This window comes from Gilliamella sp. Lep-s35 (genome assembly GCF_009795845.1).
Taxonomy (GTDB): Bacteria; Pseudomonadota; Gammaproteobacteria; order Enterobacterales; family Orbaceae; genus Gilliamella.
Genome location: NZ_WTEX01000019.1, coordinates 1 through 45357 on the forward strand (window position 1 = coordinate 1; position 45357 = coordinate 45357).

Genomic DNA, 45357 nt, shown 5'->3' on the forward strand with positions numbered 1-45357 from the left:
TTTCTGCCGAATGGCGTTTACTTGTGATAACCGGTTTTTGTGGAGGGCTATCAACCTTTTCAACTTTTTCAGCCGAAATTGTTAATTTTTTACAAGAAGGTCGAATATCTTGGGGCTTAGCAGCCATATTGATTCATGTAATTGGCTCAGTTTTAATGACATTCTTAGGGATTTTATCGTACCAATATTTGCGATCTTAAAGTGATTAAATTAACAAATAATACAAAAAATAATCATAAATAGAGTTTACAACACCTAAATACTGTATTAATATACACTGTATATAGACACAGTATTGAGGTTATTATGTTAATTGAACATTCATCACAACAACTTATGGCAATTCATTTTGAATCACCTTTTCAACAACTGTTACAACAACAACGCCCTTTATTAAAATCACTTAATAAAGCCAAAAAATGGCAATTATGGCTTTCTGAACGCCCAATGTTAAAACGTTCATGGATCAATACGGCTGGGTTAGACAAACAAAAAGTTGTTCATTTAAGTAATTTAAAAAATGAAAATCTAATATCGACAATAGAAAAGGCTTTACGAAGCCAAACCTGTAGTTATATCGTTGCTTGCATCAACAATCTCAATGAACAAGACAAACAACGATTACAGCAAGCCGTATTATCAAGCAATACCTGTCTACTTTTAGTCAACGACAAACAGCCAATTCAATATCATTAAATTACAGAATATGGCTAACAAGACAAATACAGTTGAGTTAGTCGTTTTCGATCAACTTTACCAATCTTTGTCATGGGCAATTGATCAATAATATTGATCTTTTTCGGCATTTGATAACGGGCAATTTGAGGCTTTAACCACCCCAATAATACTGTTTCGGTTAATTTACTATTAGGTACTAAAACAACAAAAGCCATTAACCGTTGCCCAAATTCAGTATCCCAGTAATACTAATCATTTTATGCTGTAAAGACTGTGTTAACTGGCAAAAATTAGGCTTGCGTATAGGAAAAAGGAGATAATTAAGCAACTCAGTGAAAATCTTCATCTATCAATAATTAATATTTTAACGTAACAGTATAAAATTAATGCTAAATTACTTTAGGATTCAATTACACTTTTAATGCATCTTGCCGAGCTTGGTTAATTACTGCTTTTGCTATCCACTGCGTTAACGATATAATTTGTTGATTATCCAATTTCCAAATATCTTTTAACACCATAAATATTTCTGATCCATAAATAATTGAAATAGAATAAATTACTTGATTATAAATTTCATCAGGTAACTCAGTTTTGAGTGGTAATAATATTGTTGAAAGGATTTCTTTTCGATTACCTCTAACCAATTTTTTAGTTTGCAATGATGATGAGGCTCGTTCTGTTGCCCATTGTTGTAATGAAAGCCTCAATGCAGCACGTAGCGCTCCTTCATGTTTTAACATTTGAGGAAAGGCAAAAGCTAAAAAATCATTAAGTTGTTCTTCTACATTCTGTTTTTGGGAATGCCAACTAAAAATAGGTCCTAACGAGCTTGCCACCACAGCTGCAATTAAATCACTTTGTGTAGGAAAATAACGATAAGCTGTTGCTCTTGAAATACCTGATTTATCAGCTAATTCAGTTATAGTAAGTTCATACCCTTGTTCTAATGCTTCTAATGCAGTATTAATTAAACGTTCATAAGTCCGCTTTTTTACGCCTGCATATGTTGAAGAAGAGATTAAATTATTTTGAATCATTGGGCATATATTCAATTTTTATTAATTATGGATATGATACATCATATTTAATAAATTAGTTAAAATTTATCATTTAATAAATAAATGAGACTTCATTCTCATTTTGATATATAATGTTTAACAATTAACCACTCTTTGGTTATAAATACTCACCAAATTAACTTAGTTAGGAGTAATAAATGACATCACCTAGTACAATTTATTTGGTCACAACATTAGACACTAAAGGGGAAGAAATCATTTATATCAAAAACCTCCTAAATTTAAGAAATCTTAATTGTAAAATCGTTGATATTTCTACACAACCTCATCAATTTAATCATTTAGCAACGATTGAAGCTGAAACTGTTGCTAATTACCATCCAAATGGTAAACAAGCTGTTTTTTGTGGAGACAGAGGTAAAGCAATTGTTGCAATGGCTGATGCATTTAAATTATTTTTGATAGCTCAAAATGATGTAGAAGCCATACTAGGGTTAGGTGGTTCAGGTGGAACAGCCTTAATTACTCCGGCTATGCAATCACTAGCTGTTGGAGTTCCTAAACTGATGGTATCAACAATGGCATCAGGCGATATTTCTGGTTATATTGGTGCAAGTGATATTGCAATGATGTACTCAGTTACAGATATTGCAGGTATTAATGTCATATCTAGAAAAGTTTTAACCAATGCTGCAAACTTTATTGCAGGTTCGGTTCTTTTTAAAAGCCAAGATATGATTGAAGATAAACCTGCAATTGGCTTGACAATGTTTGGTGTCACAACAAAGTGTGTTCAATCCGTATCAGCAAAATTACATAAACAATATGACTGTTTGGTTTTTCATGCAACAGGTAGTGGCGGTAAAGCCATGGAAAAGCTTGCCGACAGTCACCTATTACATGGGGTCCTTGATATCACAACAACCGAAGTATGTGATTATCTTTTCGGCGGAGTTTTAGCTTGTAATGAAGACCGTTTTGGTGCAATAGCTAGAAGCAAAATACCTTATATTGGTTCATGTGGTGCACTGGATATGGTTAATTTTGCAAGCCCTGATACAATTCCTGAAAAATATAAAGATCGTTTATTCTATCCACATAATCCCCAAGTGACTTTAATGCGAACAACGCCAGAAGAAAACAAAAAAATGGCTAATTGGATCGCAAATAAACTTAACCAATGCCTAGGTTATGTGACTTTTATTATTCCAGAAGGTGGGTTTTCAGCGTTAGATATTGAAGGTGGAGCTTTTTGGTTACCACAAGCTAATCAAGCATTTATTGATGAGTTTGAAAAAACTTTTATTCAAACTGACAAAAGAAAGTTAATAAAAACCCCTTATCACATAAATTCAGCAGAGTTTTGTGATCTAATCATCAACGAATTTGCAAATGTAATGAAATAAATATTTGGAGAATATAATGAGTAGTCAACGTGCTCAATTGTTAAAAAAATTCCACGATATGATTAATAAAGGTCAATCAATTATTGGTGGTGGTGCTGGGACAGGATTATCAGCAAAATGTGAAGAAGCCTGTGGAATCGATCTTATTGTTATCTATAATTCAGGACGTTACCGTATGGCAGGTAGAGGTTCATTAGCAGGATTACTAGCTTATGGCAATGCTAACGAAATTGTTATGGATATGGCAAAAGAAGTATTACCTGTAGTCAAACACACACCAGTGCTAGCAGGTGTAAACGGTACTGATCCATTTTGCCAGTTTGACCAATTTTTAGATAAAATTAAAGAAACAGGATTTGCTGGTGTACAAAACTTTCCAACTGTAGGGCTTATTGATGGCAATTTTAGAGCAAATCTAGAAGAAACAGGCATGGGATACGACTTAGAAGTGGAAATGATTCGTAAAGCACATGAAAAAGATCTACTTACAACACCTTACGTATTTAGTGAACAAAATGCAATCGATATGGCTAAAGCGGGTGCTGATATTTTAGTACCTCATATGGGACTAACAACAGGTGGCAGCATTGGGGCAGAAACGGCATTAAAACTTGCAGATTGTGTACCATTAATCAATCAATGGGCCAAAGCAGCTAAAGCAATTCGCCCTGATATTATTATTTTATGCCATGGTGGCCCTATTGCCACTCCTGAAGATGCCGAATATATTTTAAATAATTGCCCTGATTGTAATGGATTTTATGGGGCAAGCTCAATGGAGCGCTTACCAACAGAAGTAGCACTAAAACAAACTACAAAACAATTTAAATCAATTCAACGACACTAACAATAATATAAGCAATAACGGTGCGACTAATTAGTCGCGCTGCTATTTTTGTTATAGCGATTCCGATTAAGCAGAAATAATTTCTAACTACTTCCAAATATAGATAGAATTAACAAATCAATAAATTAAGCGTCAAAATTGCCTAGTTTTAAAGTTATGTTGAAATTATTGAGCTAATTATGCAAGCTATTTTTGAATAAAAAATCAAAAAAAAGTTGCGAGCAAATAAATTCTGTTATATTTTGTTCAGTAGCTTTAATTATCAACTCAGTTAAAGGTTTTTTATTTTTATGAATTGTTTTTGCGGTTTTGTTACTACTTTTGTTAATACAGATGTTATTAGTACACATCATCATCACCATCATTCCTGAATAGTCTTCGGGCGATTGGTGCTGGAAGACTTTGATCTTCCGGTGATATCGCAAAAGCAAGCAGAGAACCCTCGGAAGATCAAACTTCCGAGGGTTTTTTGTTTGTGGTTTATAAATTTTTAGATAACTTTGGAGAAAGATATGTTGGATAATTCGCGTTTACGCATTGCAATGCAAAAGTCAGGTCGATTAAGTGACGAATCAAAAAAATTACTTGCTCAATGTGGTATTAAAATTAATCTTCAAGAACAGCGTTTGATCGCTTTTGCCGAAAATATGCCAATTGATATTTTGCGTGTTCGTGATGATGATATCCCCGGATTGGTTATTGATGGTGTTGTCGATATTGGGATTGTCGGCGAAAATGTTTTAGAGGAGGAAGTATTAGATAGGCAAGCCGAAGGCGAAAACCCACAATTTAAAAAATTGCGCAGTTTAGATTTTGGTGGCTGTCGGTTGTCGATCGCAGCACCTCGTGATTTTGAGTATACAGGACCAGAATGTTTAAATGATTTACGTATTGCTACCACTTACCCTCACCTGCTCCGCCGTTATCTTGCTCAATATAATGTTAACTTTAAAACCTGTTTGCTGAATGGTTCGGTCGAGGTTGCCCCTCGGGCTGGGCTTGCCGATGTAATTTGTGATTTGGTTTCGAGTGGTGCAACACTTGAGGCCAATGGACTAAAAGAGATCGAAGTTATCTATAAATCAAAAGCCTGCTTAATTCAACGTCAAGGTGAAATGTCGCCAATAAAACAGGCGTTAATCGATAAAATTATGACACGCATTCAAGGCGTTATTCAGGCTCGTGAGTCCAAATATATTATGCTCCATGCCCCTACCGAGGTGTTAGATGATATTGTTGCGCTATTGCCGGGTGCCGAAAACCCAACCATTTTGCCACTCACTGGCGAGCAAAATCGTGTTGCGCTACATATGGTGAGTAGTGAATCGCTTTTTTGGGAAACCATGGAAAAATTAAAAACATTAGGCGCAAGTTCAATTCTTGTATTACCAATTGAAAAAATGATGGAGTAATAAGATGAAACTTTCTTATTGGCAACAATGTACTGACGTTCAACGAAAGAAACTACTGACTCGCCCAGCAATTAATGCTTCAGATTCGATTAGCAAGGCAGTAGCCGATATTTTGGCACAAGTAAAGCAGCACGGCGATGAGGCTCTAAAAGCATTAAGTAACAAATTTGATAAAGTCCAAATTGAGCAAATAAAGCTTACAAAAGAAGACATAAAAGCCGCCGCAAATCGTGTTAATCCTGAATTAAAACAAGCCATGCAATTAGCGGTTGCCAACATTGAAAAATTCCACCAAGCACAAGCCTATCAATCTATTACGGTTGAAACAATGGCAGGCGTAAAATGCCAGTTAGTTACTCGCCCTATTGATTCGGTTGGGCTTTATATTCCAGGCGGTTCAGCCCCTTTATTATCTACTGTGTTAATGCTTGCAACACCAGCTAAAATTGCGGGTTGTCGTCAAGTTATTTTATGTTCGCCACCGCCCATTGCTGATGAGATTTTATATGCCGCACAGTTGTGTGGTGTTAGCGAGGTTTATCAATTAGGCGGTGCGCAAGCCATTGGTGCAATGGCACTAGGTACCGAGTCGGTTCCTAAAGTCGATAAGATTTTTGGTCCTGGAAATGCCTACGTTACCGAGGCTAAACGACAAGTCAGTCAGCGACTTGATGGCGCAGCCATTGATATGCCAGCTGGTCCGTCTGAAGTGTTAGTGATTGCAGATAGTTCAGCAAATCCTGCTTTTATTGCTGCCGATCTTTTGTCGCAAGCTGAACATGGTCCTGATTCACAAGTTATTTTGTTAACACCTGATGAAAAAATAGCACAAGCAGTATCGATTGAAGTCGATAAGCAACTTACGCAACTATCGCGCCAAAATATCGCTAAAAAAGCATTACAAGAAAGTCGCCTCATTGTAACTAAAGATTTGGATGAATGTGTTGCTATTAGCAATCGCTATGGTCCCGAACACTTAATTATTCAAACTACGAATGCGGATGAATTAGTTGAACAAATTACTAGTGCTGGCTCGATCTTCTTGGGTGATTGGTCACCGGAGTCAGCAGGTGATTATGCTTCAGGAACCAATCATGTATTACCAACTTATGGTTATACAGCCACATATTCTAGCCTTGGGCTTGCTGATTTTCAAAAACGTATGACAGTGCAAAAATTAACACCAGAAGGTTTAAAAGCCATTGGTCATGCGGTTGAGTTGATGGCAGAAGCAGAACAACTCACTGCCCACAAACAGGCGGTTAGCCTTAGGCTTGCGGTATTAAATTCAATAAATCAAAAATAGGTGGCTTAAATGGATATCAATCAATTAGTTCGAAAAAATGTTCAGCAATTAACGCCTTATCAATCTGCTCGCCGTATTGGTGGTCAAGGCGATGTGTGGCTGAATGCTAACGAGTATCCCGTTGCTCCACATTTTGAGTTGTCCGAGCAAACGTTAAACCGTTATCCAGAACCACAGCCTGAAAAAGTAATTAAGCGTTATGCTCAATATGCAGGCGTGCAAGCCGATCAGTTAATTGTTAGCCGTGGAGCGGATGAGGCTATTGAGCTATTAATGCGTGCATTTTGCGAGCCTGAAAAAGATAGCATTTTATACTGCCCTCCGACTTATGGTATGTATCAGGTGAGTGCAGAAACGTTAGGGATAAAAACCAAAACAGTGCCGACTACACCCGATTGGCAGCTCGATCTTGAAAGTATTGAGCAAAATCTTGACGGTGTTAAGCTGATTTATGTTTGTTCACCAAATAATCCAACAGGTAACTTGATTAATCCTGAAGATATTAAGACTTTGCTCAAGATTGCTAAGAATCGTGCTTTAGTTGTGATTGATGAGGCTTATATTGAGTTTTCTCCTGACTCAACGGTCGTGAGCTGGCTTGCTGATTATCCGCATTTAGTGGTTTTACGTACGCTATCAAAAGCCTTTGCTTTGGCTGGATTACGTTGTGGCTTTACCATCGCAAATAAACCCGTTATTGATGCATTACAAAAAGTGATTGCCCCCTATCCTCTTGCGACGCCTGTTGCCGATATTGCAGCTCAAGCGCTGAGTAAAGAGGGTATTAATACTATGAAGTTGCATGTCATTAATTTAAATAAACAAAAAGAAAAATTTGCCAGTTTGCTAGCGCAATTACCGATTGTTGAAAAAGTCTATCCAAGTTCTTCAAACTATTTATGCGTGAAATTTCAAGACCATAAAGCAGTATTTGAGACTTTATGGCATAAAGGCATTATTTTACGCGATCAAAGCAAATCGATTGGGCAAGATAATATGATTCGAATCACCATTGGTACCCAAGCTGAGTGCGAAGCGGTTCTTTCTGCACTCAAAGCAATAAGATAGGAGTAAATATGTTACAAAAATACTTATTTATTGATCGAGACGGTACATTAATTACCGAACCGCCCGTTGACTTTCAAGTTGATCGTTTTGATAAGCTGGCTTTTGAGCCAAATGTGATCCCTGCGCTTCTTAAATTGCAAGCTGTTGGTTATAAGTTGGTGATGGTGACCAATCAAGATGGACTTGGTACAAGTAGTTATCCGCAAGCCGATTTTGATGGTCCGCATAATTTGATGATGCAGATTTTTAAATCACAAGGGGTTAATTTTGAGGATGTCTTAATTTGCCCACACTTTCCAGAAGATAATTGTGAGTGTCGTAAGCCGAAAATCCAATTAGTTTTGCCATATCTTACTAGTGGTAAATTAGATAAACAAAACAGTTATGTTATTGGTGACAGGGTCACAGATATTCAATTGGCTGAAAACATGCAAATCCAAGGATTACGCTATCATCCTGAAAATTTAAATTGGAGCGAAATCGCCCAACGATTAACCACTAAAGATCGTTATGCAAAAGTTGAACGCAATACCAAAGAAACAAAAATACAAGTTGAAGTGTGGCTTGATCGCCAAGGTGATAGTCATATCAATACCGGGATCGGTTTTTTTGATCATATGCTTGATCAAATTGCGACTCATGGCGGTATTAAGCTCAATATTCAAGTTGATGGCGATTTGCATATTGATGATCATCATACTATCGAAGATACTGGGCTTGTCTTGGGCGAGGCTTTAAAAATAGCGCTCGGTGATAAGCGTGGTATTACTCGCTATGCCTCTGTTATTCCGATGGATGAGTGTTTAGCAAAATGTGCAATGGATATTTCAGGTCGTCCTTATCTTAAATTTTCGGCTCAGTTTACTCACCAGAAAGTGGGCGATATGAGCACGCAAATGGTTGAGCACTTTTTTTATTCAATCAGCTATGCAATGGCAATTACCTTGCATATTGAAACCACAGGTGATAATGATCATCATAAAGTAGAAAGTCTGTTTAAGGCTTTTGCTCGTACTTTAAAACAAGCAATTAAAATTGAAAGTGATCGACTACCTAGCTCAAAAGGAGTGCTATAAATGAATATTGTCATTTTAGATACTGGTTGCGCCAATCTTTCATCGGTGAAATATGCAATAGAAAGGCTTGGTTATCAACCCATCATTAGTCTTGATCCTGATGTGGTATTGAATTCAGACAAGTTATTTTTGCCGGGTGTCGGATCGGCTTCATCTGCAATGCAAAAATTAGAAGAGCGCAATTTAATTGAACTGATAAGAGTTTGTACTCAACCAGTATTAGGGATCTGCCTTGGTATGCAACTTTTAGCCGATTATAGTAATGAAGGACATGTGCATACACTTGGTATAATTAATGAAAAAGTGATTGAAATTCCTGATTGTGGATTACCACTACCCCATATGGGCTGGAATCAGGTCTACCCAAAAGCTGGACATCATCTTTTTCGAGATATTCCTGATGGTGCTTATTTTTACTTTGTACATGGATACGCGATGCCACTATGCTCAGCAACAATAGCAGAAACCAGTTACGGCGAAAGCTTTACCGCAGCCGTGCAAAAAGACAACTTTTACGGCGTGCAATTTCATCCCGAGCGTTCTGGCTTGGCCGGTGCAAAATTGCTAAAAAACTTTTTGGAGATGTAACTATGACAACTTTTCCAACCATCATTCCTGCTCTTGATTTAATTGATGGCAATGTGGTGCGATTACATCAAGGCGATTATGGACAAAAACGTGATTATGGTAACGATCCTCTTTTACGTTTACAAGATTACCAAAAGCAAGGCGCTAAACTGTTGCACTTGGTGGATTTAACAGGTGCGAAAGATCCTAATGCTAGGCAAATTTCGTTAATACAATCACTTATTAGTGGCGTTCAAATCCCTGTGCAGGTTGGTGGTGGTATTCGTACCCAAAATGACGTTGATGCGTTATTATCCGCAGGTGCTGCGCGTGTGGTGATTGGTTCAACCGCCATTAAACAACCTGAAATTGTTAAGCAGTGGTTTACAAAATATGGTGCTGAAAAATTGGTATTAGCGCTTGATGTACGAATTGATTCTAAAGGAAACAAGTACGTCGCTATCCACGGTTGGCAAGAAGACTCAAAACAGACATTGGAATGCGTAATTGATAGCTATCTGCCTTATGGATTGAAACATGTACTTTGTACTGATATTTCGAAAGATGGTACGCTTAGCGGTTCAAACGTTAAGTTGTATCAGGGAATCAGTCAAAAATACCCACAAATCGCTTTTCAAGCTTCTGGCGGAATTGGCCAGTTAGACGATATTAAAGCGCTTAAAGATAGTGGTGTTGCAGGCGTAATTGTCGGGCGAGCACTGCTTGAAGGTAAATTTACTGTTCAGGAGGCGATTTCATGTTGGCAAAAAGGATAATTCCTTGTTTAGATGTTCGTAATGGTCAAGTGGTTAAAGGCGTACAATTTCGTAATCATGAAATTATTGGAGACATAGTCCCCTTAGCAAAAAGGTATGCTGAAGAAGGCGCTGATGAGCTGGTTTTTTATGATATTACCGCTTCGTCAGATGGCCGTGTTGTCGATAAAAGTTGGATCGCAAAAGTTGCCGAAGTGATTGATATCCCTTTTTGTGTCGCTGGTGGAATTAAAACAATTGAAGATGCTGGGCAAATACTCTCATTTGGTGCTGATAAAATTTCAATTAACTCCCCTGCACTTGCTGATCCTAGTTTAATTACACGGCTTGCAGATCGTTACGGAGTACAATGCATTGTAGTTGGCATTGATAGCTGGTATGACAGACAATCACACAATTATCATGTTTATCAATTTACTGGCGACGAAAAACGTACCGTTGCCACAAAATGGAACACGCTTGATTGGGTTAAAGAAGTACAAAAGCGTGGTGCGGGCGAAATTGTCCTTAATATGATGAACCAAGACGGCGTTCGTAATGGATATGATATTATTCAACTAAACGCCGTTCGAGAAGTATGCAACGTGCCACTGATTGCCTCAGGCGGTGCTGGTAGTATTGAGCATTTTTTACAGGCATTTAATGAAGCACAAGTTGATGGTGCATTAGCCGCTTCGGTATTTCATAAGCAAATTATCAATATTGGTGAACTTAAACAGTATTTGGCTGAACATGGAGTAGAAATTCGATTATGTTAACTCAAAATTGCGATACAAAATTAGATTTACAGCAATTAAATTCACAACAACTAGATTTGCAACGACTGGATTGGCAAAAAGTAAACAATCTAATGCCGGTGATTATTCAGCATTATGTTTCGGGTGATGTGTTAATGCTAGGCTATATGAATCAAGAGGCATTAGCACAAACGCAAAATAGCGGTAAAGTGACATTTTATTCACGTACCAAACAACGCCTTTGGACTAAAGGCGAAACGTCTGGTAACTTTTTAAATGTGATGAGTATTTCAACCGATTGTGATAATGATACTTTGCTGATTTTAGTTGATCCAGTTGGCCCAACTTGCCATACCGGCTCAACAAGTTGTTTTGCTTCGACTAAAACCCAATGGGGATTTTTATTTGAATTAGAACAGTTAATTGCAGGGCGCAAAAATGCTGATCCTAAATCATCATATACCGCTAAACTCTATCATGATGGCACCAAACGTATTGCTCAGAAAGTTGGCGAGGAAGGTGTTGAAACAGCACTAGCAGCAACCGTACATGATCGCGAAGAATTAAAAAATGAATCTGCTGATTTGGTTTATCATCTTTTAGTTTTACTTCAAGATCAAAATCTGTCACTGCAAGATGTCATTGGTATTTTAAAAGCAAGACATAAATAATAAACCTAGCTAAAGTGTAAACCTTATTACACTTTAGTTTAACTTTATTTGTTAGTTAGCATAAAATTTAGGAAAGCACCAACTTGTTTACCCTTCATGATTAAAATAATCCGCTAAAAAACCAAGTTTTGAGTTTTTAATCTTTAAGTTATAAAAAGCTAGCCAAACAATAAAAAAACAGCATCCTCACATCAAGTGGGGCGATTTATTGGTTTATTTGACCGGTTATTTTGTAAAAAATATTCAGGAGTCTATACCGTTTTAAATCCATAACAAATTGATTTAAATAAAAAAGTAAAAAAGTCTAACAACACCGCAAGGCCAATATTTCAGCCTTTTTACCGTATCAAAAAAACAAACAAATCCGCCATTTTTGTTAAAAACTTTCAGGAACGCACTACATTTATGTAAAAAATCTAAAAAAATCAGACCTGTAACTTATATTTTTGATTCCTTGTTTCAGTGGATACTTGGGATTAGATACTCTACTGAAATTGTATAATCATGAGAGTGATAATATCATATCAGGTATATTTTCAATTACATCTCACTCAATTGTAGTTATTTTATTAACATATTTATGTATCCGCTATTTCCGCTATATTTACCGCTTTGAACTATTTACCATCCGCCATATTCGGGTACGATTTAATCGAATTACAAGGCAAGTGTATATTCAGCGCCCTAAATATTGTGGTGGCACAGTGGTATTTAAGTGGGAACATATTATGCCTGCTAACTTCGGCGAAACTGGCTGAGATATGGGTGGCACCAATATGGTTAACCTAATGACCTTTCCCCCATATAAAACTGGCTTTCCGGTTGCTCAATCAGTCGGCATTGGCAAAAATACTTATAATGCCCAAGATTATAAAGACGAATGGGAATTTATTCTCCGGTATATGGAGCACGGCCCCGAAAACTTGCCAAAACCACGCCTAAGCACCCATTTACCCATGCCTTTTCATGGCTTTAAGGGGCATATAAAGCCCATGATTCATGCAGCTAAAAATGCCCCAACGGCATGGGTGTATTTACTGCTTATTCCTGTATTTTTAATTTTATTACCGTTTTACACTATCGGCTACTTTATTTCGGAATGCCTGTGTTGGCAACCTCGATGGCCAAAAGTTATACGCCAAGCTGGTAAAGTGGGCAAACCGATCCCTAAAGAAACCACCTTAGCTGACTATCCCCCTAACATACAGCAAGCCCTATTAGATAGCCGTGATCCTCGCCAAAAAAGTGGACAAAAGTCACCTCTATGATATAAACAAAAATCATAGGAGACAAATATTATGGTCAAAAAATTTAGTATCGAATTCAAACAACAATCAGTGGATTATGCGTTATCTAATGCACACCTTTCTATCAGCGAACTTGCCAACCATCTAGGTGTGGGTAAATCAACCCTAGATAAATGGATTAGGCAACTTTCCCCGAATAAAACCAGCCGTCGAGAGTTAACCGCTGAGCAACAGCGGATTATGGCGTTAGAAAAAGAGATTAAAGAACTGAAAATGGCTAATGATATACTAAAAAAGGCGCATGTGTACTTCATCAACAATCCAAGTCGATGAAGTACGCTTATATGAAAAATCATTTAACCTGCTATCCCGTTACTAGGATATGCTCATTACTTGGTGTCAGTTCATCGGGTTATTATGCTTGGTTAAAAAAAGCAAACAAATCAGCTAAACTCAGCGAGTATATCCAAAAGCAGTATTGGCAACATAAAGCTCGTTTGGGTGCGCCAAGCCTGCTTCATGATGCAAGGGAAGCGGGCTATCAAGTTTCAGAAAGGACAATTAGCCGTGTTTTGTAACAATGGGGATTACCTAGTTTAAGATTGCATAGTAAAGCAGCACGTAAATTCAAGTATAAAACAGACACGGCTCATCGCAATATTGTGCCCAACACGTTAGATAGGCAATTTAACCCTGATAAGCCTAATAAAACATGGGTAACCGATATTACTTATATTAAAACGGGTGAAGGTTGGTTATATTTGTCGGTGATTATCGATTTATATGGACGAAAAGTGATTGCTAGGCAAACGAGTCTCTACATAGACCGCCATTTAGTGTGTAATACATTAAAACAAGCTTTATTTCGGCGTCACATTTCCTAAAAATGTACTCATTCATAGTGACCAAGGAAGCCAATATTGCAGTGCTGATTTCAAGCAATTATTGTTACAATATGGGCTAAGGCAAAGCATGAGTCGAAGAGGCAACTGCTTTGATAATGCGGTTGTTGAGAGTTTTTTTCATACACTCAAAACACATATTATTCATGACTGTTACTACAAAACGAGGAAGCAGGCTAATAAAGCACTATTTGAATATATTGAAATCTATTATAATCGGATACGCCGTCATTCAGCCAATGGCTAGGTATCACCGCAGCAATATGAACAACAATATTACCAAAACGAAAAAATGATAGAGGTGGGCACTGTCTAATATTTTGGCGAGGATCACCGTTTGCAATGGTGTGTGCGTGATGAAAAAACAGGAAAGCTCGTTGATTATGGAAATTCATAACATAAAAACATTTTTTAAAATAATAACAACAGGATTTAAAACCTATAGAAATCCCTCGCATTTTTTACAGTAATTTAAAAAATTGCAGTAATAAACATAAAAAACAAAATTAACGCCCGATAGGGCACTTATCTGTTATAGGTAGATACTGTCTAATATTTTAACAAGGATCGATCTACGATTTCCTTTTTTCTAAACTGCCTACACGGCAGTGAACAATAGCGTAGAATTAAATGAGCTATTTGTTGCTTTCTAAACTGCCTACACGGCAGTGAACATTATTTTGTACTGCTTTTTTATAATCAGACTTTTCTAAACTGCCTACACGGCAGTGAACGCAACGTGTTGCTGGTGGGCACGTTGTTGATATTTCTAAACTGCCTACACGGCAGTGAACAGTAATATTAAAAAAATAAATAAAAATGGTTTTTTCTAAACTGCCTACACGGCAGTGAACATGATTTAGAAAATCTCTTTTTTCATCCTGTGTTTCTAAACTGCCTACACGGCAGTGAACTATACACAGCGTAACACTCGCCGACGTGCCGCTTTCTAAACTGCCTACACGGCAGTGAACCAAATGGTGGCAAAGCAGATTAAAGCGGAAATTTTCTAAACTGCCTACACGGCAGTGAACTAGCACCCAATTTATAACGCCTACCCTTATATTTTCTAAACTGCCTACACGGCAGTGAACCGTATTATGTTTTTAATGCTCAAGATGTCGAGTTTCTAAACTGCCTACACGGCAGTGAACCGGTCCAATTAATGTTGTCTGGGTCTTTTATTTTTCTAAACTGCCTACACGGCAGTGAACGTTGGACAATAGTTGACGTATTCGGCGGTTCATTTCTAAACTGCCTACACGGCAGTGAACATCAAGAAGCAATAGCAATTCTAATGCCAGTAATTTCTAAACTGCCTACACGGCAGTGAACGATCCTATTGGTCTTGATTATTGGACCGGCGATTTCTAAACTGCCTACACGGCAGTGAACATCTTCTTCCAAATAATTTTAGTGCGAAATCATTTCTAAACTGCCTACACGGCAGTGAACTTTCGATATATCCGTTAATGTTGCCCACATGCTTTCTAAACTGCCTACACGGCAGTGAACAATAAAGCAATTGAGAAAGCTATTTTAATTACTTTCTAAACTGCCTACACGGCAGTGAACGACGTTATTCTCATCAATTACCCCTCTTTCTTTTTCTAAACTGCCTACACGGCAGTGAACGTCCCGCTGCAAGTTCAATTGATTTGAAATATTTTCTAAACTGCCTACACGGCAGTGAACGGAGCGAATACGGCAAAAATCAAGCATGAAATTTTCTAAACTGCCTACACGGCAGTGAACACAATTAATTTACATAAAAAAGCCACTAATTATTTCTAAACTGCCTACACGGCAGTGAACGTTTGCTCCACCGCTCAACTGCTTTGTTTGTCTTTCTAAACTGCCTACACGGCAGTGAACTTTAAGTGGGAGCGTGCTCCCACCCCCTTATATTTCTAAACTGCCTACACGGCAGTGAACAAAGAAAAGCTCGTTTCTGGTGAGTTAATCATTTTCTAAACTGCCTACACGGCAGTGAACGAGGCTCGTTATTTGGCTGTGTTAGTGATGCATTTCTAAACTGCCTACACGGCAGTGAACTCAACTGTATCACTGATAAAAAACATGTACTATTTCTAAACTGCCTACACGGCAGTGAACGTCGAGCATGTGATTGAGACCTTGAGGACAGTTTTCTAAACTGCCTACACGGCAGTGAACAGAGCCAATACCAACCGTTAATATGTTAGCTGTTTCTAAACTGCCTACACGGCAGTGAACTAGAAGCTAATATACTATCAATATAGTATGTAAAAAGGCAAATAGGTATTTAGTTTTTAAAAACCCTTTTTTTAGAGATAAATTTAATCTATTGATTTTATTAACTTTTAAAATACAGCTAAAAAAAGGGTTTTTGTTTTTAGATTTTGTTGCTTTGTTATTTCTTAATATTTCCCAAGTTTAAAATTTAAAATACCCATTGGCTGAGTTTTTAATAAACGCCCCAGATGGAAAAATAACAACAAATCAGCTATGCTATAACACCTATAACAGGTAGCTATAAAATGGCTAATATGGAAGTAAAAATTAGTTACCTTCTAATTAGGCAGCACCTATTTTTATTTAGGAATTTTGAAAAATATGACATCTAATAACGCTAAATCAATTACCGAAACGCAACAACGCGATCAACTACAACGCCAAATATGGAAAATTGCCGACGAAGTCCGTGGTGCGGTCGATGGTTGGGATTTTAAACAGTATGTACTTGGTTCTTTGTTTTATCGCTTTATTAGTGAGAATTTTGCCAATTATATTCAAGCTGGCGATGAGAGTATCGACTACAGCGCATTACCGGATGATGTTATTACCGATGAAATTAAAAAAGACGCAATAAAAACCAAAGGCTATTTTATTTATCCTAGCCAACTATTTTGTAAAATTGTAGCGGAAGCTAATACCAATCCAAGTTTAAATACTGACTTGGCTAATATTTTTAATGCGATTGAAAGCTCAGCTATTGGCTATCCTTCAGAAAGTGATATTAAAGGATTATTTGCCGATTTTGATACCACTAGTAACCGATTAGGTAATACGGTTGCCGATAAAAACAAACGGTTAGCTGCAGTACTTAATGGGGTGGCCGAGCTTGATTTTGGCGATTTTGCAGACCATAAAATCGATCTGTTTGGCGATGCTTATGAGTATTTGATTTCTAATTATGCCTCGAACGCCGGTAAATCGGGAGGCGAGTTTTTTACCCCGCCGAATGTGTCCAGGCTGATCTCACAACTCGCCTTACATAATCAAAAAAAGGTCAATAAAATCTATGATCCGGCAGCAGGATCGGGCTCTTTATTGTTACAGGCGAAAAAACAATTTGACGAACATATTATTGAGGATGGATTCTTCGGTCAAGAGATTAATCATACCACCTATAACCTTGCTCGAATGAATATGTTTTTACACAATATCAACTATGATAAATTTGAAATTGCCTTAGGGGACACGCTACTTAATCCAAAATTTGGCGACGAAAAGCCATTTGATGCCATTGTTTCTAATCCACCTTATTCAATTAAATGGATTGGCAGTGATGATCCAACCTTAATCAATGATGACCGATACGCACCTGCCGGTGTGCTGGCACCCAAATCGAAAGCTGATTTTGCCTTTATTATGCATGCATTAAGTTACCTGTCCGATCGCGGTCGTGCGGCAATTGTTACCTTTCCGGGGATCTTTTATCGTGGCGGTGCAGAACAAAAAATTCGCAAATATTTGGTCGACAATCATTATGTTGAAACCGTAATATCGCTCGCACCCAACTTATTTTATGGCACCTCGATTGCGGTTAATATTCTGGTGCTTGCTAAAAATAAAACCGTCAAAACGACACAATTTATTGATGCCAGCAAACTGTTTAAAAAAGAGACCAATAATAGTGTGCTCACTGATGAACATATTCAACAAATTATGCAAGTATTTGCTAGCAAGCAAGATATCGAATATTTTGCCAAATCGGTTGATAATCAAACCATTGCCGACAATGATTATAATTTAGCGGTCAGTTCGTATGTCGAAGCCGAAGATACCCGTGAAGTGATTGATATCAAACAGCTTAATGCTAACATTGCCGAAACGGTAAAAAAAATAAACACACTTCGTGCTGATATAGATGAAATAATTAAAGAGATTGAAGCATGAGTAATGATCATATCCTTATTTACCAGGATAATAACCAATCAATTCGCGTTGAGGCTCGCTTTAAAGGTGCAACTGTTCGGAAAATCCGAACAGTTCAACCACAGAGCTCATGCAATGTTTCCAGTGGGGGTAGAAATATCTTATCTGAAAACCATCAATGTATTAGCAAATAAAGCGAAACAGGAAAGCCGCAAAAAATGAATGATAGACTAAATATGCAAAATAGTATCGCGAAATTACTTGATGGGGTAGTGGTTGAGTGGAAACCATTAGGTAAATTACTTATACGCACAAAAGGAACAAAAATTACAGCAAGTCAAATGAAGGAACTACATAAAGATGATGCACCATTAAAGATTTTTGCTGGTGGTAAAACATTTGCTTTAGTCAATTTTGACGATATATCCGAAAAAGATATCAATCGAGAACCGTCTATTATTGTAAAATCTCGCGGTATCATTGAATTTGAATACTACGATAAACCATTCTCTCATAAAAATGAAATGTGGTCATATCACTCCAAAGATAAACAGATTAATATCAAATATGTTTACTATTTTTTAAAAACTAAAGAACTACATTTTCAAAATATTGGCAGCAAAATGCAAATGCCACAGATTGCGACACCAGATACGGATAAATTTGAAATCCCCATTCCCTCTCTACACGTTCAAACCGAAATAGTCCGTATTTTAGACACATTTACAGCCCTAACAGCAGAGCTAACAGCAGAGCTTACCGCACGGAGAAAACAATACAACTATTATCGTGATCAATTGTTGTCCTTTCAAGAGGATGAGGTTGAGTGGAAGGCTTTAGGGGAAATTCTTCATCGAACCAAAGGCGCAAAAATCACTGCATCTAAAATGAAAGAAATTCATAAAAATAATGCACCATTAAAGATTTTTGCTGGTGGAAAAACATTTGCTTTAGTCAATTTTGACGATATACCCGAAAAAGATATTAATCGAGAACCGTCTATTATTGTAAAATCTCGCGGTATCATTGAATTTGAATATTACGATAAACCATTTTCCCATAAAAATGAAATGTGGTCATACCATTCTAAAGATGGGAATATTAATATCAAATATGTTTACTATTTTTTAAAAACTAAAGAACTACATTTTCAAAATATTGGTAGTAAAATGCAAATGCCACAGATTGCGACACCAGATACGGATAAATTTGTTATACCAATTCCATCGCTCAGTATTCAAAACAGAATTGTCGAAATCCTAGATAAATTTGATGCGCTTACTAACTCAATCACCGAGGGTTTACCGCGTGAGATTGCCTTACGCCAAAAACAATATGAATATTATCGGAATTTGTTATTAGACTTTCCGAAAGAGTAAGAATCATAAGGTAGAGTTATAAAAAGATGAATACTACATTAAGGAATATTGCTGAAAAGCTGGATAAAAACGATAGAAAAGTCCAATTAATCTATGCCTTTAACGGAACCGGTAAAACACGTTTATCTCAAACCTTTAAGAATTTAATTATATCGCAGCATAAAGGCAATCAAGAGGATCATGCAGCCTTAACAAGGCATAAAATCCTTTATTATAACGCCTTTACTGAGGATTTATTTGTTTGGGATAATGATAAACACCAAGAGGGTGAACATCAATTAATCATACAACCGAACTCATTTACGGACTGGATTTTGAAAGACCAAGGACAAGACCAAAATATTGTTCGTTACTTTCAATCCTATACTCATCAAAGATTACTGCCGCATTTTAATGAGGATTTTTCCGCTATTACTTTTTCGCTGGCAGGCGATAATGAGCAGCGTATGGATAATATTAAAATCTCCAAAGGCGAAGAAAACAATTTAATTTGGAGTATTTTTTTCACGCTGATTAACTTAGTGATTGCCGAGCGCAATATTGCGGAAACAAGCGAGCGTTCCACTAATGAGTTTGACCAATTACGCTATATTTTTATTGATGATCCGGTCAGTTCGTTGGACGAAAATCACCTTATCCAATTGGCGGTAGATATTGCCCAATTGATCCAATCTAGTGATTCTGACATTAAATTTATTATTACGACCCATAACCCACTGTTTTATAATGTACTTTATAATGAACTCAAATTGTCAAACGGTTATATTTTAAGACGATTTGAGGGCGGTGAATTTGCATTAGAAGAGAAAAAAGGCGATTCAAACCGCAGTTTTTCCTATCATCTGTATGTAAAACAGTTGCTGCAAGAAGCGGTTAAGGAAAATAAAATTGAAAAATATCATTTTACCCTATTACGCAACTTATATGAAAAAACCGCCGGTTTTTTAGGCTATCCGCAATGGTCAGACTTGTTGCCTGACGATAAAAAACTTTACTTAACACGGATTATCAATTTCACCAGCCATTCAACCTTATCTAATGAAATGGTTTCCGAACCTTCTGAACCTGAAAAGCAAACGGTTGCCTTTTTACTGAACCATTTACTTGAAAAGTATAATTTTAAACATTTGGAATAGACTATGACGACTTATACAACCCCCATCGCCGAAACCAATGGTTATATTATTTTAGATAACTACACCAAGCTTGAAGAGCCAGCGGCTGCTTACCAAACCGAAAATCAATTAGAAAACGAATTAATTCAGGATTTATGCCGTCAAGGATATGAATATTTGCCCAACCTAACTACGCACGAAAAGTTGTTGGCCAATATTCGCGTGCAGTTACAAACACTGAACAACATGCAGTTTACTGATGCGGAATGGCAACGGTTTGTTTTGGAGTATTTGGATAAACCCAATGAGTCAATGGTCGATAAAAGTCGTAAAATCCACCACAATCATATTTATGATTTTGTGTTTGATGATGGTCATATTCAAAATATTTATCTACTTGATAAAAAAACACTTAAAAATAATAAATTACAAGTTATTCACCAATTTCAACAAGCGGGTAGTTATGCCAATCGTTATGATGTGACTATTTTAGTGAACGGCTTGCCTTTAATACAAGTCGAATTAAAAAAACGGGGTATTGCCATTCGTGAAGCCTTTAATCAAGTCCATCGTTATAGTAAAGAAAGCTTTAATCAAGATAATTCGTTATTTAAATATTTGCAAATGTTTGTGATTTCAAACGGTACGGATACGCGCTATTTTGCTAACACGACTAAACGTGACAAAAATAGCTTTGACTTTACCATGAATTGGGCAAATGTAAAAAACAAACCGATTAAAGACTTAAAAGATTTTACTGCAACGTTTTTTGCCAGTCGTACTTTGTTGAGTGTACTTATCACCTACTCGGTTTTGGATGTTAATGATACTTTATTAATTATGCGTCCTTACCAAATCGCCGCAACCGAACGGATTTTGTGGCAAATTACTAGTGCATATCATGCCAAAAATTGGAGTACGCTTCAAAGTGGTGGCTTTATTTGGCACACAACGGGATCGGGTAAAACACTGACCAGTTTTAAAGCCGCTCGTTTAGCCACTGAACTTGAATTTATAGACAAAGTCTTTTTTGTGGTGGATCGTAAAGATCTGGATTATCAAACCATGAAAGAGTATCAAAAATTCTCAAAAGATAGTGTCAATGGTTCAAACAGCACCGCTGGGCTTAAGCGTAACATTGAAAAAACCGATAATAAAATTATTGTTACCACTATTCAAAAACTCAATAATTTGATTAAAAGCGAAGATGACTTAGCAATCTATGATAAACAGGTCGTGTTTATTTTTGACGAAGCGCACCGCTCCCAGTTTGGCGAAGCCCAAAAAAACATAAAGCGTAAATTTAAAAAATATTACCAATTTGGTTTCACCGGCACGCCGATTATGCTTGATAACGCACAAGGAACACCAACCACGGCTGATGTTTTTGGTCGTGAATTGCATGCTTATGTATTAACCGATGCCATTCGTGACGAAAAGGTACTAAAATTTAAAGTCGACTATAATGATGTGCGCCCGAATTTTAAATCAATAGAGCAAGAACAAAATCTTGAAAAACTCAGCGCTGCTGAAAATAAAAAAGCCCTGCTCCACCCAAACCGTATAGAGCAAATTACACAATATATTTTGAATAATTTTAAACAAAAAACCCATCGCTTAAACGGTACAAGTAAAGGATTTAATGCCATGTTTGCGGTGAGTAGTGTGGACGCAGCTAAACTCTATTATGAATCATTCAAAAAATTACAAAAAGGAACCAATCAACCGTTAAAAATAGCCACCATATTTTCTTTTGCCGCCAATGAAGAACAAGATCCACAAGGTAACCTTGTTGATGAGAGCTTCGAGACTGATGCTTTGAATCAAAGTGCCAAAGAGTTTTTAGCGATGGCTATTGATGACTATAATCAGGAATTTAAATCAAACTATGATGTCAGCAGTGAGCAGTTTCAGAACTATTATCGCGATTTATCTTTAAAAGTAAAAAATAAAGAAATTGATTTGTTAATTGTGGTGGGTATGTTTTTAACCGGCTTTGATGCGCCAACGCTTAATACTTTATTTGTTGATAAAAACCTGCGATATCATGGGTTAATTCAAGCCTTTTCACGCACCAATCGCATTTATAATGCCACCAAAACCTTTGGTAATATTGTGGCGTTTCGCGATTTAGAACAAGCTACCATTGATGCAATAAAAACATTTGGTAAAAGTAATACTCGTGAAGTGGTGCTAGAAAAAAGCTTTAAGGAATACATGGAAGGGTTTACTGATCAAAGCTCAGGTCAGTTCCATCAGGGCTATCTAGCCATCGTTGCCGAGTTACAAGAAAAATTCCCACGTCCCGACGAAATTATCACCGACAAAGATAAAAAAGCGTTTGTTAAATTATTTGGCGAGTACTTGCGTGCTGACAACATATTGCAAAATTATGATGAATTTGTGGCATTAAAAGATTTCCAACAATTAGATATGACCGATGCGCAAGCGGTTTTAGCGTTTAAAAACAAGCATTATGTGACTGATGAAGATCTGCAAAAAATGCAAGCAGTTAAACTACCGACTGATCGCGCAATACAAAATTATCGTTCAACTTATAATGATATTCGTGATTGGCTACGCCGAGAAAAACAAGCCAATCAACAAGATCAGCAAAGATTTGACTGGGATGATGTGGTTTTTGAAATCGATCTATTAAAATCGCAAGAGATTAATTTGGATTATATTCTTGAGCTCATTTATGAACAAAACAAACAAGAAAAAGCCAAACAAGACATTGTCGAAGATGCTCAGCGCTTAATTCGATCAAGCTTAGAAAATCGTGCTAAAGAAGAGCTAGTTGTTGATTTTATAAAACACACCGATCTTGACGCTATTCCGGATAAAGCCTCGATTATTGATGCGTTTTTCTTATATGCACAGCAAGAGTTACAGGTAGAACTAAATACCTTAATTGAAGAAGAAAATTTAAACGAAGCCGCTACAAAACGCTATATCTCCTCATCGTTAAAGCGAGAGTATGCAACTGAAAATGGCACAGAACTGAATGAGATTTTACCTAAAATGAGCCCACTTAATCCTCAATATTTAATTAAAAAGAGCCGAGTTTTTGAAAAAATCGCCGCATTGGTTGAAAAGTTTAAAGGGGTTGGGGGGGAAATTTAACTTTTTAGCAATTATAATAATAGGAGCTTGATATTTGGCTCCTCTTATTAATTGATAATTTAATAGATAAAATCACTTTGAATGATTTTGTATACAAAATCTTGCATTTTCATAATGGTAAATAATGGTTGAAAAGTCAAAGGGTTCGCCAGCTGTGGTATAAAATACCTCTTCCACACAAAGAGCTGGTTCACCTGCTTGTAAGCCAAGATATTGAGCTGTTTCGGCATCAAGTTTGATTACTTGAAAATATTTATCAGAAAAACCAATATTAATATTATAATTATCTTGAATGTAACTAAAAATTGAGTTTTCAACAATTTCTTTATTCAAGTAATTGATTAATTTTTTGCGATAATAAGATTGCTCTAGGCCATATAATTTACCATCAACATAGCGCAGGCGTTTAATAAAATAAACATCCTCATCGTCATCACACTGTAAATTATCTTTTACCTTTGAGTTTGGTTTAATAAGATCGACATTAAAAACTTTGGATACACCATAAGTATCGTCTAAATCAACTGTAAATCCATGACTTTGTAAAAAATTGAGATAGCCTCTTTTTTTACGTTGGCGTACAAAAATACCACTACCTTGCACTTGGTAAATCACCCCTTGCCGTTCAAGGCAATTGAGCGCTTTGATAATTGTGCTACGACTGACCTGATATTGGTTAATTAAGCCTTCAATATTAGCAAGTTGCGCCCCTTTTGGTAATTGCTGCTGATAAATCAGCTGTTTAATCTTCCCTGCAACATATTGATATTTAACCATTCAAAATTATTTTCTATTCTACAAAAGTTTAATGATTATTTTATACAGGTTATATTTAATTTTTAAACTAAATTACATAAAAAAGAGATCTAGATCACAAACAATATAATTGATCATTAACAATTTAAAATTTCAGACTAAGATAAAGGCATTAACTTGCTTTAAGGAGCTAAATCAATGTCATCAAAAATTAGAGACTATAACAAACTCGCTGTTGATATTTTAAATGAACTAGGCGGTGAAAATAACATTGTGACAGTTGCGCGTTGTGCAACCCGTCTTCGCCTTGTAACAAAAACAACCCCAGATCAAGCAAAAGAAAACATAGCAAAGCTACCTGGTGTTATTACTGTGGTTGAAAAAGGAGGACAAATCCAAGTTGTAATTGGTACTAACGTTGATAAAGTCTATAATGCATTTATTCAACTTGTTAATACAAATAACAATATTGAAGCTAGCAGTGATAATAATATCTTAAATAAAATCATTGCAACAATGTCGGCAGTATTTGCCCCATTTGTCTATATTTTAGCTGCATCAGGGATTTTGCAAGGTATCTTGATTTTAATCAAATTGGCTTGTCCTGAGCTAGAAAAAACTGGAACTTTTCAGATATTTAATTTTATCTCTTGGGCGCCTTTTGTTTTTTTACCTATTTTTATTGCCATTACGGCTTCGCAACATTTTCGTTGTAATTTATATATTGCAGTTGCATGTTGTGCTGCACTGTTATCACCAACATGGACTGAGTTTGCAAAACTAATAAGCGAAGGGCACGAAATTGATCTATTTGGTATTGCGCTATCAAAAACCACTTATGCCTCAACCGTTTTACCACCATTATTTTTAGTTTGGTTACTTTCATATTTAGAACGGTTCCTAGAGCCTCTCCTACATAGCATTATAAAGCCAGTTTTACTGCCATTATTTAGTCTTGTTATAATGGTTCCATTAACATTGCTTATTGTTGGTCCATTAACTGCCTATGGTGCACAATACATTGCTAACGGTTATAATTGGTTTGTCAGTCTAGCACCTTCAATTGCAGGCGGAATCATCGGTGCAGTTTGGCAAGTTTTTGTAATTTTTGGAGTACATTGGGGTATTACACCAGTTATTGTTGAAAACTTTAAACAATATGGTCAAGACTCTTTCCAAGCTTTCCAAACCATTGCCGTTATTGGTCAAGTCGGTGCAGCATTCGGTTTTTACTTAAAAACCAAAACTCAAGAGATGAAAGGTATTTCATTATCTGCTTTTATCACTGGCTTATTCGGTATAACCGAACCTGCTATTTATGGTGTTAATTTACGCTTTAAAAAGCCATTTATTTATGGCTGTATCTGCGCATCTTTAGGTGGTATTGTTGCTGGATTTTTTGCTCCTCACTATGTTGCTTATGCTGGTTTACCTGGCCCTTTAACTATCGTCAATGCGATTAGCCCTCATAATCCAGATTCATTTTTTGGTGTTTTAATTGGATCAGGCATTGCTTTATTTGGACCTGTAATTTTAATCCAAATATTTGGTACAGGTGAAACAAAGCAAGATATAGCTAACATTAAAGATGATACCCCTAAAATTCTTCTTGATGAGGTTGAAATTACAAGCCCAATGACAGGTCATGCTTTACCATTAAGTGAAGTGCCCGATCCTGCTTTTTCACAAAAACTGATGGGCGAAGGGATTGCAATTGAACCTACAGATAATCACGTTTATGCGCCTTTTGATGCCAAGATAACTGCGGTATTTGAAAATTCTAAACATGCCATTGGGTTAACATTAGATAACGGTGTTGAGTTATTAATTCATGTGGGGATTGATACCGTTAATTTAACTAATAATGAGTTTGAATATCACATTGAATTAAATCAAAAAGTGAAAAAAGGAGATTTGCTAATTAGCTTTAATCCTGATGCTATTAAACAAGCTGGTTATCCATTAATTACGCCAATTATTATTGTTAACACCGATCAATACCAATTAATTTCATTAACCGATAAAACTGACGTAACGATTAATGATATCATATTTAAAATTAAGCAATAACAAGGAATCAAAAATGACGAAAAAACCATTTTTATGGGGCGGTGCTTTAGCCGCTCACCAATTTGAAGGCGGTTGGAACGAAGGCGGTAAAGGCCCAAGCGTTGTTGATGTCATGACAGCAGGTGCTCATGGTGTTGCAAGGCAAATCACGCAAGATATTGAAGCAGGTAAATTTTATCCAAACCATACAGCGATTGATTTTTATCATCATTATAAAGAAGATATTAAGCTTTTTGCTGAATTAGGCCTAAAATGTTTACGCACTTCGATTGCTTGGACACGAATTTTTCCAAAAGGTGATGAGCTTGAACCAAATGAAGAAGGTCTACGTTTTTACGATGATGTTTTTGATGAATTAATTGCTAATGGAATTGAGCCTGTCATTACCTTATCGCATTTTGAAATACCTTTACATATTGCTCGCCATTATGGTGGTTTTAGAAACCGTAAAACAGTTGAATTTTTTGAACGTTTTGCCACTGCATGTTTTGAGCGTTATAAAAATAAAGTCAAATACTGGATGACATTTAACGAAATCAACAATCAAATGGATACCAGTAACCCTATCTTTTTTTGGACTAACTCTGGCGTACAAGTTAAACCGGGCGAAAATCCGCAAGAAGTCCTGTACCAAGTTGCTCACTATGAACTATTAGCCAGTGCTAAGGCAGTGATTGCTGGTAAAAAAATCAATCCTGATTTTCAAATTGGTTGTATGGTTTCACATGTGCCAATTTATCCATTTTCATGCAATCCTGAAGATATGATGGCTTCAGAAATTGCCATGCACCAAAGATTCTTCTTCCCTGATGTTCATGTTCGTGGCTATTATCCAGCTTATGCCTTAAAAGAGTTTGAACGAGAAGGTTACAAACTTGATATTACTGACGAAGACTTAGCCTGTTTGAAAAAAGGCACTGTTGATTACATTGGTTTTAGCTATTACATGTCTACTGTTGTTAAAGCTGATGCCAAAAATGATAATCGTGACAACATTGTTAACGGCGCATTACCAAATGCCGTTGAAAACCCTTACATCAAAAGCAGTGATTGGGGATGGCCAATTGACCCTGAAGGTTTAAGGTATACATTAAATCGCTTATATGATCGTTACCAGCTACCTTTGTTTATTGTTGAAAACGGCTTTGGCGCCATTGATGAACTCGAAAACGGCAATCAAATACACGACAAACCGCGTATTGAATACTTAGGTGCCCATATTAAAGCCATGCAAACCGCTATGGATTATGATGGCGTTGATGTCATAGGCTATACCGCTTGGGGTATTATTGATGTTGTTTCATTCACTACTGGCGAAATGAAAAAACGTTATGGCGTCATTTATGTTGATCGTGACAATGAAGGAAACGGCAGCATGAAACGTTATAAAAAAGACTCATTTGAATGGTATAAAAACGTCATTAGTACTAATGGTGAAAGTTTAAAATAATAATTTTCAATTAGTTATTATTCTATAATGAGGATGTTTAAGGCGTTGCCAACATCCTCTTTTTTATAAATTAACAATGACTAAAATAGAAAAATCAGCTGCTTTTCAACTTGCGGATCGATTAACGTAACATGGAACCCAATTAGCCGAACGCCACGACCATTACGCCGCTCAACCCAAACTTTATGTGCTTGTTCAATTAAATCAGCTTTATCTAATTTAGACCATGCATGTTCTTGTGTTGTAAGTTGAAAATCATCAAACTTAAATTTGACCCCTTGCCGAGCTATAGACAAATCAGCACGCACTTTGCTTAACCGTTTTTCCATTTCATCAAATAATGGGTCGAACTGCAATAAACACTCTTCCCAGCTATGAATATCATCAGTTAAAGTACGCTCAACGCCAACAGATTTACGTTGCCTATCATTACACACTTTGCGATCATCGATACCTTGGCATCGTTCATACAATACTCGCCCAAATTTACCAAATTGCTTAATTAATTTAGTTACATCATAATTAACCACATCATTGCACGTAAATAGCCCCAATTGGGCTAATTTCTTTTCTGTTACTTTACCCACTCCTGGGATTTTTTTTAAGGAAAGCTTCTCAATAAAGCTATCAACTTCATCGGGTGTTATCACATATTGACCATTAGGCTTGTTCATATCAGAAGCCACTTTAGCAAGAAACTTAAGAGGTGCAACGCCAGCTGATGCGGTTAATTCAAGTTCATTAAAAATAGCTTGGCGAATATCTTGAGCGATAAAAGTGGCAGATCCATAACAACGTTTGCAATCGGTAACATCAAGGTAAGCTTCGTCGAGCGATAGTGCTTCAATAGATTCAGTATACCGTTTAAATATTTGGTGGATTTGTTTAGATACTTCTTTATACACTGCATGCCTACCTGGTATTATTTTAAGATTAGGACACAGTTTTACTGCTTGCGCCATAGACATAGCGCTATGTATACCATATTGACGAGCTAAATAATTGGCAGTAGCAACCACACCACGTTTACGAGGATCCCCCCCTACTGCAATAGGTATATTACGATAACGGGGATTATCCCTCATTTCAACGGCGGCATAAAAACAATCCATATCGACATGAATGATTTTTCGCATAAATTGGTTCACAACATCTTAAAATATACACTGTATAAATATACAATACCATAATTTAAACCGTTGTGTAAATAACCTGTGGTGGTTACTTAGGTAATTTATCAAAATCAATTAAACCATTTTTATCATAAGGATCACCAATCCAACGAATCGACTCATGAAAATTAGGATTAACAACACTTTTTTCAGGAACATATAAATTATAACTTAATCCAGCTAAATCAGACCAAGTGTGGATCAAATCTTGTGTACTAAATTTGCGATCCACATAATTTTGATAATTATTTGGATGTGTTTTTATCCATGTTGGCGATTGCCAAAGCATAAATGGTATAGTATACATAGTGCGTGTTGGGGCTTTCTCGTTTCGACCCAAAATATTGTGCGGAGGTGTTTGATAAACATCCTCGCCATGATCTGAAAAGTACAACATAAACCCATTTTGCTGGCTATTTTTAAAGATATTAAAAAGTGTTGTTGTAACGTAATCGTTATAACTTACCGCATTATCATAAGTATTATAAATACCCACTTTATCGTTATCAATATTAAACGAAATGCCTGCCTTATCTTTAAAACGATCATGTTCGCCTCCTTTCGGATAACGAAATTCGTATTTCATATGCGTTCCGAGCAAATGAATAACGATAAATTTCTTTTCACTTGGATCGGTTAATACTTTTTTAAATGGATCAAAGACAGACTCATCATATCGTCTTGCACTTTGGTTACGATCATTATTCATATAAAATTGTTCATCAGTTTGCTGAGAAAACATTGTTAGCATTGTATTACGTCGCGTCATTGTTTGCTGGTTGGTAATCCAAAATGTCTTATATCCTGCTTGTTTCATTAAATGCATTAAAGAAGGTGTTTTTAAATATAAATCAGGATGTTTTTCATCAGCAAAAGTTAACGCCTGTTGCAAAATTTCAATGGTATAAGGCCTTGACGAAACCACATCATTAAATACCACAAAATCTGGGTTATCTTTTTTAAACTGCTCAATTTGTGGTGTGGTATCGCGTTCATAGCCATAAATGCCCATTCGATTGCGTGTTGTTGACTCACCGATAACTAGTACTAACGTTCTTGGAGTATTGCCGTTGGTATCTTTTAAGTTTTCTAATGGTGGTAACGTTTGTAAATGATTTAAAATATCTTCCATATTAGATAGTTGTGTTCGATAAGCCAAATAACTATTAAGAAGTTGCCATGGTACGGTTGTTTCCATGCGCGTTAACAAATGAGATCCTGCTTTTCCAATAGAAGATTTTTTGATTGTAACGCTGATAAACACCGGCATAACGGCATAAATCACAATTAATAGTGATGCAATCGATTTAGTACGGTTTTTAACATAAACTGGTTTGACTTTAGTCCAAAGATAAATTCCAATTAAACTATAAATAATCAGAACTGCAACTAATTTAAAGCTCAAATATTGTTGAATAAACTCACTAGATTCTGTAAAGTTTGATTCGGCCATAATAAAAAACACACTTTGCGAAAATTCCTGCCGATAAATAGTAAAATAACCAACAGGAATCAAAGACAAACTTCCTACAATTATCCCAAAAACAGTCGCAATTTTCCGCGTATAGTTAGGAAAAATCAAAATGGGAATAAGCCAAATCAAGCTATAAATGATAGAATCACGCAACCCAATGACATTTGAATGACCAGAAAAGAAAATATACAATTGCAATGCACTAGAAAAATAAGTAAAAAATAGAATATCAAAGATAAGCGCTGACCAACTAAATGAACGATTTATTTTTGTATTTTCCATAGAGATTGAATAAGTTAAGTGTAGTTATTAGCAACAATCTACACAAAATAGATTAATAAAACCTTAAGATATAACTGCATGAATTTAAATTAATAACAAGTCAAATTTGCAAAAATTGATTTAGAAAAAGCATAAATCAATATAGACAGCAAAAAGGCCTTTATTTAGCCCTAACAACTACGCTTTATTGAAATTAAAACCCAACATGTTGGCAATATGGTTATTTTCAGATTGTTTTAGTTGCTTTGGCAAACCGTTAAAGACAATCTGCCCATTATCTACCACCAAACAACGTGAAAAATAACCTAGAAAATCGCCAATATGATGCGATACCATCATTAATGTCAAATTAAACTCGTCACAAATTTGATTAACTAGTGCTAACATTTCAAAACGTAAGGCTTGATCGAGCGCTGAAAATGGCTCGTCTAACAATAAAATAGGACGCCGTTGAATTAAGCAGCGTGCTAAAGCAACACGTTGACATTGCCCGCCTGAAAGCTGATCAGGGTAACGATCATTAAAGCCCACTAAACCGACTTTAGCTAACATATCATCAATGGTTTGCCGTTCGGAATCAGTGAGTTTTAAGCAAGGTCTAATACCTAAACCTATATTTTGTTCAACCGTTAAATGACTAAATAAATTATTATGCTGAAATAAAATTGAAACAGGCCGTTTACCAGGTAAAATATTAGTCATTTTTTGATGATTAAGTAAAATATTACCAGAATCAGGAAAAATAAACCCTGCTATCAAACTTAGCAAGGTACTTTTACCCGCACCACTTGGCCCTACAATCAGCACCTTGTCTTTAGAAGCTATTTTAATATCAAAATGCATTTTAAAATTATCATAATGATAATTAATTTTATTTAGTTCTATCATAATCTATCACTATCAACAAACTAAAAGATAATATTAACAATAAAGCAGCCGTTACGGTACTTTCTTGATAATGATAATGTGATATCTGCTCGTACAAATAATAAGGTAGCGTAGTGACAGATTGCCCCCCAAACAACGCAATAATACCAAAATCCCCCAATGACAAGATCGCCGCAAAAGCAAAACTCTGAAAAATTAATTTTTTTAATGCTTTATATTCAATTAAATAAAAATGCAAAAATCCATTAATATTAAGTGATTGGCTTAATTGCCAGTAACGTGATGTGACATCATACATGGGCATGGCAAGATTTTTTAATATAAAAGGTAATGCCATTAAACCGTTACATAACATCATTAACCCACAAACAAAGGCAGTGTTATAAGCAAAAGGAAACAACAATAAAAATAAACCTGATGCAAGTACCATACTTGGAATAACTAAAATGAGCGACCCCACTAACATTAACCGATTACTCCAACGTGTTTGCTGATTAATCAACAAACGGCTATTGGTATAAAGCAACAATAACGCAAGCAACATAGCAATAATGGCCGAACCAAAGGCAATTAATAATGAAAACATGATAGCTCGTTGAAAATCTACCGTTAAAAATACCCACTTAAAAGAACAGATACCTTCAATTAATATAATAACAATTGGCAATGAAATAAATAATCCACCAATAACAACAATTACCATACACAACAACGCCAAATTCCACGAAACAGGTAAACGGTAGTATGATCTAAAATAACGCACGTTAATTTTTTGCCTATGATTAATTTTTTGCATCAAACACATAAAAATAGCACAATAAACCAACTGCAAACATGCTAAAAGCACAGCTTCAATCAAATCAAAATCACGAATAGCTTGATAAATAGCAACTTCAAGTGTGGTATATTTGGGCCCTCCTCCAAGTGCCAATGGGATAGAAAAGCTAGAAAAACAAAGCATAAAAATAAGCGTTGCCATTGGAAGTAACTGTCGAGATAACAATGGCCATTCAATCAATTTAAAATAAAAAAAACTTGAAAAATTCAATTGCGCTGCCAATTGTTTTTGTTCAATTGGTACACTATTTAACGTTTGATAAAACAAACAACAAGCATACGGAAGATTAAGAAATACATGGGCAAGTAAAATACCTTTTAAACCATAGATTGAGCTAAAAAATGACACGCCAAAATAATCAAAAATTGACGCCAATAAACCATGTTGTCCATAAATAGATAATAACCCTGTAACTACAACCAATGTAGGCAAAATAAAGGTAATAGGCATAATGCGCAACAATAACCCCTTACCCCAAAAATTAACCATTGACAAAGCCTTTGCCATCAATATTGCTAACAATACAGATAACACTGTCGATAGCGTTGCTTGATATGTCGTTACCCAAATGATATGCAATAAGTAACTATCAAAATAAACCGTTAAATTATTGGATTTAATCGCTGTTATGCAAAGTGCAAATAGCGCAGCACCTAATACAGTTAAGATTAAGCTTGCTGCGCTAATACCGGGAAGTAACGTTCTTAATTTCAACATTAAACTCAATAAAACTATTGACTAATCGTAGATTTCCATTCACGCACCCAAGCTTTTTGTTGGCTTTCAACTTGCTTTGCATCAAACTCAAGCGCTTTATTGACAGGTTTAATCTGTCCAAAAGCTTCAGGTAATTCGGTATTAACAATAGGATACATAATATTTTTTTCTGCAAATTGACGTTGCACATCGGGCGTTAATAAATATTGCAAAAAGGCACGTGCTAATTCAGGATGATGATTATATTTAGTAATGCCTGCCACTTCAACTTGGCGATAATGCCCTTCATCAAAAATTGCTGCAACATAGCGATGTTCATTATTATTCATAATATGTGCAACAGGTGAAGTACTATAGCTAAGTACAAAATCGGCTTCATCTTTTAAAAATAACCCATAAGATTCGCTCCAACCTTTAGTAATAGTGACTGTATTTTTAGCTATTTTTTGCCATGCAGATACTGCATCATCACCATAGATATTCTTCACCCAAAATAAAAAACCTAAGCCTGGAGTACTTGTTCTAGGATCTTGATAAATAATTCGCCAATTTGCTTTATTATCCACTAACTCATGCATACTATGTGGAGGATTGGTGATCTTTTGTTGATCATAAATAAATGCAAAATAACCAAAATCATAAGGTATAAAATCACTATCCCACCAATCAATATTCAAATTATCAGGCTTGCTGATTTGATGAGGAACAATAATATTAATCATTTTTGCTTGTTCTAAAAGGTTATTATCTAACCCTAAAATAACATCGGCATTAGTTTTATCACCTTCAAGGCGAATTCGATTCAAAATTGACACTCCATCGCCTAAGGTCACGATATCTAGCTGACAGTTACATTGAGCTTCAAACCCTTTTTTTATTTCCTGACCGGGTCCCCATTCTGAAATAAACGAATTGTAACTATAAACAGTCAAAGTAGGTCGTTCGTCGGTAGCGTTAGCATTGTTGTTGATAAAAAGCACAAACAATCCCAACGGTAATAGAATATTTTTAAAAAACATTTTGCCTCCAAAATAGCAAATAAAAGACAAAAGGTTTTGAGTAGGTATAATAACTCAAATCCCTCCGCTGGCATGATCCAGTTCAGGTTCGACGGGTTACGTTAGTCAACCTAACATTCTCAGCCCTTCTGGGCACCCCGTTGAGAACGTTGAGTAGTTTAGAGGTTAGAGTTAGGCTTGTAAATAACGGAACAGGTACTAAAAAGTATAATAAACAGTGTAGAAAAATGCCGAGTTGTTTACACTCCATGATCAAAATAATCTGCTAAAAATTCATAAGGCGTTTTTCTTAAAATTACTTTATGCATCTTAACAAGATTATAAAATTAATCAATTTCTTAAAATTTTATTTCCTATATTTTAAATCATTAAATATTGGCTGATTAGACCGCGCATCAATGCAAAATTCGCATCACGCTTGCGGCTTTTTCATTGATTTGTGGGTAGATGATTTTTGTTGATTTTTTGCTTGATAAACCGGTTATCACGCAATTTATCTAAACAAACATTTATCTAACCAACAAAAGTAACGCCATTTTTGTGAAAAAATTTCAGGAAAGCACCCTGTTTATGTAAAAAAACAATAAAAATCATATCAATATAAAAAGCAACTTAATCACTGCGCAAGACTATATTGTTGTTTGTCTTGTTTCGAGGTCTGAATGTGCTGACAATAGAGCAAGGCTATGCTTGGTCGAAAGCAAATCATAGACTGCACATTAAGACTAAGCGCCGACATCGGTTCAGCTCTAGGCCTCTTCTAGAGCTAAAAGTATGAATTGGCAAGCAATTTGCTTTAATTCTCTGACTCAGGCGTGCTCACTGCAGCCATTTTAATCACTTAAATTACAAACCACCAAAACTACAACTGTAAGCTCAATACATCGACAAAATAACACCTCGATTTTAAACAAAAATTACTTAGAAAAGATATTTATTTAATTAAAGTTTTTTATTTTCTTTTTAAAGAAAAACAATCCCCCATCATATCCAATCAGTGACAATTTATCACTTTCTCGGTATGATATTAGCCATTTTATGATAATCGATTAGGTTTAGTGTGAATATTCAACAATTATTAACGCAACGCGTTTCGCAAGCAATGATTATGGCGGGTGCCGATAAGAACTGTGATGCTTTAATTAAGCAATCAAATAAAGCTCAATTTGGTGATTACCAAGCCAATGGTATTATGGCTGTTGCTAAGAAACTTGGAATGCCACCTCGCGATCTTGCTCAAGCTGTTTTACAACATTTAGATATCGATGATATCGCCGAAAAAGTTGAGATTGCAGGCCCTGGTTTTATTAATATCTTTTTAAAAAATAGCTGGATTGCTGAGCAAAATGAAATTGCATTAAACAGTGACAAACTCAATATCACCCTCCCTGCCAAACCACAAACCATTGTGGTCGATTATTCGGCGCCAAATGTAGCTAAAGAAATGCACGTTGGTCACTTGCGTTCAACCATTATTGGCGATGCGAGTGTGCGTGTTTTGTCATTTTTGGGACATAATGTGATTCGAGCCAATCATGTTGGCGATTGGGGAACGCAATTTGGTATGTTAATTGCGTATCTTGAAAAAATGCAAAATGAACATGCCAATGATATGGAACTTTCAGATTTAGAATCATTCTATCGTGCTGCTAAAAAACACTATGATGAAGACGACGTGTTTGCTGAAAAGGCACGTAATTATGTTGTTAAACTACAAGGTGGTGATGAGTATTGCCGTGATATGTGGCGCAAGCTAGTAGATATTACCATGACGCAAAATATCGCCACTTATCGACGTTTAAATGTTACGTTAACCGTTGAAGATACTATGGGCGAAAGTATCTATAACAGTATGCTGCCAACAATTGTGGCTGATTTAAAACAGAAAAAACTAGCAGTTGAAAGCGATGGCGCGATTGTTGTGTTTTTAGATGAATATAAAAACAAAGAAGGCGAGCCAATGGGTGTTATCATCCAAAAACGTGACGGCGGTTACCTTTATGCTACCACCGATATTGCCTGCGCTAAATACCGTTACGAAACATTGCACGCAGATCGTATCCTTTATTATACCGATTCCCGTCAACATCAACATTTAGAGCAAGTTTGGGCTATTGTACATAAAGCTAAGTATGTACCAGAATCGTTAAAACTTGAGCACCATATGTTTGGTATGATGCTTGGCAAAGATGGAAAGCCGTTTAAAACTCGTTCTGGCGATACAGTTAAACTCAATGACTTGCTCGATGAAGCCTGCGAACGTGCGACAACGTTAATTCGCAGTAAGAATCCTGAATTATCTGAAAGCGAGCTTGCTAAAATTGTCGATGCGGTAGCAATTGGTGCGGTTAAATATGCTGATCTTTCAAAAAACCGTACTACTGATTATGTTTTTGATTGGGATAATATGTTGTCATTCGAGGGCAATACCGCACCTTATTTGCAATATGCTTATACCCGTGTGTTATCTATCTTCAAAAAAGCTAATATTGCAAAAGACAGTTTAACGGGTGATATCTGTTTAGACACCGATAAAGAGCGCGCTTTAGCAACACGTTTAATTCAATTCGATGAGACCATTTCAACCGTTGCAAACGAAGGTACGCCACATGTGCTTTGTGCTTATCTTTATGAAATTGCGACGCTGTTTTCAAGTTTTTATGAAAACTGCCCTATCTTAACGGCAGATAACGAAAGCTTGAAGCAAAGCCGTTTGAAATTATCGTCGTTAACAGCAAAAACCCTCAAAATTGGTCTTGATATGTTAGGTATTAAGACAGTTGAGAAAATGTAACAAAATTGCCACTTATGTTGATGGATTTATAATATCGAACAAGCATAACAACATAAGTGGCTGCTTTGCTAATATGCAATATTTTGTGAATTTTTAGTTATCGATGATTAGGTTTATTATTCGCCAACAAAATAAGTTAATGGCATTACTGCTATTAACCATTGCGCTTGTTGCCATTCGGCTTTATCCCCACGCTCCACTTTCTGAACCATTGACCTTTTCGACTCGTTATTATGATAACAATAATCAGCTAATTCGCATGACATTAACTGATGTTAAATTACTCAGTAATCTCATTTTTGTGACAATAAATTATTATTAATAAATAATTAGTTAATGTTAAATATCTTATTTTTATAGACATTAAACTGATTAAAGATGTTTTTCAAAAACAAAAAATCTAAAAAATAATACTTTAACTATTTCATTTATTTATATATTTTATGAATTATAGTACTTGCTATTACCAATATTTTGGTTAAAATTCCTGCTGTTTTGAATCGATATGGCGTTAGTACAATGAGTAATAGTAAATCAATCGTTTTAATCAATAAAATTATTGATATTATATTTTGTCCTCCTTTTTTGGGGGATTTTTTTTGTCTGCACCATTCGATTTTATCTTTTTATTTTAAACAGAATTGTAGAGGCAGATTATGACCGATAATAAAAAAATGTTATTAACCAGTCGAGATCAAAGCTTAAAAGCTTATTTAATCAATAAAATTAAGCAAAATGGTGGTTGGGTTAATTCGCATATGCATGCAGATCGTGCTTTTACTATCTCGGTTGATAGTTTTGATGTTTATCAAAAACAATCATTAATTGAAAAATGGGATACGCTAGATAAAGTCAAAGCGTCGATGAGCGAGGATGATTATTATCGACATTTTAGTATGGCGGTTGAGCGAATGATTGAACAAGGTGTTAGTGCCATGGGATCGTTTGTTGATATTGACCCAATTGCAGAAGAGCGCGCTATTAAAGGGGCATTACGGGCTCGAGAAACCTATAAAAACGACATCATCATAAAATTAGTCAATCAAACACTTAAAGGTGTTATTGATAAAGAGGCGCGTTATTGGTTTGATAAAGGCGCTGATTTGGTTGATATTATTGGCGGTTTGCCACGTCGTGATGAGCGTGATCATGGCAAAGGTATGGGGCTTAAACATCTTGACGTGTTAATGCAAACTGGTAAATCATTAGGCAAAATGGTGCATGTGCATGTTGACCAATTTAATTCACAAGATGAAATCGAAACAGAACAACTTACTGATAAAACCCTTGAACACGGTATGCATGGGCGTGTGGTTGCAATTCATAGCATATCAATTACTGCACACAGTTTAGAATATCGCCAAAAACTCTATAAAAAAATGCAAGAAGCCAAAATGATGGTTATCGCCTGCCCATTTGCTTGGATCGATAGTCCTCGTCGTGAAGAACAAGGCCCTACTCGTAACTCGCTAACGCCAGTGGATGAACTCGCTGCTGCGGGTATTCCTGTTGCCATTGGCACGGATAATGTGAGTGACTATATGTTACCATTTTCTACGGGCAACATGTGGGAAGAACTTAAACTGTTAGTCACTGGATGCCGTTACACTGATTTAGATAATGTGGTTAATGTGGCAACTAAAAATGGGCGAATGGTGCTGGGTATTGATTGATTAGCTGTAGTAGTTTGAATTTAACCAGTCAGACACCGATTACTCATCGAAATTTATTAGAAAAGTAATATCGATGAGTAATAATTATCTGTCAAATTAAATGAAAGCTATTACAAATTAATGTACTAACGTTGCTTACCAACGTCATCTAAAGCTTCCATCATTGGGCTTAATAGATAGCTTAATAAGGTTCTTTGTCCTGTTATTATTTCCGCAGAAATTGACATCCCTGGCTCTAAATTAACAGCTTGATCATCAATAATTAAGTGATTTTTACTTAATTCAATGACAGCTTTATATACAAGTCCTAAGTCTTTATCTTCAATAGCGTCAGAAGAAATAGTTAACAATTTGCCTTCAATCCAACCATAACGCGTAAAATCAAATGTATCAATCTTTACCGTAACCGATTGATTTTTTCTTAGAAAACCAATATCTTGGTTGCTCACCAAAACTTCTGCAATCAGTTTTTCATTTTCAGGAACAATCTTCAATAGCTCTTGAGGTGCCTCAACTGCAGCGCCTGCATCTCGGTAAGCTAACGATTCTACAATCCCTGCAATAGGGGCTTTTAATTCATACTGTTCAATAAGTGCTTCTAGCTGCTTTTGTTGTACGGATAATAGGTGGTTTTGATTGAGTTTTTGTATTTTTTCCTGTTCAACTTCTTTAATTTTATCGGCAATATGAGACTTTATTTGTGTATCAATTTGAGCATAACTTGCGCGCATCTCTTTCACTTTTGCTTCGGCTGCACTCACAGTAAATTTTGCTTCTAGATATTTTTTCTTAACCTCAAGTAAACTATCTTTACTTGTCATATTTTTTTTATAGAGCACATCTAGCGCCTGATGTTGTTCTTCATAAATCGGTAATAGATTTTCAGCCATCTCTTTTTGAGCTTGATAATTTTCTATCTGAGCCATTAACACTTGTTGGTTTAACTTAAAAACCTCTTTTTCTTTATAATCATCTTCTACTTCAGCTTGAAGTAGCATCGAAATTTGTTTGGCAAGTATTGGGGACTCGGTTTGTAACTCAGTAGGTAAAGTCATCGCCGCTGGGCGATTAAGGTAGTGTTCGTACAATAATGTTAACCTAGCAATATGAAAGCGATTAATCTGTTGTTGTAATAGATTCTCTTCTAATTGTGCTAACAATGATTTGCTATTTAGCTTAATTAAAGGCTGTCCCTTTTCAACATGCTGCCCTTCTTTAACCAATACGGCGACAATTTCGGCTGTGACCGACGTGTTAACGGGTCTTGATAGTTCATTGACAACTAATTTTCCACGAGTGGTGGCAACAATATCAACTTTACTTAACGAGGACCAGCAAACAACAATAACAAATAAAACCATAATTACCCATAATAACAACCTACCAAGGGGGGAAGGCGGTGTCTCTTGAACCTCTAATACAGCAGGCAAAAAGTCACGGTAATTTTTTTTCATCAATGGCTCCCACTTTGTAAATCATGCAGCTTATAATAAATCCCCTTTTTATCTAACAACATTTGATGGGATCCTTGTTCAACAATTTCACCTTTTTCCATTACAATAATGCGATCTGCGTGCCTAACTGTTGATAGGCGGTGAGCAATAATAAAAACCGTTTTATCATGACAAATTTTTGCCATATTATCTTGAATAATCTGTTCTGACTCATAATCAAGCGCACTGGTTGCTTCATCAAAAATAAGCAATTTAGGATTTGTTATTAATGCTCGAGCAATACCAATTCGCTGTTTTTGTCCACCAGATAATTGCCCCCCATTCTCGCCGACTGGCGTGTCATATCCTAATGGAAATTCACTAATAAAATCATGAGCACCGGCCATTATTGCAGCATTAACCACCGCTTCAAGAGGCGCATCAGGAATTGCTAATGCAATATTGTCACGAATAGAGCCATTAAAAAGCTGTGTCTCTTGTAATACCACGCCAATTTGTTTACGTAACCATTGGGGATCTGTTTGTGCAATATCAATACCATCGATAAAAACTTGCCCTTCTATCGGGGTATAGAGTCGCTGTATCAACCTAGTTAATGTACTTTTACCCGATCCTGAGCGCCCAACAATACCGATAACCTCACCAACATTAACCGATAAATTCAATTGTCGAATAACAGGCGCAGCATCGGGTCTATAAGCAAAAGAGATGTTAGCAAAACGGACATGTCCCTTGATTTCTTTCAAAACACTGCTATTTTCTTGTTGTCGTTCCGCAGGAACATTTAATATATCGCCCAAGCGTTTTACTGAAATCGAAACCTGCTGAAAACTTTGCCATAACTGCACTAATCGTAATACGGGGGTTGTTGCTTGTCCTGCAAACATATTAAAAGCGACCAGTCCACCCACAGTCAATTTGCCTTCAATCACTAAATTTGCGCCATACCATAAAATGGCAACACTCGTTAATTTATTAACCAGTTGAGATATTTGCCCTGCAATATTTCCTAAATTTTGTGTTTTAAAACAGCTTGTCACAAAGTAGGCAATTTGTTCATCCCAACGACGTGTCATATGATTTTCAACTGCCATCGCTTTAACTTGCTCAATACCTGAGATACTTTCCACTAAAAAGGCTTGATTTCTAGCACCTTGTTGAAACTGCTCATCAAGACGTCTACGTAACACTGGGGTAATAAAAGCTGATAACATGATATAAGGAATCAATGACACCAAAACAATTAATGTCAGGGGAATACTATAAAATGCCATAATGACAAAAAAAACAATCGCAAAAAGAATATCTAAACAAAGTGTCATTGCACTGCCAGTTAAGAATTCACGTACTGTTTTTAGTTCATAAACACGAGCAACAGTAATACCAACTTGACGCGATTTAAAGTAGCTTAAAGGTAATGAAAGCAGATGTTTATATAGTAACGAACTGAGCATGACATCAATACGTTGCGAGGTATGCGCCATTTGATAATTACGTAACCCACCTAAAATCACATCAAAAATCACGATAGTAAACATTCCAATAGCTAACACATCTAATGTTGTTAAACTTTGATGAGCAAGCACTTTATCTACAACAACCTGAAAAAATAGTGGAGTAACCAAAGCTAAAATTTGGATAAAAAATGAGGCCAATAAAATTTCACCCATCAGTTTTTTATAACGCATAAAAGCTTGAAAAAACCATTGGATGTTAAACTCTCGATTAATTGATTCCCATGTAATTCGTTTGGTAAATAAAAACGCACTCATTTTTTCTTGTACCTGTGGCGTTATCACTTCTGGCTGTTTTTTGTGAGGAGATTGAATCAGCCATTGACCATCTTTAACTGCTAATAAAACGACATAACCTTGCTGCTTTAAATGGACAATAATAGGCGTCGAAATTTTATTATTTAGATTTAATTTATCAATATAGCGGCATTTTAACCCTGTTTTTTTGACTGCTCTAACAAACTGGAGTGGGATATTATGTTCATCATCAAGATAGAACTGTTCTTGTAACGATTTAGTATTGACCGCTAATCCATAAAATTGAGCGATAATCGTAAATCCTAACCATAAATCATTATACTTTTCTTTTTGCATCAATTTTTCCAAAATAATTCACCATTTAGACCGACAAAACAAACTTAAATTCTAAATAAAAGACAGCCCTTATCAGCTGTCTTTTAATGATTAAAATAAAATCTAAAGATTAGTTAGATTTTGATTGAAGGACTAAAATGTGGCGATGGATTGGCCAGTATTAACTCATCGGTTACCACATCACTATCATCATCTGATGCAACAAAAGCACTTATGCTTTGCGTTATTAATGAAAAATTAGCTGTAGATGCATTTGATGAAAATACAGGTAGTGGTATACCATCGTTAATATGAGCGTTAATATCAGCCGCTAACCACGATGAACCATCCGCAAATTGGAAAATATCAATTCGGGAAGATAATCGAGTATCTAGCTTAGTTGAGAACCAATTTTTAATTGTAATAGAATCGGTACCAAATGTTACTAAAAGATCTGTATCCGATTTTTTAATATCAACCATTTTCGCTGAGATCCCTTCTCCAAAACGGATTGTATCAACATCAGATTTTATTCTATTCCAAAAACCGGTGTAACCTAATTCGCCTTGGTTATTTATTGTGTCGTGACCATCACCTAAATTAAACAAGTAAGTATCGTTTCCTGCTCCGCCTGATAACAGGTCATTGCCTTTACCACCTGTTAAGATATCATTACCTTTACTGCCTAAAATAATATCGTCACTATCTGTACCTGTCATTACTAAGCGGTTGTTTAATACCTCATCCCATGTTAATTTGGTGCCATCGGCAAATATAAACTCTTCAATAACGTTATAGCTATTAATGCTTGCGGTTGCTGACGTTGCATTGTAAAAGACATTCTTTAAAGTTATGCTGCTATTACCACCAATTAAGGTTACTTTTATATTAGCCCCTTGGCGTGAAAATATAACGTCATTCGGCGTAATACCATCAATAAACTCTAGTTTATCTTTACCGCCTAATTCTGTCACTTGGTCATGACCACTATTACGGCCAAATTGGTAAATATCATTGTAATTTGAGCTTAACAGTGTCTCATCTTTTGCTGTGCCCGATGTCACAATTGGATTATCATTATACCACTCTTTAATATTAAGTTGTGAGCCATCTACAAATTCAAAAAAATCCACCCTAGCGACTAATTGCGTATCACCAGTTGAAAACCAATTTTTTATGGTGATTGAATTTTGGCTATTAATAGAGATAACTAAATCATTGTTTTTTCTAGAACGACTTAGCATATCAGCACGAATGCCTTCTCCAAAACGGATTGTATCAACATCAGATTTTATTCTATTCCAAAAACTAATGTAGCCTAATTCGCCTTGGTTATTTATTGTGTCGTGACCATCACCTAAATTAAACAAGTAAGTATCGTTTCCGGCTCCGCCTGATAACAGGTCATTGCCTTTACCACCTGTTAAGATATCATTGCCATCCCCCCCAGATAAAGTATCATTACCATCACCTCCTGTTAAGATATCATTACCATCACCACCTGATAAAGTATCATTACCATCACCTCCTGTTAAGATATCATTACCTTTACTGCCTAAAATAATATCGTCACTATCTGTACCTGTCATCACTAAGCCGTTGTTTAATACCTCATCCCACGTTAATTTGGTGCCATCGGCAAATATAAACTCTTCAATAACATTATTGGTATTAATTTTTGCGGTTGCTGATGTTGCATTGACAAAAACATTCTTAAAGGTGATGCTACTTTTGCCGTCAATTAAGGTTGCTGTTATATCTGCCCCTTGGCGTGAAAATATAACGTCATTCGGCGTAATACCATCGATAAACTCTAGCTTATCGTTTCCGCCTAATTCTGTCACTTGGTCATGACCACTATTACGGCCAAATTGGTAAATATCATTGTAATTTGAGCTTAACAGTGTCTCATCTTTTGCTGTGCCCGATGTCACAACTGGATTATCATTATACCACTTTTTAATATTAAGTTGTGAGCCATCTGCAAATTCAAAAAAATCCACCCTAGCGGCTAATTGCGTATCACCAGTTGAGAACCAATTTTTTATGGTGATTGAATTTTGGCTATTAATAGAGATAACTAAATCATTGTTTTTTCTAGAACGACTTAGCATGTCAGCACGAATGCCTTCTCCAAAACGGATTGTATCAACATCAGATTTTATTCTATTCCAAAAACCAATGTAACCTAATTCGCCTTGGTTATTTATTGTGTCGTGACCATCACCTAAATTAAACAAGTAAGTATCGTTTCCGGCTCCGCCTGATAACAGGTCATTGCCTTTACCGCCCGATAAGATATCATTGCCTTTACTGCCTAAAATAATATCGTCACTATCTGTACCTGTCATTACTAAGCGGTTGTTTAATACCTCATCCCACGTTAATTTGGTGCCATCGGCAAATATAAACTCTTCAATAACGTTATAGCTATTAATGCTTGCGGTTGCTGACGTTGTATTGTAAAAGACATTCTTTAAAGTTATGCTGCTATTACCACCAATTAAGGTTACTTTTATATTAGCCCCTTGGCGTGAAAATATAACGTCATTCGGCGTAATACCATCGATAAACTCTAGCTTATCGTTTCCGCCTAATTCTGTCACTTGGTCATGACCACTATTACGGCCAAATTGGTAAATATCATTGTAATTTGAACTTAACAGTGTCTCATCTTCTGCTGTGCCCGATGTCACAATTGGATTATCATTATACCACTCTTTAATATTAAGTTGTGAGCCATCTGCAAATTCAAAAAAATCCACCCTAGCGGCTAATTGCGTATCACCAGTTGAGAACCAATTTTTTATGGTGATTGAATTTTGGCTATTAATAGAGATAACTAAATCATTGTTTTTTCTAGAACGACTTAGCATGTCAGCACGAATGCCTTCTCCAAAATGGATTGTATCAACATCAGATTTTATTCTATTCCAAAAACCGGTGTAACCTAATTCGCCTTGGTTATTTATTGTGTCGTGACCATCACCTAAATTAAACAAGTAAGTATCGTTTCCGGCTCCGCCTGATAACAGGTCATTGCCTTTACCGCCCGATAAGATATCATTGCCATCACCCCCTGATAAAGTATCATTACCATCACCGCCTGATAAGATATCATTACCTTTACTGCCTAAAATAATATCGTCACTATCTGTACCTGTCATTACTAAGCGGTTGTTTAATACCTCATCCCACGTTAATTTGG

The 45357-nt window shown here is 36.1% G+C and carries 32 protein-coding genes, 2 pseudogenes, 1 CRISPR repeat array, 1 riboswitch and 1 other annotated feature; of the genes and pseudogenes, 23 read left to right on the forward strand and 11 right to left on the reverse strand.

Features of this window, described 5'->3' with window-relative positions; all coding sequences use genetic code 11:
• Positions 1-200 (forward strand): CrcB family protein (locus GQ590_RS08795; protein ID WP_202112946.1); only part of this gene is annotated, 200 nt, incomplete at its 5' end.
• 106 nt (positions 201-306) lie between these two features.
• Positions 307-696, forward strand: a complete 390-nt coding sequence (locus GQ590_RS08800) for a SulA-like leucine-rich domain-containing protein (RefSeq protein ID WP_160408484.1) — start codon at positions 307-309, stop codon at positions 694-696.
• Positions 697-710: 14 nt separating this feature from the next.
• Here GQ590_RS08800 and GQ590_RS08805 read toward each other — a convergent pair.
• A pseudogene (locus tag GQ590_RS08805) lies at positions 711-905 on the reverse strand (AMP-dependent synthetase); the annotation flags it as partial.
• Between the two features lie 183 nt (positions 906-1088).
• Positions 1089-1718: a TetR/AcrR family transcriptional regulator gene (locus tag GQ590_RS08810; protein ID WP_160408480.1), complete on the reverse strand. Its 630-nt coding sequence runs from the start codon at positions 1716-1718 to the stop codon at positions 1089-1091.
• 179 nt (positions 1719-1897) lie between these two features.
• Between GQ590_RS08810 and GQ590_RS08815 the strand changes: the two genes are divergently transcribed.
• From GQ590_RS08815 to GQ590_RS08905, 16 genes and pseudogenes are all read left to right on the forward strand, one after another.
• Positions 1898-3106 (forward strand): Tm-1-like ATP-binding domain-containing protein, encoded by a 1209-nt coding sequence (locus tag GQ590_RS08815; RefSeq protein ID WP_160408478.1) that lies wholly within the window; start codon positions 1898-1900, stop codon positions 3104-3106.
• A 13-nt stretch (positions 3107-3119) separates the two neighbouring features.
• On the forward strand, positions 3120-3953 hold the full coding sequence (locus GQ590_RS08820) for a phosphoenolpyruvate hydrolase family protein (RefSeq protein WP_368669145.1): 834 nt from the start codon (positions 3120-3122) through the stop codon (positions 3951-3953).
• Positions 3954-4302: 349 nt separating this feature from the next.
• Positions 4303-4427 (forward strand) — a sequence feature (His leader region).
• A 38-nt stretch (positions 4428-4465) separates the two neighbouring features.
• A complete protein-coding gene (hisG, locus tag GQ590_RS08825; protein ID WP_160408474.1) occupies positions 4466-5365 on the forward strand; it encodes an ATP phosphoribosyltransferase in 900 nt (299 codons plus the stop codon).
• A 4-nt stretch (positions 5366-5369) separates the two neighbouring features.
• Complete coding sequence (hisD, locus tag GQ590_RS08830; protein ID WP_160408472.1) at positions 5370-6671, forward strand: histidinol dehydrogenase; 1302 nt, start codon at positions 5370-5372, stop codon at positions 6669-6671.
• A gap of 9 nt (positions 6672-6680) precedes the next feature.
• Positions 6681-7739, forward strand: coding sequence for a histidinol-phosphate transaminase (gene hisC, locus GQ590_RS08835; protein ID WP_160408471.1), 1059 nt, complete (start codon positions 6681-6683; stop codon positions 7737-7739).
• Between the two features lie 8 nt (positions 7740-7747).
• Positions 7748-8815, forward strand: a complete 1068-nt coding sequence (gene hisB / locus GQ590_RS08840; RefSeq protein WP_160408469.1) for a bifunctional histidinol-phosphatase/imidazoleglycerol-phosphate dehydratase HisB — start codon at positions 7748-7750, stop codon at positions 8813-8815.
• Positions 8816-9403: an imidazole glycerol phosphate synthase subunit HisH gene (gene hisH, locus GQ590_RS08845; protein ID WP_160408467.1), complete on the forward strand. Its 588-nt coding sequence runs from the start codon at positions 8816-8818 to the stop codon at positions 9401-9403.
• Positions 9404-9405: 2 nt separating this feature from the next.
• Positions 9406-10158 (forward strand): 1-(5-phosphoribosyl)-5-[(5-phosphoribosylamino)methylideneamino]imidazole-4-carboxamide isomerase, encoded by a 753-nt coding sequence (hisA, locus tag GQ590_RS08850; protein WP_160408465.1) that lies wholly within the window; start codon positions 9406-9408, stop codon positions 10156-10158.
• Positions 10140-10916, forward strand: a complete 777-nt coding sequence (hisF, locus tag GQ590_RS08855) for an imidazole glycerol phosphate synthase subunit HisF (protein WP_160408463.1) — start codon at positions 10140-10142, stop codon at positions 10914-10916. Before hisA ends, hisF begins: the two co-directional genes overlap by 19 nt.
• The gene (gene hisIE / locus GQ590_RS08860) at positions 10910-11566 is read left to right on the forward strand and encodes a bifunctional phosphoribosyl-AMP cyclohydrolase/phosphoribosyl-ATP diphosphatase HisIE (RefSeq protein ID WP_160408460.1); all 657 of its coding nucleotides are present in this window, start codon (positions 10910-10912) and stop codon (positions 11564-11566) included. Before hisF ends, hisIE begins: the two co-directional genes overlap by 7 nt.
• 788 nt (positions 11567-12354) lie before the next feature.
• Positions 12355-12834, forward strand: a complete 480-nt coding sequence (locus GQ590_RS08865; protein WP_160408459.1) for a hypothetical protein — start codon at positions 12355-12357, stop codon at positions 12832-12834.
• A 30-nt stretch (positions 12835-12864) separates the two neighbouring features.
• A pseudogene (locus GQ590_RS12485) lies at positions 12865-13959 on the forward strand (IS3 family transposase); the annotation flags it as partial.
• A 342-nt stretch (positions 13960-14301) separates the two neighbouring features.
• A CRISPR array of direct repeats spans positions 14302-15950; the repeat unit is 28 nt; unit sequence TTTCTAAACTGCCTACACGGCAGTGAAC.
• A gap of 360 nt (positions 15951-16310) precedes the next feature.
• On the forward strand, positions 16311-17876 hold the full coding sequence (locus tag GQ590_RS08890) for a type I restriction-modification system subunit M (protein WP_160408451.1): 1566 nt from the start codon (positions 16311-16313) through the stop codon (positions 17874-17876).
• 197 nt (positions 17877-18073) lie between these two features.
• Positions 18074-19234, forward strand: coding sequence for a restriction endonuclease subunit S (locus GQ590_RS08895; protein ID WP_202112947.1), 1161 nt, complete (start codon positions 18074-18076; stop codon positions 19232-19234).
• Positions 19235-19260: 26 nt separating this feature from the next.
• Positions 19261-20370 carry an AAA family ATPase gene (locus GQ590_RS08900; protein ID WP_160408449.1) on the forward strand — a complete coding sequence of 370 codons (1110 nt, stop codon included), beginning with the start codon at positions 19261-19263 and terminating at the stop codon, positions 20368-20370.
• Between the two features lie 3 nt (positions 20371-20373).
• Complete coding sequence (locus tag GQ590_RS08905) at positions 20374-23475, forward strand: type I restriction endonuclease subunit R (RefSeq protein ID WP_160408448.1); 3102 nt, start codon at positions 20374-20376, stop codon at positions 23473-23475.
• 72 nt (positions 23476-23547) lie between these two features.
• Here the strand turns inward: GQ590_RS08905 and GQ590_RS08910 are convergent, their stop codons facing one another.
• On the reverse strand, positions 23548-24252 hold the full coding sequence (locus GQ590_RS08910) for a GntR family transcriptional regulator (RefSeq protein ID WP_160408445.1): 705 nt from the start codon (positions 24250-24252) through the stop codon (positions 23548-23550).
• A gap of 177 nt (positions 24253-24429) precedes the next feature.
• On the opposite strand from GQ590_RS08910, the gene GQ590_RS08915 reads away from it, so the two are divergent.
• Both GQ590_RS08915 and GQ590_RS08920 read left to right on the forward strand, forming a co-directional pair.
• On the forward strand, positions 24430-26301 hold the full coding sequence (locus tag GQ590_RS08915) for a glucose PTS transporter subunit IIA (RefSeq protein ID WP_160408443.1): 1872 nt from the start codon (positions 24430-24432) through the stop codon (positions 26299-26301).
• Positions 26302-26314: 13 nt separating this feature from the next.
• Positions 26315-27751, forward strand: a complete 1437-nt coding sequence (locus GQ590_RS08920; protein ID WP_160408441.1) for a 6-phospho-beta-glucosidase — start codon at positions 26315-26317, stop codon at positions 27749-27751.
• 80 nt (positions 27752-27831) lie between these two features.
• Here GQ590_RS08920 and dinB read toward each other — a convergent pair whose 3' ends face one another.
• The 5 genes from dinB to thiB form a co-directional block, all read right to left on the reverse strand.
• A complete protein-coding gene (dinB, locus tag GQ590_RS08925; protein ID WP_160408439.1) occupies positions 27832-28887 on the reverse strand; it encodes a DNA polymerase IV in 1056 nt (351 codons plus the stop codon).
• Between the two features lie 85 nt (positions 28888-28972).
• Positions 28973-30679 (reverse strand): phosphoethanolamine transferase CptA, encoded by a 1707-nt coding sequence (cptA, locus tag GQ590_RS08930; protein WP_160408437.1) that lies wholly within the window; start codon positions 30677-30679, stop codon positions 28973-28975.
• Positions 30680-30856: 177 nt separating this feature from the next.
• On the reverse strand, positions 30857-31567 hold the full coding sequence (thiQ, locus tag GQ590_RS08935; RefSeq protein WP_160408435.1) for a thiamine ABC transporter ATP-binding protein ThiQ: 711 nt from the start codon (positions 31565-31567) through the stop codon (positions 30857-30859).
• Positions 31551-33122 carry a thiamine/thiamine pyrophosphate ABC transporter permease gene (gene thiP / locus GQ590_RS08940; protein WP_160408434.1) on the reverse strand — a complete coding sequence of 524 codons (1572 nt, stop codon included), beginning with the start codon at positions 33120-33122 and terminating at the stop codon, positions 31551-31553. The genes thiQ and thiP overlap by 17 nt, the downstream gene beginning before the upstream one ends.
• A 14-nt stretch (positions 33123-33136) precedes the next feature.
• Positions 33137-34141 (reverse strand): thiamine ABC transporter substrate binding subunit, encoded by a 1005-nt coding sequence (gene thiB, locus GQ590_RS08945; RefSeq protein WP_160408432.1) that lies wholly within the window; start codon positions 34139-34141, stop codon positions 33137-33139.
• A gap of 41 nt (positions 34142-34182) precedes the next feature.
• Positions 34183-34291: riboswitch (TPP riboswitch) on the reverse strand.
• A 910-nt stretch (positions 34292-35201) separates the two neighbouring features.
• Here thiB and argS point away from each other — a divergent pair.
• The 3 genes from argS (at position 35202) to GQ590_RS08960 (ending at position 38608) form a co-directional block, all read left to right on the forward strand.
• Entirely contained in the window at positions 35202-36935 is a 1734-nt protein-coding gene (gene argS, locus GQ590_RS08950) for an arginine--tRNA ligase (RefSeq protein WP_160408430.1), read from the forward strand.
• A gap of 103 nt (positions 36936-37038) precedes the next feature.
• Entirely contained in the window at positions 37039-37257 is a 219-nt protein-coding gene (locus tag GQ590_RS08955; RefSeq protein WP_160408428.1) for a hypothetical protein, read from the forward strand.
• A gap of 334 nt (positions 37258-37591) precedes the next feature.
• Positions 37592-38608: an amidohydrolase family protein gene (locus GQ590_RS08960; protein ID WP_202112948.1), complete on the forward strand. Its 1017-nt coding sequence runs from the start codon at positions 37592-37594 to the stop codon at positions 38606-38608.
• Between the two features lie 125 nt (positions 38609-38733).
• On the opposite strand, the gene GQ590_RS08965 is transcribed toward GQ590_RS08960, so the two are convergent.
• From GQ590_RS08965 to GQ590_RS12490, 3 genes are all read right to left on the reverse strand, one after another.
• Positions 38734-40062 (reverse strand): HlyD family type I secretion periplasmic adaptor subunit, encoded by a 1329-nt coding sequence (locus GQ590_RS08965; protein WP_160408426.1) that lies wholly within the window; start codon positions 40060-40062, stop codon positions 38734-38736.
• Entirely contained in the window at positions 40062-42170 is a 2109-nt protein-coding gene (locus tag GQ590_RS08970) for a type I secretion system permease/ATPase (protein ID WP_160408424.1), read from the reverse strand. The genes GQ590_RS08965 and GQ590_RS08970 overlap by 1 nt, the downstream gene beginning before the upstream one ends.
• Positions 42171-42283: 113 nt before the next feature.
• Positions 42284-45357, reverse strand: a 3074-nt coding sequence (locus GQ590_RS12490; protein ID WP_305040790.1) for a calcium-binding protein, incomplete at its 5' end; no start/stop codon positions are given.

Bases quoted from the DNA above. Each gene is read 5' to 3' on its own strand.
- GQ590_RS08955 (WP_160408428.1), top strand. From the start codon at position 37,039: ATGATTAGGTTTATTATTCGCCAACAAAATAAGTTAATGGCATTACTG.
- cptA (WP_160408437.1), bottom strand. From the start codon at position 30,679: ATGGAAAATACAAAAATAAATCGTTCATTTAGTTGGTCAGCGCTTATC.
- GQ590_RS08965 (WP_160408426.1), bottom strand. From the start codon at position 40,062: ATGAAAAAAAATTACCGTGACTTTTTGCCTGCTGTATTAGAGGTTCAA.
- GQ590_RS08895 (WP_202112947.1), top strand. From the start codon at position 18,074: ATGAATGATAGACTAAATATGCAAAATAGTATCGCGAAATTACTTGAT.
- thiQ (WP_160408435.1), bottom strand. From the start codon at position 31,567: ATGATAGAACTAAATAAAATTAATTATCATTATGATAATTTTAAAATG.
- GQ590_RS08890 (WP_160408451.1), top strand. From the start codon at position 16,311: ATGACATCTAATAACGCTAAATCAATTACCGAAACGCAACAACGCGAT.
- hisG (WP_160408474.1), top strand. From the start codon at position 4,466: ATGTTGGATAATTCGCGTTTACGCATTGCAATGCAAAAGTCAGGTCGA.
- GQ590_RS08920 (WP_160408441.1), top strand. From the start codon at position 26,315: ATGACGAAAAAACCATTTTTATGGGGCGGTGCTTTAGCCGCTCACCAA.
- hisIE (WP_160408460.1), top strand. From the start codon at position 10,910: ATGTTAACTCAAAATTGCGATACAAAATTAGATTTACAGCAATTAAAT.
- thiB (WP_160408432.1), bottom strand. From the start codon at position 34,141: ATGTTTTTTAAAAATATTCTATTACCGTTGGGATTGTTTGTGCTTTTT.
- GQ590_RS08905 (WP_160408448.1), top strand. From the start codon at position 20,374: ATGACGACTTATACAACCCCCATCGCCGAAACCAATGGTTATATTATT.
- hisB (WP_160408469.1), top strand. From the start codon at position 7,748: ATGTTACAAAAATACTTATTTATTGATCGAGACGGTACATTAATTACC.
- hisA (WP_160408465.1), top strand. From the start codon at position 9,406: ATGACAACTTTTCCAACCATCATTCCTGCTCTTGATTTAATTGATGGC.
- thiP (WP_160408434.1), bottom strand. From the start codon at position 33,122: ATGTTGAAATTAAGAACGTTACTTCCCGGTATTAGCGCAGCAAGCTTA.
- GQ590_RS08865 (WP_160408459.1), top strand. From the start codon at position 12,355: ATGACCTTTCCCCCATATAAAACTGGCTTTCCGGTTGCTCAATCAGTC.
- GQ590_RS08810 (WP_160408480.1), bottom strand. From the start codon at position 1,718: ATGATTCAAAATAATTTAATCTCTTCTTCAACATATGCAGGCGTAAAA.
- hisF (WP_160408463.1), top strand. From the start codon at position 10,140: ATGTTGGCAAAAAGGATAATTCCTTGTTTAGATGTTCGTAATGGTCAA.
- GQ590_RS08800 (WP_160408484.1), top strand. From the start codon at position 307: ATGTTAATTGAACATTCATCACAACAACTTATGGCAATTCATTTTGAA.
- GQ590_RS08900 (WP_160408449.1), top strand. From the start codon at position 19,261: ATGAATACTACATTAAGGAATATTGCTGAAAAGCTGGATAAAAACGAT.
- hisD (WP_160408472.1), top strand. From the start codon at position 5,370: ATGAAACTTTCTTATTGGCAACAATGTACTGACGTTCAACGAAAGAAA.
- GQ590_RS08910 (WP_160408445.1), bottom strand. From the start codon at position 24,252: ATGGTTAAATATCAATATGTTGCAGGGAAGATTAAACAGCTGATTTAT.
- GQ590_RS08815 (WP_160408478.1), top strand. From the start codon at position 1,898: ATGACATCACCTAGTACAATTTATTTGGTCACAACATTAGACACTAAA.
- hisC (WP_160408471.1), top strand. From the start codon at position 6,681: ATGGATATCAATCAATTAGTTCGAAAAAATGTTCAGCAATTAACGCCT.
- hisH (WP_160408467.1), top strand. From the start codon at position 8,816: ATGAATATTGTCATTTTAGATACTGGTTGCGCCAATCTTTCATCGGTG.
- GQ590_RS08915 (WP_160408443.1), top strand. From the start codon at position 24,430: ATGTCATCAAAAATTAGAGACTATAACAAACTCGCTGTTGATATTTTA.
- dinB (WP_160408439.1), bottom strand. From the start codon at position 28,887: ATGCGAAAAATCATTCATGTCGATATGGATTGTTTTTATGCCGCCGTT.
- GQ590_RS08970 (WP_160408424.1), bottom strand. From the start codon at position 42,170: ATGCAAAAAGAAAAGTATAATGATTTATGGTTAGGATTTACGATTATC.
- GQ590_RS08960 (WP_202112948.1), top strand. From the start codon at position 37,592: ATGACCGATAATAAAAAAATGTTATTAACCAGTCGAGATCAAAGCTTA.